This is a genomic window from Giesbergeria anulus, assembly GCF_900111115.1.
GTDB lineage: Bacteria > Pseudomonadota > Gammaproteobacteria > Burkholderiales > Burkholderiaceae_C > Simplicispira > Simplicispira anulus.
Map to the genome: position 1 here is coordinate 304,910 of NZ_FOGD01000001.1, position 57,671 is coordinate 362,580.

A 57,671-nucleotide genomic window follows, 5' to 3' on the forward strand; every position below is an offset into this window, starting at 1 on the left:
TTTCTAAGCTGCCTATGCGGCAGAAAACTAGCCCAATTTTTGTCGAACTATCAGTTTTTAAAGGACATTTACGGTCAAACGCCCGCCACCCCCTTCTTCGGGGCATCCATGTAACTCATTGATTTATATAGGAGCTACAGGATGCCTAAAAAAAGGGTCAGAACCAAGGGATGCTACCACGCCCAGCTTGGCCCAAGCCATAGGCAGTGAAACCACCGGGGCTTGGCGAGGCTTGTAAGTCCCCTAGCTCGATCCAAAGGTAGAACGACTGCGCGCTGCTACTGCTGCGCAGTTGCACATAGGGCAAATTAGGCTTTTGCTCAACAGACAACGGAATCGCTGCAGCAGCCTGTTCAGCGGTTTCGTCTTTGCGCTGCATACGACGGCGACGCAGCCGTTCAGCGCTGGTCTTAAACTGCCTTCGCTGCACGACGCGGTGCTGTGTCCCAGCAGGCACTGGGCTTAAAGCGGCTATCTGTACATGGTCACGCATTCCCTTGAGCCAATCCGTGCCCATCAGTTGCTCCAACGGCGTAGGCTCGCCATGCAGGCGTAGCACCTGCCCCAAAGTTTGCGGGCGCAAACGGTACTCAGGAAAACTCACGCCAATGACTGAGGTTTCCAATTGCACCAAGGCCCGATGCAGTTTCGCATACAGCGCACGCCAAAGGTGGGCATGGCTAAATTCTGGGTCGGGCAACAACGTCAGATCAATGTAATGTGTGGTCATGGCATCAACCTGCATCACCAAAAACGCCACCCCGAATCAGTACGGCCATTACAAAATGTTGCTGCTCCACAGTAGGCGCTTTGTCGTTGAGTAACCAATTGTCGAGCAACGTATAAAAATCCTGCTTTTGCTTAGGCTGGCGGTAGGCTTTGCCCTGTGTAGTTACCGAGCCATAGGGCTCGACAGCAATAGGCCCCAATTCTTCTGCGCCCTCATACCAATTGTCGATGGTGCGGATGGCGTTGCCAATTTTTTGCGAGTGGATGGCTGCAATTTCATGGCCTTTCTCACCAATCTGATAAAGGGTTTTGCTTTTTCCAGTATTGGTTTTATCTAAAATTAACTCTTGTGATGGAAATACTTCTTGCCCTGCACCCATACGGACAAAAGCAGTAATTTGCAACAGCACATGCGATTCTCCGGCCAAGCCATCAGCGATGAGTACAGCCAACGATTGCACATCATGATGGCCAGTATCGAGCGAGCGCAAGTTTTGTGATAATGCATCAAAAGTCCACGTTTTTTCTGCCTTGCCATTTTTAAGTTGGCTAACGTTTACTTGTACGGTTTCTGCACCCACACGGTTGCGCCACAAAAATCGGGCATTGGCTAAATTAGCGGCATAGCGCTGGGCCAACGCAACAAAACCATAGCTGGCTACATACGATTGGACGGTTTGCGCCAACTTGGCTTGGTATTCGGCACTGTTGCAGGCCGACGGTGTGCCAGCACCAGCCAAGACACGCAGGGTAAATTGCACTTGTAGAGTGTCTGCATCAGCAGGCAAGGCAGCAACATCCACAGTTTGCAGGTTGGGGTTTTGGATAGCTGCATCAAGCTTAGTTGGGTCTTGGTCTTTGGTTTTAAGCCGGTTCGAGATGGTGCCGCGCACCGACTTGGTACGCACCTTCACAGGGGCCCAAGATGCTGCTGCATCACGCTCATCCCAACGGCCTGCATGGAACACGGCATCAGAAGGGTCTAGTTTGCGCTCAAAAGCCAAGACGGAAGCAGTTTTGAGATTGTTTGACATGGTAGTTTCAATCCTTTTGCAATACGGTAGCAAGGGTGGTGCGAGGGTCGTCAGTGGGAAACGGGTTCGGAATAGTGTGAGGAGTTGTCGTAACCAGCGTCATAGTCGTCGGATAGTTCGGGGCTGTGCTCCGTGGTCGGCTTATAAGCATTACGGCAGCGGTACAAACCTTGGGTTTGATGGGTTTCGGTGCGCCATAGCAGTTGCTCCAGATGGTCAAGCCGGTGCGGGCTGACCCACTCGCCCAAGGAGTAAACCGCCTCGACAAAACGCACGGGTACGGTGTTGTCGCGGGCATTGCCCACGGTACCGGGGGCATGCTGCTCAGACAGGGCTGCATAGCCCACCGGAATGGGCACGATCCAGCCACTGCGGGGGCCACGCAGAGGGTCAACCCACGGTACTTTTTTCTCGGATTTGTCTTGGTGGTGCTCAGACGCTGGTGCGGCGGTGTCTGCTGGTGCAGAAGGTGCTGGCTCGTAGTTGAAACGGCTAGCGTGCAGCCAAGCATCCAATAAAGTGGTTTTTGGCTCTTTTTCTTTCAATACAGCCAAGCGCTCGGCCAACAAATCATCACGCGCCACTAAAGCAAAACCGGGCAACCACTGGCGTCGCCAGTGTCGCCATTGCTGGTCACGCTGCTCGGCATCTTCTGGCAATACGGCCATCCAAGGGCGCTGGCGTCGGCCAGGAGCCGCGCGTGAAGGCAGTAAGCTGCCTCCGGCCACGCGCATTTGCGACAAAATTTGCCCCGCTGCATCAGCCCATTGCTGCATGGTTTCTTCACTGCCTTGCACCAAGGTGGGTGCTGCCGTAGCAGGGGTGGTTTCTGACACTGTAAACACCAGCGTGACATCAAGATGGATGCGGCCTTCTTCCACAATGGCGGTGGTACTGCCATCTTTGTCCACCGGGTTGCGGGTGAGGTGGAAAGTATGCACAAAGCCCGGTGCCACCTGCTCTTGGTGGTGGTGGCAAATGACCCCCACTTGGTGCAAATGTAAAGGGATATGGGCTTGGGCCAGTTTGCGCTCTAGCGCCCACATCAAGCCGGTAAAGGCGGTGATGGCAGGAAAGCCATGCGTGAGCGGACTGGAGATAGCATTGGCGTTTTGCACACGCAGGTGCGGAAACACCAGCATGGCTTGGGGAGTGTGCGACAAGCTCATGGCATTTCTCCGCGTTGTTGCATTGGTTCTATTAGTTTTTCATGGGTTGGGCGGATAGGGATGTAATGCGGAGCATCGAGCCGTTCGCGTAGCTCGCGCAGTTGTTGCTTGAAGCCGTCTTCGTCAGTCAGTAAGGCTTTTTTCCATTCTCTGGCTTCGGCATCACCTACGGGCCATTGGCCTTTCAGTTCATCATTGAGCCAATTGGCAAAGCGCTTACCTACCTCGGCAGGCCAGTCCATTTGCAACCACTCTTGGGCAAAATCGGCTTCTGGTGGGAGTTCAGCGCGCAGGGGGTCAAGCCAGAGTTGCTCTGCACGCACCAATTTTTGAAAACGCTTTTCCGAGTCCACTGTTGGACTAGTCCAGCCTGCTGGCATGGTTTGCACTAACTCGCCAGACAGCGATACCAGCTCATCCAATAGCGTATCGAGATATGCTTGGCGGCGCTGGCGGGTTTCTTGATTGGGCGTGGGGTCAGAGGCTAGGAATTGGCGCAACTGGCGCAGTGTTTTTCGTACTTCTGGCCGGGCCGGAAAAACACGATTAAACACCGAATCGTTATGCACGGGCAGCCGGGCCGCACTGGCTCGCCATACCGGTGGCAATGAGGCTAACAGGTAATTGGTACCGCCGCGTTCGCTATTGAGCTGACTAATATTCTGTGGCTTCGTGCCACCCATTTTTTGTACAGCCAGCCCAGAGTAGTCGTGAAAAACTCCCGCATGGGCTTTGTGCGCGTGGCATGCCTGCCGGGCGGCCTTGTTGGCCTCACCAAAGCGGTGCTCTTGGATTTGTGCATGGACAACATGGGCCAGCGAAGTAGGAAACAACGGTGCCAGCAACTCGTAGTGGCTATCCACACATGGATCGCTATCGGTAAGCCAGTACAACTGCTTGGCCAGCGGGTGAGAACTGGGGCCTGTGGTGCGTGGTTGCGCAAGTGCAACAAAGGCATCGCGCAAAGCTTTTGCCTGCATCGGATCGTCATGTAGCGCTTGCGTAGCGCACTCATCTTCAGCCAGCAGTGCAGCAAGCAAACTAGAGTTTTCCAACTCTAATCGCAAAAATTTGTAAACATCTAAGGCTGCTGCATTGCCGACCACATCGCTCGCAAAAGCCGACCCCAGCGCATGGCTGCCCAACACCTCCTGTGTTGGTAGCTTGCCTGGCTCTATGTATAGATTAGTGCCTCGGGCATCGGGGTGGATTGGTTTGAGGGAATGGGTGACTGCTTGGATTTGTACCACCCGTTTGGCTGCATTCTCAATCCATGCCCCATACTGGTGTTGTAGCAACAACTCTATGCGTTTCGGATCGTCGTCTTTAAGCTTGTCGAGCTTGGCATCCAGCCGTTCTTGGATGAAGGCTGCAATGACTGCATGCCACAGCAAACGCTGTTCAGTGAGGGGCATATCGGTTCCTCTGTTGGTATGAGGCACCAGCTTACTTCAATCCATGATACTTAGAGAAGTCATATTACAATCGGACACATCTATCTGCTGTGTAAGCAGCTTAGAAAATGATGCTTAGGAGCATCTTTGCTCTTTTTCTTTTTCTGCCGAATAGGCAGTCATGCACTAAAGCCCTTACATCACATCCCCCGCTAGGAGTTGCAACACGATCCAAAACGGTATGCGCCCGGTACACCCCGGCGAAGTTCTGCGCGCAGACTATCTCACGCCCATAAGCATGAGCATGAGCGCCAGTGCGCTGGCGCGGTATCTCCACGTGCCAGCCTCGCGCATCCGATACTGCTCCATCCCGCCTAAGCGGTTTACTTGGCAGCCGTAAAGCCTAGCGCCTCATGCCAGCGCCAGCCTTGCGTTTTATCCGGCAGGGTGGCGGTGGCGTACCTCTGCGCGCACTGCAACAGGGATAAATCTTTGCTTTGCGCCAAACTGACCAATTCTTCTAGCAAATTAACCCGAATCCAAGGCGTGATGCTTCCTTGCACCGCCAAGGGCATACGGTGCAGCAGGCTTTCTACTGCCGAATACAAAGATTCACCGCGCCGCTGACCATCCACCACCCGGTGCAGGGTAAGGCGTTCTTCATCGTCATCGGGCAGAAAAACCACATCGACCCGTGGCACGGGGTCATAACGAAAGCGCTGGTACTGGGGCAGCAACCCCGTTAGCCATAGCTTTTCACTGCTGCTCCAGTGCAGGCTGGCTGCACGGCCTACCGGTGTGGCGGTGGCATGGGCCCCACTGCGTGGCAGCATAGCGTCGTGCATACGGGCGTGCTCCAAATCCACCAAGTTTTTGCTGGGGTGCAATTTCTCGGCAGCAGCTATTCTGGGGCGGGCATCTATAGGCCAGCACACCGCACCTTGGGTCTGTGGGTGCAGCAGCGCTTGCAAAGCGTGGGATTGCAGATGGAAATGCCGCGCTACGTCGTTTGGGTCGTTCACTTTATCGAGTTCAAACCCCGGTTTGCAAAATGCGGCCTCGCCCGGGTGCTCATAAGCGCGCAAATTGGTATCGAGCAGCAACACGTTGGCCCCATCCACTGCGCCAGCACGATGGCGACGTACACGGCCCGCCAATTGGATCAATGAGCGCATCGAAGACGGCTCGACCACCGCCCAGTCATAGTCGTGGTCACGGCCTACTTCGGTGACAGGGCTGCCCAAAACGATAAACAGTTGGTTCTTTTCTGGATGGACATCTATCAGCTTTCGGATGGCAGGCTGCTGAAGAAGGGGATCGGTGCTGCCAGTAGCTGCGCGGCGGTTGAGCAGGGTATCGAGCTGGTGCTCCATGCTAGAGCGTGTGAGCAATGGAAACTGGGAGTGATAAACGCACAAATGCACATGCACCCCCGGCACAGAGATACCTTGTTGGTACATGGCCAAAGCCACATCGACCAGCGGCTCGATATTGGCCATGCGGATCAGGCCCACACTGATGCGCTTGCCACTGGCCGGGTCTAGGCTATGGTTGTGTGATTTTTGGTGCAACTGCCATGCACACTCCAGCACGAACCGGGCAAAATCGGTGCGCCGCAGCGCAGCATCATCCATGCCACTCCACTCTGCAGGCAATAGCCCAATTTGCGCACGGCGGCGTACTTCGGCTTTGGCTAATTGAGCGCTGCGCTTTTGCACATACTGTGCATGGCTGGCCCAAAAAGTAGAGCCATCTGGACAATCCAATGCTGTTTGGTGAAACTCATCTACCCAGAGGCAACAGACTTGGGGCACCTCGCTAGGGCGATCACTGCGGTGCTGCTGGAATACTTTGCGCCCCGCTTGGTAGGCCAAAAACAGCCCTTCTAACAGCGCCGGAGGCAAGGTGGCCGACGATAACAGCACCCGCGCCCCCAACAGTCCGGCCCAATGCACCAGCCGCGTGAGGGCGGGCAGGTCGGCCATATCAAAGTCATCCGGTTCGTCCAGTACTAAATCGCCCGTCATGAGCCGCAACATGGGAGCAATCTGTCGGCCTCCGCGCAGGCTTTCGGTGGCGGGGGTTAGGTGATCGACGGTGCAAACAAGCAGGGGTGCAGCAATTAAGGAGCGTACTTGAGGGTCGCTACTGAGGCGTTCCACCAGTGGGTGGCGGTCATTGCCTTCAAACAGAACCTGTCCGCCCTCATCGAGCAAGGCTTGGCTCGAAGCCGAGCCGGTGGCCTCAGCTTGGGCCTCCCAGTGTTCAAACAGCGCCCGATTGGCGCTGCCACCCACTTTGATGGCTAACTGGTCATCGCCCAGCCCCAAATCATGCTGAAACACGCGCCCAGTTTGTAAAGTGAGCGTGCGCAAACCAATGGCGAAAGCACAGCGCAACCCCACCTGCGGATCGGCCAGTGCATTCATGATGCGGGCATTGCCCAGCGTTTTGCCACAGCCGGTAGAGGCCATATTGACGATAAAGGCCCCTTGGGAGGCGCTGCGATGGCGCACACTGGCGGCCAAATCGGCGGCCTTGTCTTGCCATTGAAACCGCGTATCGGTGTTGCGTTTTTTCAAACCGCGATGGTTTTGCAATGCAGGCAGGCTGCGTACCAACGATGGTAAGGAGCGAGCCACCAAGGTAGCATGGGCCTGCACACCCAGCAAGTGCTCATCAAGCGTCTGGTTAAAAATTGGCCCGTTGCGTTGGCTTTTCTGGCCCCCTGTTGTGAGATTTTTACTGGTATTGGCATACAGCCGATAGCCAAGACTGAGATAGGGCTTGCGGCGCTCCGCGTCTTCAATGCTGGAATAATGGTGGTCAGCCAACATCAGGCACAAGCGCGAGACGTGCATGGCAAACGGATCGTGCAACACCTGTATTGGGGTAGGCAACTGCGCCAGCTCGAGCAACTTTTGGGCATAGCGTGCCGCCTGTTTGCGCCAAAGCATCATGACCACAGGCAACCCGTACGGAAAACTCCAATGCGCGCGCACCGTGGCATCGTTGCTAGTTTCGCGCGGTTCATTCCAATCGGCAGTGATGAGCTGCAACAGGGCTTGCAACTCTCGTTGATTGATAAAACGAGGATGCGCACCAAACCGGCAATATTGATTTTGCGGCAGGTCGATGTCCTCCTCACTGCTTCCATCCAACTTTCTGACCGGCAGACAAGGCAGCCGGTGGTGGGTGAGTACCAGCCACGCCACGGCTTGCGCCAGCGGCGGCATAGAAGCAAATGGATTGTTTTGTGGTGGTTGTGCAGACGCATCCAGCCCATCGCGCAACAAGCGCGCGCATTGGTGGTCTAACCACAATGCTTCAAAGGCTTTCGTGTCTAATGCCGCATCACTACAGGCGGCCAATCGTCGTAGCCAGCCCGCATCATCATCCTTTCCGACAAAAGCCTGAAACAGCCGTACCGAGACCCATTCATGCCGATAGAGGTTGCGTTCGCGCAGGTTGGGCTTACGCAGCCGATCCTGAAACGCCTGAGTGGCTTTTCCCAGATCATGCAGCAAGGCGGCCAAAGCAGAAAGGGCCGTGATTAGCGGCAGATGATGCCAAGTGTTTTCATCGTCGGCACGCAATACATCATTAGCGGTGGTGTTGGTAGGCACTGCACCTTCGGCATTGAACTGGCGGCCATCCCCCACCACCCAGAGTAATTCACTGTGGTCTTTGCCGTGTATCCAATGGCAAGCAATGGCCGTGTTTTTGCGTGCCGTTTGGCGCAGCAGCTTGCGTACTGTCTCCAATCCGGCTTGGGTGATGGGAGTTTGCCAAGTTCTATCACCCCGGCGTTCGGCAAACTGATCCAAAATACGGCGGGTTTCGGTCAATGCCCGTTTGCTGCATTGTGAAATAAACAGCACATTCATGGCGTGCCTCCTGTGGCACCGGCGGGGGCTGCTGTTTGTTGTGCCAGTTGTGCGGTGTTGGTGGCAATGTGCTGAAGTGCCTCAATCATAAAATCCAGCGACTCAGTGCGCGCTAGAGCTTCAATGCAATGGCGGCGGAAGGACTGCTCGTCGTCACCGCGCATGGCTGAGACAAACGCTTGCGGCAAAATGACGGCATCTTTAATCAGGTCAGCAGCATCAAACACCAAGCCACCCCGGCGCGTTTTACCATGCAGTACCGCCAAACCATGTGGCAGCCCCAGCACCCAAGTAGCCGTAGCACCTAAACCATAGGCCAGATAGTTGCCGTGGTCTAAAAAACGGTTGGCTGGGTCGGTGCCCATGCCGCGTTTGGCGCGGGTAAAGTCTCCATAGCCTGTGGCCTGCACGGCCAACTTGAACAAGGCTTTGGTCAAACGGGCCTCATCAGTGAGCAAGGCCGTGACATCGGGGGCGTTGGCGATGAGCGTTCGGAACTGCTGCACCAGCGTTTGCAGATGGTTCGCATCCACAGCAAAGCCTGCTTCACGCAGCGCACGGGCATTCCATGCTTGCGATAAACGCTCCAATCGTAGCTGTTGCAATTGCTTGGCCGCTGCCAAGCGCAAATCGTCATCAAACCAAAACTTGACCCAAGACTGCAAGTATTGGGTGGAGCGGTATTCGCTTTGGGGCAACAGCCATGCCACCTCGACATCCACCTCAGTGGCACAAAACAAGGGCGTGCCGCCGCCACCGCAAAACCCGACCAACACGCCCGCCTTGGCCAGCTCACGCATGGCGGCTTGGGTGATGGAGGTGCCTGTACCCAACAAAATGCTGGTGGTATTGGCAATAGGAATGTTCCAATACAGGCTACGCTTGCCCGCATCGGTCACATACTCCACCCGGCCACCGTTGACCAAGACACGGCAATGCTCCAAGTAATAAAGATTGGCCCGTTTGGAATGCAAGATGGTTTTGAGGTCGGTGGGGCGGATTTCTTCTGGCATGGCCTTGCTCCGTAGGTGTAAGAACCCATACTTTCTCTCGTCCATCAGACGCAGAGTCAGCGGCGTTTGGTCTATTCTGCTTCAATCGTGTCTCACGCTGATCCCCATTTTCTGGAGTCCTTTGCCATGATCGTCTCTCCCCTCACCCAGCTCCAAGACCCTAGCCTGCTCCAAACCAACGCCCTGCTCAACGGCCAATGGGTCGGTGGCAGCAGCCGCTTTGGCGTACACGATCCAGCCACCGGTGCCTTGCTGGCCGAAGTCGCCAATCTGGGGCCACAAGAGGCTGAAGCCGCCATCGCCGCCGCTGCTGCCGCTTGGCCTGCTTGGCGTAGTACCACTGCCAAAGAGCGCAGCATCGTGCTGCGGCGTTGGTTTGATCTGCTCATGCAACACCAAGACGATTTGGCGCGCATCATGACGGCAGAACAGGGCAAGCCACTGGCCGAAGCCAAAGGCGAAGTGGCCTACGGTGCCAGCTTTGTCGAGTGGTTTGCTGAAGAGGCCAAACGCGTCAATGGCGAGACCTTGCCCCAGTTTGACAACAACCGCCGCCTGCTGGTGCTCAAGCAGCCCATTGGTGTTTGTGCGGCCATCACGCCCTGGAACTTCCCGCTGGCCATGATTACGCGCAAAGTAGCCCCAGCGCTGGCCGCTGGTTGCCCGGTGGTGATCAAACCGGCAGAACTCACGCCCCTGACGGCGCTGGCCGTGGCCGAACTGGCGCTGCGTGCGGGCATCCCGGCGGGGGTGCTGCACGTACTCACGGCAGACAGTGCCAACAGCATTGCCATTGGCAAAGTGCTGTGCACCAGCAGCACCGTGCGCCACCTCAGCTTTACTGGCAGTACCGAAGTAGGCCGCATTTTGATGGCGCAATGCGCGCCAACCGTGAAAAAACTCTCACTGGAATTGGGCGGCAATGCACCGTTTATCGTTTTTGACGATGCCGATATTGACAGTGCGGTAGAAGGTGCCTTTGCCAGCAAATACCGCAACGCAGGCCAAACCTGTGTCTGTACTAATCGCTTCTATGTGCAAGCTGGGGTTTATGACGCCTTTGTTACCCAATTTGCAGCCAAAGTTGCCACTGCCAAGGTCGGCAATGGTTTTGACGAAGGCGTGAACCAAGGGCCGCTGATTGAAGAAGCTGCGGTGCAAAAGGTGCAGCGCCATGTAGAAGATGCCATCGCCAAAGGAGGCCGGGTACTCACCGGCGGCCAACGCCTGTCTGGGCTGGGCAGCGGCCAGTTTTTTGCCCCTACCGTGGTGGCCGACGCTACTGCCAACATGCTGTGTGCCAGCGAGGAAACTTTTGGCCCACTGGCACCCGTGTTCAAGTTTGACACCGAACAAGAAGCCATTGCAGCGGCCAATGCCACCGAGTTTGGCTTGGCAAGTTATTTCTATAGCCGCGACATAGGCCGGATTTTCCGTGTCGGAGAGGCACTGGAATATGGCATGGTCGGCGTGAATGTCGGCCTGCTGGCCAGCGAGCATGTGCCGTTTGGTGGCGTCAAGCAATCGGGCTTGGGCCGAGAAGGCTCGCACCACGGCATGGATGATTATCTGGAGATCAAATACCTTTGCCTTGGGGATATTGAGCGCTAAATGCACGATTTGGGGTAAGGCCACGTCCTACAATGGCTCTACCTTATGGAGCCGCAAGTGCGTGGGTGGATATCTTGCAATCTTCCACAAGGATCAAAAATATGCACACTCTTTTTCTTGGCCGTCGGCACTTTGGTGTAACTTTGGCCGCAGCGGCACTGCTGGCAGGCCCGGCACTGGCCCAATCGGGCAACGATACGGTGTATCGTTTTTCTCCGGTCAATCAGTATGGTATCCAGCTCACCGCCGCCTACTGGAACCCGATCATTGCTTACGTTTCAGACAAAAGCGGGATCAAGCTGCAACTCAAAATTGGCCGCACCTCCGCCGACACCACCGCTTACGTTCTGGCGCAAGAAGTTGAATTTGTTTTTAGCAACCACCTTTTTAGCCCCGAACGCGAACAACTGGGCTGGAAAGTGCTTGGCCGTCGCCAAACCCCACCCATCCATGGTCAGATCATCGTCCCGGAGGAGTCACCCATCCTCCAAGTAGCACAGCTAGAAGGCAAAGAAGTAGCTTTTCCGGGGCCAGAAGCACTGGTGGCGTACAAATTTCCGGCAGCACACCTGATTACAAAAAAGGTCAACGCTAAATTTGTCTTTGGTGGCAACATGGATGGCGCATTGGCACAACTTTTTAGCGGCAAGGTAGCCGCTGTGGGTGCCAACTCGCAACTGGCCGAAGGCTACGCCCGGCGCGAAGGTAAAAAATACCGCGTGCTCTGGTCGTCTCCGGCACTGCATGATTTGGCCCTGATGGCATCGTCTAAGGTGCCAGAAAAAACACAAAAAGCCGTGGCCCAAGCGTTTGTCGGCATGCACAAAGACCCCATAGGGCGCGACATCCTGCAAAAAGTTTCTGAACAGGTGGGGTTGGGCGCTGAAGCCCACTTTATTCCTTCCGATGGCAGTGAATACGCACCCTACCGCGAGTTTTATCGCACCGCACCAACATCACTGCGCTAAACGGGCATGAAATGGTTATTGTGGCTGCTGTTGCCCCGGTCGCTGGTCGGGCGGGTATTTATGCTCTACACAGTGACACTGGGTGGCTTTGTGTTGGCCGGTCTGGGGATGTTTTACCACTACCAACTAGTGGTGCAGCTAGAGCACGAACAAACACTGGCCGATAGCTTAGGCCGGATCATTGCGCCCACTATTTTGGACAACGCCGTCATTGGCGATTACGACACCATTTTGCGCACCTTGCAAAGTGCCGTAGAGCACTCTGACCTCGATTCAGCCCGTTTTATCGACCTGACCGGCAGCGTGGTGGCAGCCCCACGCGACACCCCTCCCGATACGCCGCCACCAGCGTGGCTACGCCACCAAGTGGCAGCCCGGTTGTACGATAACAACACCGCTATCCGGGTGGGGGGCAAAGATTACGGCGTGCTGCGCCTGAGTTTTGATGCGCAAGCCATCGCCGGACGGTTGTGGGAGCAGATGCGCTTTGCCCTGATGCTGGGCATCATTGCCATTGGTGGTGGGCTGGCCTTGATCCGCTACCCACTGGTGCGCTGGCTGGGCAACTTGAGCCGCATCCACAGCCTAGAGCAAGCGGTGCAAAGCGGTGATGCCTCACAGGCACTACGCGCCGCAGAAGATGCGCCCTCTGAGTTTCGTGAAACCTTTGCCGTGCTGGGCCGTGCAGCAGCCAGTTTGCAAGCACAGCGGGTACAAGCGGCGGTCACTTTGGGCTCGATTGCCGATGGCGTCTTTACCCTGAATGCACAAAAACAGGTGGTACTAGCCAACCCAGCAGCCTGCGATATTTTGGGGCTGGCCGCACACAGCGTGCTGGGCGAGGCCGCTAGCAGTTTATTGCCAGGGCTGATGCCCGCCGCTGATGACATTCCTCTGCCATCGTGGACGTGCCACCGTTACACCCTGCACCATGCGCAGGAACAACGCACTGTGGTGTTGGACACCACCTTATCGCAGATTTGTGCCCCCAATGGCGAGGTGGCAGGCTATGTGCTGGCCTGCCGCGATGTCAGTGAGCAACACGCCCTAGACCAGCGGCTGCGCACCGAGCTGGCCTTGGGCGAGTCGGCAATGGTCTCGCTACGCACCGTGCTCGAAGGTCTGAGCAACGAAACGGCCAGCCACATCACCGCCGATACCGACGACTTGGCCGCCATCTCGACCATGATCTCGGCACTGGTCGAGCGCCTGCGCACACGCAACGAACAACTCAATGCCATTTTTGCCCTCAGCCCCGATGGCTTTGTATCGTTTGATACCCAAGGGCGGGCCAACTATGTCAGCCCCGGCTTCCTGCACCTGACTGGCAGCAGCAAACCACAGGTACTGGGGGCCAGCGAAGCCGATATTGAGGTGTTGCTGCGCCGCCAGTGCAGCCACACCTTGCCGTGGCGCAGTTTTGAAGTCTTGCGCCACGACCTTCAGCAGCATTCAGAACAGGGCCGCACCCCACGCAACGACCGCATTGAGTTGCTGCGCCCAGCGCGGCGCGTATTAGAAATCGGTCTGCACGCCAGCGCCTCCGATGTGATATCGCAGGTACTGTCGTTGCGTGACGTCACGCATGAGTCTGAAGTCGAGCAGATGAAAAGCGAGTTTTTGAGCACCGCCGCCCACGAACTGCGCACGCCCATGACCAGCATTTTTGGCTTTATGGAGCTGATGCAGATGCGCCCCATGACGCCGCAGCAATACCAGCCTTTGCTAGCCACCATGCACCGTCAGGCCAATCTGATGATTGCCATTTTGAATGAGTTGCTCGATTTGTCACGCATTGAAGCGCGCCGGGGCAAAGATTTTGTGCTCGAAACGCTAGACCTGCGCCAGTGGGCAGCAGAGCTGTTACACAGCTTTAAACCCCCAGACGGGCGTGCCCAAGCCACGCTGGCCCCCGATACCGAGCCAGTCTGGGTGCTGGTGGATCGGAACAAAATGTCGCAAGCCGTGCTCAACGTGCTGTCCAATGCCTATAAATACTCGCCCAACGGTGGTGACGTGCTGGTGCGCATCGTGCACCAGCACGATGCCAGCCCGGCAATGGTGGGCATTGAGGTGCAAGACCACGGCATTGGCCTCACCCCTGAACAATTGGCGCGTGTCAGCGAGCGCTTTTACCGCGCCGATGCCTCAGGCAACATTCCGGGCACCGGCTTGGGCATGAGCATTATGAAAGAAATCATTGAACTGCTGGGCGGCCACTTTGTCTTGCGCAGTGAACCGCAGGTGGGCACCACCGTGACCTTGTGGCTACCGCAAAGTGCAGCTCCAAGCTAGGGTTTGGTGCTGGTGTGGTGCATCACGGGTGCGACGACAACCACTGTGCAATGGCCCTTGGGTACAACACATGCTCCTGCGTAAGTACCCGCGCCGCCAAGGTGTCGGCGGTATCGCCGGGCAGCACCGGCACCACGGCCTGATCCAAAATCGGCCCGACATCCAGTTCTGCCGTCACTTGGTGCACACTGGCACCGGCAAACTTGCAGCCCGCATCAATCGCACGCTGGTGCGTGTGCAGGCCAGTAAACGCGGGCAACAACGAAGGATGGATGTTGAGCAAACGCCCAGCGTAGTGCTCCACAAAGCCCGGCGTCAGGATACGCATAAAGCCCGCCAGCACCACCAGCGCCGGATCGTACTGGTCGATCAGCGCAACCAGTGCGGTATCAAAGCCCTCGCGGCTGTCAAACTGTTTGTGGTCAAGCACCTCAGTGGCAATGCCTTGGGCACGGGCCAGTTCTAGCCCTTTAGCATCGGCCTTGTTGCTGATGACTGCCGCCACCCGCGCTCCTAGGCCAGTGTCCCAGTTTTGTTGCTGCGCTGCGCGCACAATGGCGGCCATATTAGAGCCGCCGCCCGAAATCAAAATCACGATGTTTTTCATTGTTCTGGATTATCCCCGCCATGCCCTTTGATCCCACCACCCGCCCCCTGACTGCCGTAGAAGCCCGCGTGCTAGCCACACTGATGGAAAAGGCCCGCACCGTGCCCGACAGCTACCCGCTCACACTCAACAGCTTGGTGCTGGGCTGCAACCAAAAAACCACCCGCGACCCGGTGATGAACGTCAGCGATGCCCAAGCCCAAGAAGCGCTGGATGAGCTCAAACACCTGACTTTGGTGTTTGACAACAGCGGCGGGCGCACCACGCGCTGGGAGCACAACTTTCAGCGCGGCATCGGCGTGCCTGAGCAATCTGCCGTATTGTTGGGTTTACTGATGCTGCGTGGCCCGCAAACCGCTGGGGAGCTGCGCATCAATGCAGAGCGGTGGTACCGCTTTGCCGATATTTCTTCGGTGGAGGGTTTTTTAGACGAGTTGCAAGAGCGCCGCAGCGAAAAAGGCGGCCCGCTGGTGGTGCAATTGCCCCGCGCCCCCGGCGCGCGGGAGCAACGCTGGGCGCATTTGCTCTGTGGCCCAGTCGATGCCAGCAGCGCCAGCCAGAACGGCCACACTGACAGCACAGCGCCAGCCCTGCAAGCACGGGTAGCCACACTAGAAGCCCAAGTGGCTGCCTTGCAAGCCACGGTAGAAGGTTTGTGCAAAGAACTTGGTCTGCCGGGGCCTACATCTGCTGAAAATTAACCGGCACCACGGCGGGGCAGCTCCACACGGGCCAACAACCCGCCACCTTCTGCGTTGCACAGTTGCAACGTGCCTTGGTGGCGCTGCACGATGTCATTAGCAATGGCCAAGCCCAATCCAACACCACCGCTATGGCGGTTGCGCGAGGCTTCAACACGGTAAAAGGGGGCCAGCACTCGCTCGAGTTCAGCTTCTGGCAGGCCGGGGCCGTGGTCTTGCACTTCAATGGTGAGGGCCGATGCGGTATCGTGCAGCTTGATCTGGGCACTGCCACCATAACGAATGGCATTGCCCACCAGATTGTCCAGACAACGGCGCAAGGCATTGGCCTGCACCCGCAGCGGTGCTGCCTGTCCCTGTATCAGCACGGCGTGCCCACAGGCCTGTTGGTCATCGGCCAGGCTCTCGATGAGCGCCTGCACGTCCACCAACACCCAAGGCTCGGCATTGGCACCCCCGCCCAAATGGTCTAGGGTGGCGGCGATCATGGCGTCCATTTCTGCGATGTCCCGGCTAAACAGGCGGCGTTGCTCATCGTCGCCCAGACATTCTGCCCGCAAGCGCAAACGGGTCAGTGGCGTGCGCAAATCGTGCGAAACCGCCGCCACAAAACGATCTCGCTCTTGCAATTGTTGGCAAATACGCGCCTGCATCTGGTTAAAAACCCGGCTGGCCTCGCGGCATTCGCTGGGGCCGACCTCAGGCAATGGCGGGCGGTGGATGTTCTGCCCCAGATCCCGCGCTGCGGCAGCCAGATGGTGTAGCGGCTGCGACAGCCAGCGCGCACCCACCCAAGCGGCTGCCATCAAAGCCGCCAAACGCACCCCAATATCCAGCAACAGTCCCGCAGGAAAGTTGCGCCCCGGTGGCCTAGGTGGATGGCCGGGGTGGGGCGGGGGCGCATTCCAGCCGGGTGGTGAGGCATGGCCGGGCTGACTCACATGCGCAGGGTGATGGCCCGGTGCACCCGGCCCAAACTCTGGTCGTAATTCAAACAGCAACGTAATAGCCAGCGCATGGCTGGTCAACACCGCAATGAACAGCAAGGCGGCCAAACGGCCAAACAAGGTGACGGGCAGCAGATGCGCCAGCGCCTGCTGCACCTGCTGGTACCAGCGGGTAGCACTCAACGCAACCATGCCACTGGCCCCTGCACCGTCTGGCTGTTAAACAGGTAGCCAGCGCCACGCACCGTTTTGATGATGGCAGGATCGCGCGAATCATCGGCCAACTTGTGCCGCAACCGAGACACCAGCAAATCAATGCTGCGGTCTAACATATCCATCGCCCGACCTCTGGCCTCTTCCATCAACTGATCGCGGCCCAAAACACAACGGGGCCGCCGCAAAAAGGTACACAGCAAGCGAAACTCAGCATTGGACAGGGGCACCACCATCCCCTGCGGCGATATCAGATGGCGCTCCATGCCGTGCAGCGTCCAGCCATCAAAACGCACCACCGCATCGGCGGCACTCCCTCTGGCCGCCCCCCCGGCACTGGCCCCCGTAGCGGCAGCACGGCGCAACACCGTCTGTATGCGGGCCACCAGCTCACGCGGCTCAAAGGGCTTGCCCATGTAATCGTCAGCGCCCATCTCTAACCCCAGCACGCAATCGTAGGGATTGGCCCGCGCCGTCAAGATGATGATGGGCAACTGTGAACGCGCCCGCAATTCACGCGCCAGTGTGATGCCATCGGTGCCGGGCAACATGATGTCCAGCACCACCAAATCCATCGGCTGCGCTGCCAATTGGGCGCGCATCGACAAGCCATCACTGGCCGCATGGGCGGTAAAACCAAAACGGTTCAGGTACTGGGTCAGTAGCGTCGTGATGTCTTCATCATCATCGACCACCAAGATATGGGACATAGGCAGGCCGCAGCGCAAGCTGCCAGACAAAGCAAAACCGCAGTATAGGCAAGGCGCAGCCTCTGACCATGCCCAGAAATGGCTGGTGTTTCACGGCCTCTTGCGGCGCTGGAGCTGGCTTTCGTATCCGCCTTGGTACAAACAGGACAAACTGGGTTTACCCACAGTTCCAACAATGGCTACTAGGCGGACGCAGGTCATGCGCCAGCCCTTCATGGAACGAAAGGAACCGACAATGGCAAGCATCAGTAGCGTCAGCAGTGCGTGGTCTAACACCTACGCCCAGCGCAGCAATGCACAACCACAGGCAGGACGGCTGTCCGAACGCCTACAAAGCAAATTTGACCAAGACCAGAGTGGCGGCATTGATGCCACCGAACTGGAAGGTTTGCTCAGCGATGTATCGCAGAAAACCGGCACCAGCAGTACCACCAGTGCCGCAGACCTGTTGGCCAGTAACGATGCCAACGGCGACGGCAACCTCAGCGGTGATGAACTCGACAGCACCCTCAAGAGCGTACTGCCTCCACCGCCCTCAACGATGGAGTTTGCCCAGTCACGCGGCCTCTCCGCCGATACGGCCAGCCAACCCAGTAAAGATCTGTTTGGCAAAGTGGACAGCGATGGCGATGGTGGTGTCAGCCAAGACGAACTACAGGGCCTGCTGGAGAAAATGTCCGGGGGCACGGCCAGCAAAACAGGTGTCAGTTCCGATGAGGTGTTTAGCCAGCTCGATACCGACAGCGACGGCAGCCTGACACAGGCGGAGTTTGAGGCTGCAAGTTCTTCTGCAGGGCAGGAACAGGTAGCCGGTGGCCCACCTCCTGGCGGCATGCCACCCCCACCCGGCGGAAGGCCCCCACCAGCGGGCGGGGCCAGCTCTACCAACACCAGCAGCACCACCTACGACGAACTCGATACCAACGAGGACGGCGTAGTCTCTCCCGCTGAACAGGCCATAGCCAGCTTACAAGAAGGTGTGCAAGACACGAAAGACGCCGCTGCCACCCTGTTCAGCGCCATTGACACCGATAGCGACAACACCATCAGCACCAGCGAAGGGGAAGCCTTTATTGCACAGCTCAACAGCTTAGCCAACTCCAACCAAGAAAGTGCCAGTACCACCGACAACGCCCGCCAAGGCAGCAAGCTAAGCGACGAAGTGCGCCAAGATCTGGTGCAACTGGCCCAACTGGCACAGCGCCAATATGCTGCAGTGGCCAACAACCTCTCCAGCACAAGCACACAGGGCAACACCATCAATCTGCTGGCCTAAGCGGCCTTAGCAGCCACGAACTGGGCCTGCCGGGGCTTACGTCAGCCGAAAATTGACTGGCAGCAGCGGCGGCGGCAGTTCGGTTTCACCCAAAGACTCACGCAGGGTGATCTCTATGCTGCGGCACAGGGTATCGAGGGGCAGGTCGTTGCTCTCTAGGCCAAACGGCTCCTCGATCTCATCGCCCAGTGCATCCAGCCCAAAGAAGGTATAAGCCACGATGCCCACGACAAATGGTGTCATAAAGCCAGTCACATCCACCAGCCCAAAGGGCAGCAAGAAGCAGTACATATAGGCCGTGCGGTGCAGCAGCAGCGTGTAAGAGAAGGGGATCGGCGTAAACTTGATGCGCTCGCACGAGGCCGCAGCCGCCGTCATAGCCGACAAGGTTTGGTCTAGCCCTACCGCCAAGGCCGGGTCAATCTGTTTTTGGCGCACGCAATCGCCCAGATCGCGCCCCATCGCTTGCATCAGCGCATCGGCCACGTTAGAGCGGGCTTGCACCTGCGCCCATTCAGCCGGTGTCGTCCATTGTTGCAGCAGTGCATCGTCTTTCTCGCCGCGCAATTGCAGGCGCAGCGCATGGACAAAGGCAATGGCCCGGTGCACCATGCGCACGCGCACATCGCTGTCGCGCTGGCGATAATCCAGTGCTTGGGGCAAGTCGATCAAACTCTGGCACTGGCGCGTCAGAGATCGGGTGCGCAGCACCAACTCGCCCCACAGTTTGCGCGCCTCCCAGTAGCGGTCGTAAGCGGTGGTGTTGCGAAAGCCCAAAAAAATCGCCAACGGCAAACCGATCAGCGTGAAGGGAATGGCTGTCAGGGTAATCTTGACAGTAAAAAGGTTGCCATGCGCCAGCGTCACCAAGGTGGCCAGCAAAATATTGAGCAACAGGGTAAAGCGAATGCGCTGCAACACCGAGCCGCGCACGGCCACAAACAAGCGCCAACCGGCGGGGCGATCACGAACGATCATCAAAAACCCATCCTGAAAGGAACAGCAAAGAAAGCGCATTGGAGCACGTTGCGCAGCGTTTTGTTCAATGCCCACGCAACATCCGACACCCCCACTTGGACAGACTGGGCCACAATAGCCCCTTTTCCAGCCCCCGGGGCCATCCGTGCCGCATCCCACAGGTGCAGGGCGTCCCGGCAAAGAACACCTTTTCATGAAGATTTTTCGCGGTTTCCGCCACCCCGGTATTGCCCCCGCCAGTGCCGTGACCATGGGCAATTTTGATGGCGTACACCGGGGACACCAAGCTATGCTGGCACTGCTGCAAAACGAGGCCAGGCATCGGGGCGTGCCCAGTTGTGTGCTCACCTTTGAGCCACACCCGCGCGACTACTTTGCCGGTGCGCTGCACCGCCCTGAACTGGCCCCAGCGCGCATTGGCACGCTGCGCGACAAGCTCACCGAGTTGGAGCGCTGCGGTGTCGATCAAACCGTAATCCTGCCCTTTGATGCCCGCTTGGCTACCCAACCGCCGCAAGCCTTTATTGACCAAGTGCTGGTAGCGGGCTTGGGGGCGCGCTATGTGCTGGTGGGCGATGATTTTCGCTTTGGTGCCCAACGCGCTGGCGACTACGCCCTGCTGGACGCGGTAGGCCCAGAACACGGCTTTGATGTGGCCCGCATGATGAGCTACGAAGTCCACGGCCTGCGCGTGTCCAGCTCTGCTGTGCGCGAAGCACTGTTGGCAGGCCGGATGCAAGATGCCGCCCAACTGCTAGGGCGGCCCTACACCATCTCCGGCCATGTCGTGCACGGGCGCAAACTGGGCCGAGCGCTGGGGGCCAGCAACCCACAGGCCGACAATGGCTTTCGCACCCTCAATCTACGCTTTGCCCACTGGAAGCCCGCAGCCAGCGGCATCTTTACGGTGTGGGTGCATGGCCTAAGCGATACCCCACTGCCGGGCGTAGCCAACTTGGGCATCCGCCCATCGCTTGACCCGCAAGATGTCAATGGGGGCCGGGTGCTGCTAGAAACCCACTGCCTAGAATGGCCCAGCCATCTGGGGGCTGAAGGGGGCTACGGTAAAATTGCCCGCGTGGAACTGCTGCACAAACTGCACGACGAACTCAAATACGACAGCTTTGATGCCCTGACGGCAGGCATTGCGCGCGATTGCGCCGACGCGCGCGCTTGGTTTGCCAGCCATGCACAAACCCGCCGCCAAACCACCCGCGACCGAATTTGATGGGCTAGTCTGCCCACCCTCCTCCCTTTTTTCTGCCCCCTGAACACCGCTGTTCAGGTTGCGCTTGTTGCATTTTTCTGAAATTTTTGCCATGTCCGACGCCAAAAAATCCTCTGCTGCCACCGATTACCGCAGCACCCTGAACCTGCCCGACACCCCCTTTCCGATGCGCGGCGACCTGCCCAAGCGCGAACCAGCATGGGTGAAAGAATGGGAAGACAAGGGCATCTACCAAAAACTGCGCGATGCCCGCAGCGGCAAGCCCAAGTTCATCTTGCACGATGGCCCGCCCTACGCCAACGGCCAGTTGCACATCGGCCACGCCGTGAACAAGGTACTCAAAGACATGATTACCAAGGCGCGCCAACTCGAAGGCTACGACGCCCAATATGTGCCCGGCTGGGACTGCCACGGCCTGCCGATTGAGAACGCCATCGAGAAACTACATGGCCGCAACCTGCCCCGCGACGAGATGCAGGCCAAAAGCCGTGCCTTTGCCACCGAGCAAATCGCCCAACAAATGCAAGACTTCAAGCGCTTGGGCGTGCTGGGGCAGTGGGACAATCCGTACAAAACCATGAACTTCGCCAACGAGGCTGGTGAACTGCGCGCCTTGAAGCGCGTCATGGAGCGCGGTTATGTCTATCGCGGCCTCAAGCCGGTGTACTGGTGCTTTGACTGCGGCAGCTCGCTGGCCGAGTTTGAGATCGAATACCAAGACAAAAAGAGCGAAACGCTGGATGTGGCCTTCAAGGCCCATGACCCGGCCCGCTTGGCAGCCGCCTTTGGCGTGACCGCTGTGCAGCCAGAAGCCTTTATCGTTATCTGGACAACCACCGCTTGGACGATTCCCGCCAACCAAGCGCTGAACCTCAATCCTGAATTGCCCTACGCACTGGTGCAAACCGAGCGCGGCCAGTTCATTGTGGCGGCGCAGTTGGTCGATAACTGCCTGCAACGCTGGGGCCTGCAAGGCGAAGTGTTGGCTACCGTGCCCGGCCAGCAACTGGAAGGCTTGGAGTTTGAACACCCCCTGTACGACGTTGCCAGCCCCGATGGCAGCTACGGCTACCGCCGTTTGGCCCCCGTCTATCTGGCCGACTACGCCACCGCCAGCGACGGCACCGGTATCGTCCACGCCGCCCCCGCCTATGGTGTCGATGACTTTAACTCCTGCATCGCCCACGGCCTGAAATACGACGACATCCTCAACCCCGTGCAAGGCAACGGCTGCTACGCCGCCGACTTCCCGTTGTTTGGCGGCCTGCACATCTGGAAGGCCGTGCCCGTGGTGCTGCAAACGCTGCGCGACGCTGGTCGCCTGTTGGCTACGCAAACCATCACCCACAGCTACCCGCACTGCTGGCGGCACAAAACCCCAGTGATCTACCGCGCCGCCGCCCAGTGGTTTGTACGCATGGATGAGGGCGAAGGCGTGTTCACCACCGACAAGGCCGAAAGCACGCTGCGCGCCACCGCCCTCAACGCCATTGAGCACACCCATTTTTACCCCGCCAACGGCAAGGCCCGCCTGCGCGACATGATTGCCGGGCGGCCCGACTGGTGCATCTCGCGCCAACGCTCTTGGGGCGTGCCGCTGCCGTTTTTCTTGCACCAAGATTCGGGCGAGCTGCATCCGCGCACAATGGAAATCGTCGATCAAGCCGCTGAAATCATCGAACAAGGCGGCATTGAGGCTTGGAGCCGCGTCACCACCGAAGAAATCTTGGGCGCGGAAGACGCACCGCACTACACCAAGAGCACCGATATTTTGGAAGTGTGGTTTGATTCTGGCTCCACCTTCTGGCACGTCATGCGTGGCACCCACGGCGATATGCACCACGACAGCGGCCCTGAGGCCGACTTGTATCTTGAAGGCCACGACCAGCACCGGGGCTGGTTCCACAGCTCCTTGCTGCTGGCCAGCGCCATTTATGGCCGCGCCCCCTACCGTGGCCTGCTCACGCACGGCTTTACGGTAGACGGCCAAGGCAAGAAGATGAGCAAATCGCTGGGCAACACGGTATCGCCGCAAGAGGTGAGCGGCAAGCTGGGCGCAGAAATCATCCGTCTGTGGTGCGCCTCGACCGATTATTCCGGCGACTTGGCTATCGATGACAAAATTTTGGCCCGCGTGGTCGATTCGTACCGCCGTATCCGCAACACCCTGCGCTTTTTGCTCGCCAATGTGAGCGATTTTGACCCGGCACAAGACGCCGTGCCGTTTGAGCAACTGCTAGAGATTGACCGCTACGCCCTGACCCGCGCCACCGAGTTCCAACAAGAGGTGCTGGCGCACTACAAGGTGTACGAGTTTCACCCCGTCGTCGCCAAGCTGCAACTGTATTGTTCCGAAGACTTGGGCGGCTTCTATCTGGACGTGCTCAAAGACCGGCTCTACACCACCGCGCCCAAGAGTTTGGCACGGCGCAGCGCCCAAACCGCCCTGTGGCACATCACCCACGCCATGCTGCGCTGGATGGCACCGTTCCTTAGCTTTACCGCCGAAGAAGCGTGGAAATTTTTTGGCAACTCCGAATCCATCTTTTTGGAAACCTACGGGGCCGTTGGTGTGAGCGCTACCGCCGATGAAGGGTTGCTCGACAAATGGGCACGCATCCGTGCCATCCGCGACTTGGTGAATAAGGACATCGAAGTGGTGCGCGGCGCAGGCCAAGTCGGCTCCTCGCTCCAAGCTAAGGTGTGCCTGACCGTGCCACCCGAAGACCATGCCCTGCTGGCCAGCTTGGGCGACGATTTGAAGTTTGTCTTTATCACCTCGCAGATCGAACTGGTAGCGGGCGATGCCTATGCCGCCACCGTCAGCGCCAGCACCGACGCCAAATGCGAGCGTTGCTGGCATTACCGCGACGATGTCGGCCACGACAGCGCCCACCCCACCCTCTGTGGCCGCTGCACCAGCAATTTGCACGGCACGGGCGAGCACCGGGCGCACGCCTAAATGGGTTCTGCATCCGAGCTAGGCCGCTCCAACACGGGCGGCAGCCTCTGGCCTTGGTTGGGCTGGGCGCTGCTGCTACTGGTGGCCGACCAAATCACCAAGGCCCTGATTGTCGGGGCCTACCAGTTGGGCGATGCAACGCACATCACTGGCTTTTTTAACATTGTGCGGGCGCACAATACCGGCGCAGCCTTTTCGTTTCTGGCGCAGGCCGGGGGCTGGCAACGCTGGCTATTTACCGCCATCGGCGTAGTGGCCACGGTAGTGATTGTTTGGCAGTTACGCTTACACCCTGGACAAAAATTGTTTTCTTTTGCCTTGGCTAGCATTTTGGGCGGTGCCATTGGCAATGTGATCGACCGGGTTGTCCACGGCTATGTGGTGGACTTTTTGGACTTTCACTGGGATTTTTTGTCTGGCCTGTTTTATGGCGGGCATTTTCCAGCCTTTAACATTGCCGATATGGGCATCACGGTAGGCGCAGCGCTGCTTATCGTGGATGAATTTTTGCGGGCGCGCAGCAAATGAAGCCATCCCTTAGCCCCAGCACGGCTGCCATGCTCACCCTCGCCCCCTTGCTGTGGGCGGGTAATGCCGTGGTCGGGCGGCTGATTAGCGATTGGGTGCCCCCCATGACGCTCAACCTGATCCGCTGGCTGTTGGCCTTTGTGCTATTGCTACCACTAGCCTATCGGGTGCTGCGCCGCAGCAGCCCGGTATGGACGCACTGGCGGCGTTTTATCGTGCTGGGGCTGTTGGGCATTGGCTGCTATAACGCCTTGCTTTATCTGGCACTGCAAACCTCCACGCCTATCAATGTGACCTTGGTCGGCTCCAGTATGCCGGTGTGGATGTTGGCGATTGGTGCTCTGTTTTTTGGCGTTCCGGCCACACGACGACAAGTAGCGGGGGCAGCGCTGTCCATCGTTGGGGTGGTGGTGGTACTGAGCCGAGGCGAATGGGGCCAATTGCTGGCGCTGCGGCTCGTACCGGGCGATTTTTTCATCCTACTGGCTACCATTGCTTGGGCCTTTTATAGCTGGCTGCTGGTACGCACCACTGAGCCAGCCAGCATCCGCAACGATTGGGCCGCTTTTTTGATGGGCCAATTGGTTTTTGGCTTGGGCTGGTCTAGCCTGTTTGCTGGCGCTGAATGGGCCAGCGGCATGGGCACGCCCATTGTGTGGGGTGCGCCACTGCTGGCAGCCTTGGCCTTTATTGCCATTGGCCCTGCCCTGTTGGCTTACTGCTTTTGGGGCATTGGTGTGCGCCGCGCTGGGCCCAATTTAGCGGGCTTTTTTGCCAACCTCACGCCACTGTTTGCCGCACTGCTGTCAGCAGCCTTTTTGGGCGAAGCGCCGCACCTGTACCACGCACTGGCATTTGCCCTGATTGTGGGTGGGATTGTGGTCTCGTCGCGGCGCTAAAACGCTGCTGGCGCGCAGGTTTCAGTCGTCGTAGCCGACGCGCTTGGCACCAGCCACCAACTGCGATAAATCCCGATCCAGCAGGGCCGCATCGCCCAACTGCCACTCAATCAACCGACGCAGGTGGGTGATGCTGTCCAAGTCCATATGCAAGCAGCGCAGGCCGGTTTGGTGCTCTTCGTGCCGCGCCACTTCTACAGCCATGGTGATGTGAACGTTAGAGGGTGCCAGCGTCAATTGCAACTGACACAAAGTGCCAGACTCTAGCCCGTGGCCGGGTGGCAGCGCTACCAATGCGCCCTTGAGTGACAGGTCGAGGATATGCACACGTAAGCTAGAGTGATCGAGCTTTAATAAGGCCGGGGCATCGAAGTGGACACGGGTGAAATGGCGACGTTCGTGGGACATGGCGGCTTGGGTAAATGAAACGAATGCGCCAGTTTAAGCCCCTGCAGGGCTCGTGTGTGCGAAACTGGTACCTTGTTACTGTACCAACCTTGCACGCTTTCATGGCCACGCCCACTTTCTTGCCGCCGTTTTGCCCCCTACCTGCCTTACCACAGCGGCTACAACAGCAAGGCTTTGCTGTTTTGTCTTCGGCTGATGTGGCCCAGTGGATCGGCTGCCAGCTGCCCGACTTGCAGGCCCTGCAAGCCGACTGGAACCATCTACCCCCCGACCACTACCTCAAAGACGGTGGCCGCTACCGCCAACGCCGCCACGCCTCGTTTATCGTGCAGGGGGCTACCGTACACCCCGTGCCGCACCGCGCCCACTGGCAGCCGCTAGAGTACAACGCACTGCACGGCGGCATGGAGCGCTGGTTTGAACCCATACCGCAGGCCAGTCTGGCCCGCCCGGTCTGGGGCCAGTTGTTGCAAACGCTGGGCCAATTGTGTACGGCGGTATTTTCCCCCGGCCAAACGCCAACACCTTGGTTTATAGAAGCGCACCAGTTTCGCATCGACACCACCGACGGCATTGGCCGCCCGACCCCCGAAGGCGCGCACCGCGATGGTGTCGATTTAGTTGCAGTGTTCTTAGTGGCTCGTGAAGGGGTCAAGGGCGGAGAAACGCGTGTCTTTGAAGCATGCGCACCCGCTGGACAGCGTTTTACGCTGACGCAGCCGTGGTCGCTGCTGCTACTCGATGATGCACGCATGATCCACGAAACCACCCCCATCCAACCTGAAATGGCCGGGGGCTACCGCGATACGCTGGTGGTCACTTGCCGACGCAGTGGCTTTCAAGATAGCCCCGCTGCGGCTCCAGATGCGTAAAACTCACTTGTGTAACAACTTGAATCAATGGGTGTGAAACATCAATCTTCAAGGTTGGTAATGACTACCATTAACAGTTCATACCAACACAAAACCACAATACGGCTTATCCCTTATTATGATGATAACCATCATACATCATAGTTTATATTTATCAATTTCATCGAACTTATGGGATTTTCCTTCTGGATAGAGTGATTGCACAAGGCTATTAACAAAACATAGATTTTTTGCCAACAGCTAAAAATTCCCAGTACCGCTCTTGCCCACCTTCAAATTTTTGACTGTGGCTGACTCAATCAAAAATACAAGCCACAAATCCCCCAAAAGAATCCTAGATTTGACATGGGTCACGTCCAACCCTAGCATGGACAAGTACACTATGCACTTATGTATTGAAGAGGTGTGCTCTGTCCGAAAAATCTGGCGTTTCTATCGGTGTATTGGCGGCAGAGTTGGGTGTGGCCACCACCACATTGCGCAAATGGGAGTCTCGCTACGGATTTCCATTGGCACAACGCACCTCTGCCCGTACGCGACTATATGCCCCGGCCACCGTAGATCAATTGCGTTTAGCCCTGATTAGGATGGCAAATGGCGAAAAGCCGGGCGTCGTATTGCGTACACCTTTCGCAGAGCGCCTCTCTGCAACCCCTCTGCACGACACCCTAGCCCCCATGCTGCTATGGCTGCGTCAAGGGCAGCCTGAGCATTGCGATGCTTGGTTGTGCAAGCAACTCGCACAGCAAGGTTTGGTGGCTTTTGCCGACGACGTCTTAGGCCCCCTGTTGTGGGCCATCGGGGACGGATGGGCACAGCAACGTGTCCGCGTCCTAGAAGAGCACAGCCTTTCTACTTTGGTGCAGCGGGTGCTGGCTATGGCTTGTACTGGGGCTACACCCCCAGTTGCTTCCCATCCATCGCCCACCGTATTGCTGGCCACACTATCGGGCGAGCACCACACCCTGGGCTTGTCTATGGTCGAGTCCGTGCTGCGCAGCCTAGGGGCGCGGGTGGTCAACCTAGGTGCCAACGTCCCATTGGCAGAAATGTGCGCGGCTGTGCTGCTGTTTGATGCCCAAGTACTAGCACTATCGCTCAGCCCAGCTTTGGCCCCTCGGTTGACCCAGTGCGAGCTCACTTTACTCATGCAACAGCTGCCTCCCGATGTATGCCTGTGGCTGGGCGGTGGCGGCGTTGCTGCTTTGCAACGTGTGCCACCAAAGACCCAAATATTTACCTCTTGCAGAGACATTGCATCGGCATTAGCGGGCGTGTCTGCACGGGTATCGTGCCATTGAACTAGGAACCAGTATTGTGAGTAAAACCACTCGTACCAGCAAAAATACCTCTCTACCCGGCGTACATTTCGATGGTTATGTAGTGGGCATTGGAGCCTCAGCAGGCGGACTAGAGGCACTAGAACAATTTTTCGATCACTGTGCATCTGACAGCGGTGCAGCCTATGTGGTGGTGCAACATTTATCACCCGACCACAAAAGCATGATGAACAATCTGCTATCACGGCACACACGAATGCCAGTGCAAATGGTAGAAGATGGTATGCCGGTACAAGCCAATCAGGTCTATCTAATACCACCGGGTGCCGTCATGCGCGTATCTGGTGGGCAGTTCCATTTATCACCCAAAAGCCCCCATGGACTCACGCTGCCCATTGATATTTTCTTCAGCTCTCTGTCAGAAAGTTACAACTCACGGGCGCTGGGGGTGGTGCTGTCAGGCACAGGGTCTGATGGCACTAGAGGGGCAGTAGCCATTAATGCTGCGGGTGGTTTTTTACTGGCGCAAGACCCTGAGCAAGCCAAGTTTGATGGCATGCCCCGCAGTGTGATTGCCACTGGGGTGGTAGACGAAGTTTTACCTGCACAAAATCTGGGCGCACGGGTGCTATTGCATATCCAGAACCTGCCATACGAACCAATACACCCACCAGCTGATACACCAGCCCGCAACGAGCTACTGACAGAAGGTGAAGCCTTACAATCGCTACTGCAATTGCTCAAACAAACTGGCGGCATTAACTTTCAAGATTACAAATCAGGTACCGTCATGCGGCGCATCCAACGGCGTATGCAAGTGCGCCACATGCCCAATTTGCAGACCTACCTTGACTTGGTTGAGCAAGACCGGGCCGAGTTGTTCGTGTTGCGCCGCGAACTGCTGATTGCCGTTACCAGCTTTTTCCGCGACCCAGAATCATTTGAGTTGCTATCCGAAAAAGCTATTACCCAATTGGTAAAAAAAGCCAGTGGTGGCAGCCCCATCCGGGTCTGGGTAGCAGGCACATCCACGGGTGAAGAAGCCTACAGCTTGGCCATGCTATTTATGGAAGCATTTGAGCGCGAACGGCGTTGGCCTAGCCTGAAGATTTTTGCCACGGACATCAACCAACAAAACATTGATACAGCAGCACAAGGGCAATATCCAGAGTCTGCTGCGGTAGAGCTAACACCCTCCCGGTTAGAGAGATTTTTTGTTAAAAATGGCAGTTACTTTGTTGTTAAACCGGAATTAAGACAAGTCATTGTTTTTGCGCGCCATAATTTATTAGAAGACCCACCATTCACCCGCATGGATTTGGTGAGCTGCCGCAATATGCTGATTTATTTTCGCCCCGAAGCCCAAGACAGGGCGCAGCGCCGTTTACAGTATGCGGTCAAACCTGACGGCTATCTTTTTTTAGGGTCTAGTGAGTCGTTACTAGGCGCTAGTACTGCATTTAGCACCTTAGACGTCAAGCACAAAATATTCCAATGCACGGTAGGCACACTGCCGTTGGTCTACGATACCTCTGCTTCGGGTGCTACCGTGCCAGCTCCGGTGGGCAAACGCTTGGTGAGTGCCCCTGTGCGTACAGTACCTTCAGATGCTATGGTGGTAGATTCAGCGCTAACAACGCTCATGTCCACCTATGTCCCTCCAGCCATGTTGGTAAACGATCAACACCAAGCTGTTCATTTGTTTGGGGATATGAAATCATTTTTTCAAGTCCGCGAAGGGCTGGCCAGCCTCGATATTCACCGCGTACTGCCTGATGCGCTGATTCCATCAGCATCGGCCTTGGTATTCAAGGCCACCAAAGACGGCGTCAAACTGATGTCCGATATTTTGCATGTCAGCGTGGGCACTGATGAAGATGTACCACTGCGGTTAGTGGCTCAACCCTTGCGCTTGCATGGCGAAGAGCGTTTTGTGTTGCTGTGCTTTGAGCGACTGAGTAATGCACCCGCACAAACCAGTGACGACGCCACAGCACCGATTGACGTGGCCAGCGAAACCATGGCCAGAGTGGAAATTCTGGAGCGCGAGTTGATGGCCACACGAGAAAGCCTACAAGCCACAATTGAAGAGCTAGAAACCTCCAACGAGGAACTGCAAGCCACCAACGAAGAGATGATGGCCTCCAATGAGGAACTGCAAAGCTCTAATGAAGAGCTGCAATCGGTCAATGAAGAGCTGAACACCGTCAACGCCGAATTTCAAGAGAAAACCACTATCCTCAGTCGCCTCAATTCTGATATGGACAGCATGACCAAAGCGGTCGGCGTAGCCACTGTTTTTGTTGATCAGGATTTAAACCTGACTCGGTTCAGCCCCGACGCACTAGAACTGTTCAAGTTGCGCGATTCAGATATTGGACGGGCCTTGGACGACATTGGCCACCGCCTCAAATACCCGAACTTGATGGAAGACATTCGTCGCACCTTGTTCACCGACCGGACGCAAGAGCGCGAAATTTTGGCCGAAGACGGGCGCATGTTTCTGTGTCGGCTGCTGCCGTATCGAGTGCCCTCTAGCCAGCAGCGCGGCGTGGTGTGTACGTTTGTCGATGTCACGGTGTTTCGTGACTTGCAGCGCCTGCAAGCAGTGATTGATGCTCTACCAGAGCACGTGGCTGTGTTGGAGCAAGACGGACGCATCAGCATGGTCAACACTGCTTGGCGTAACTTTGCCCGCACCAACGGCAACAGCCTACTCACCCATTCTGGCCCCGATACCAACTACTTTGATGCTTGCAAAGGGGCCGATGATCTTGAAGATGTGTACACCCGGCGCGCAGTGCGCGGCGTGCGCGCTGTACTCGAAGGCACATTGCCATTTTTTACCTTGCAATACCCCTGCCATTCACCCACCGAGAAGCGCTGGTTCGTCATGAACGTAGCACCAGTCAGTGGCGGGCACGAATTTGGTGCTCTTATCAGTCATATTAACATTTCAGGCTGGTACCACGGTTTTACGGATGAATCCGACGCAGCCGTTTTGGCTTGATAGAGGTTCTTTATGGCCGCTGATACATCCAGAACGAGTAACATGAGTGGCACTGATTTTTTTGCCACCCAAAAAATATTAGCACGCACCGAAGAGAGTCTGCATGAGTACCAAGCAGAGTTAGAGTTACAAAACCAAGCACTAAGAACTGCGCAGGTGGAAACGCGGGTAGCCTTAGGCCGCTACCGTGCGCTTTTTGAAACCCTGCCGCTACCTGCTTTGGTGCTCGATGCGCACGGTTTGTTGCAAGAGGCAAATACCGCAGCATTGATCTTCTTTGGTTTCAAGCAGCATCGGCAAGCGATGAACCATTCCGTTTTCCGTTTATTAGGAATGTCCGAAGACGTACGGCTGGCACAAACCTTAAAAGAAGTCACTGCAGAGCGCCAACAGGTACTGCGCGATTGGGTTATCCGTGACGCCCAAGGCATAGAGCACACGGTGGAAGGACACGTCAGCGTTCTCAACGCAACGTTTCACCTTGATGGTCATCGTTTATTATTGTTATTAGACCGTTCCGATCAAGCCCATCGTGAACGTGAAGGCCAAATTTTCCAGGCACTACTAGACAACGCCAATGCCTTAATTTATGCCTTTGACCGCGACGGACGCTGTGTATTAGCCAATGCGCATCTAGCCAAGGTATTAGAGCGCACGACTGATAAACTGATCGGTTCTGCACGCCAAGAATGGTTAAATTCTACCGAATTACAATTGCAGGTGCAAAATGACCACCAAGTCTTTATTAACCAGCGGCCGATTACGGTAGATGAAACACTGCAATTGCGTGGTGGCCTCAAACGCCATTTCGTCAGCCATAAATTTCCACTCAAAGACGGATGCGGGCGCGTATTTGCTGTGGCCGGAATCAGCACGGAGGTCACAGCCCAACGCCAAATGGAGCAGCGTTTACAGTGGGCCATGGCGGTATTTAATCAAGGCTCCGAAGGCGTACTGATATGCGATGAGCGCAACAGCATTGTGCAGGTAAATTCAGCCTTTCAGCGCATTACAGGCTATTCTGAAGACCAAGTCATGGGCCGAAATCCCTCTTTAATGGCCTCCGGTCGGCATGATCTGGCATTTTACCGCCAGTTTTGGCACGAGCTGGTAGCGTACGGCCACTGGGAAGGTGAAATATGGAATCGGCGTAAAGATGGTGCCGTTTATCCGCAGTGGCTGCGCGTCAGTCGAGTATCAAAACAGGGCAGTCTGCCGGGGAGTTTTGTCGGGGTTTTTAGCGATTTGTCGATCCGCAAAGCCTCAGAAGAAGAGATTGAGCGATTAGCGTTTTATGATCTGCTGACCAACACCCCCAACCGCCATTTATTGCGTGACCGACTAGAGCAGGCGATTCGGGTAGGGACTCGCGAGCGTACACAGTTTGCCGTGCTGTTTTTGGACTTGGATCATTTTAAAGAAGTCAACGATGTACACGGTCACGATGTCGGTGATGAAGTCTTGATTGAGGTGAGCCAGCGGTTACAAGCGGCCTTGCGCGCCCAAGACACGGTGTGCCGCCAAGGCGGTGATGAGTTCATTTTGCTCCTGTGCCCCATAGACCAGCCGGGAGCGCAAATATGTGTGCAAAAACTGCTGACGGCGATGGCACAGCCTTTTTTGACCACACAAGGCGAACTCAAATTATCGGCATCGATTGGTGTGGCCATGTTTCCAGATGACGCACGCAGCGTGCAAACGTTGATGCGCAATGCCGACAGTGCCATGTACGAAGCCAAACACAACGGGCGCAACAACTACAGTTTTTTCAGCGCCGACATGGCACAGCAGTCGGCACTCAGGGTAGCCATTGAGCGCTCGTTGCGCAGTGCCGTGGGCACTGACGAACTGACGCTGCATTTTCAGCCCAAGCTCGATTTATCCAGTGGGGCGCTGCTGGGGGCCGAAGCTTTGCTGCGCTGGAACAGCCCGACACTTGGCATCATGGCCCCTGATACATTCATTCCGGTGGCCGAAGAAAGTGGACTGATCGTTCCACTAGGAACATGGGTACTAGAGCAAGCCTTGGCACAAATCAAAGCATGGCACGCTAGCGGCATGGGCTGGTTACAGGTGAGTGTGAATGTGTCGGCAGGCCAGTTTTGGAAGCAGGATTTGCCAGAGTTGGTAGCAAACAGACTGCGCGCCAGCAGCGTACCGGCGGCGATGTTGGACTTGGAGTTGACCGAGCGCGTGGCGATGGTCAATCCGCAAGAAGGGGTGTTGATCTGCCAGCGCTTGAAGCGTTTGGGGGTGTCATTGTCTATGGATGATTTTGGCACCGGCTATTCATCGCTGTCGTATTTGAGCCGCTTACCGATGGATGTACTCAAAATTGACCAATCTTTTGTACAACGACTGGGCGATGACCAGCATGATGCGCAAATCGTTCGATCCGTCGTGCAACTGGCCCATAGTTTGAACTTGCGCACGGTGGCTGAGGGCGTAGAAACCACCGAACAACACCGCTTTTTGCAGACACTGGGTTGCGATCAAGGGCAGGGTTATTTATTTGCACGGCCACTGCCAGCCAGCGCTTTTGCGCAATGGTGGCAGGAGCATCTGGCAAGGTCACTCTTGCAGCCTTTTTCTTGAGACTGTAGCGGGACGGTATAGACTGTGACCCCATCTGCACCGCATTTTGGTCAACCCTAAGGAGAAAAAACCATGTTCAAACATATTTTGGTGCCTGTGGATGGCTCCCCCACCTCCATGCTGGCAGTTAACAAGGCGATTGGTCTAGCCAAAGCCTTTGGCAGCGCCGTCACGGCACTGTATGTGCTCGATCCGTACCCCTTTACCGGCGTTGGTGCTGATTTTGCCTACGGCCAAGCGCAATACCTCAGCGCTGCCACAGCCGAAGCCAATGCCGCCCTCGAAGCTGTGCGCCAAGCCATGCACGAGGCCCAGATCGAGGCGCAGGTGCTGATCGGCGAAGGCCATGCCGTGCATGAAGGCGTAGTGCAAGCCATCGAGAAAACCGGTGCCGACTTGGTCGTTATGGGTTCGCATGGCCGCCGGGGCTTAGAAAAGCTGATGCTGGGCAGCGTGGCCCAGCGCGTACTCAGTGCCGTGCATATACCGGTACTGGTAGTACGCCAATAAACCTAGGCGATCAGCCGTTACGGTTGCGCATCCAGTCAGCCGTTTGCATAAAGCTCTCGTTCAGACGTTCACGCAACGGCTCTGGGATGCCTGTTTCAAGCATGGCCTGATCCATGCAAGCCACCCACTGGTCACGCTCTTTGATGCCAATAGCAAAGGGCATATGCCGAGCGCGCAGGCGCGGGTGGCCGATTTTTTCGACAAAATAGTCGGGGCCACCCAACCAACCGCACAAAAACCAGAACAGTTTTTGCTGCGCCTCATCCAGTGTGCTGCCGTGGGTAGCGCGCAGTTCGGCATAGCCGGGTTCTAAGTCCATCAGCGCATAAAAGCGCTCAGTCAGGGCCTGCAAGCGCGGCTCACCGCCAATCAGGTCAAAGGCTGTGGGTTGCTTGCTGGTGTTTTCATCGTCCATGGTATGTTCTCATCCGCTAAAAGAGGGGCTTATTCTGCCGTACGGCGCAGCGTAGCTACCACCGGACGCTCCAGCACTTCGCGCAGGCCCCACCAGCCTGCCGCCAGCGCCAGCACAGCCCCCGCCGCACTGCCCGCCAGTGGCACCAGTGCAGAAGCTGTCCAAGCAAAATCGAACACATAGCGCGCCAAGGCCCAGCCCACCACCACAGCCACACTGCTGGCCAGCAGCCCCGCCAGCAAGCCAATACCAGCCAGCTCGGCCCCTTGCACTTGGCGCAATAGGCTGGCCGGTGCGCCCAGTGCGCGCATGATGGCAAATTCTCGCGCCCGCTCTTCACGGGTGGCGGTGACGGCGGCAAACAGCACTACCAGCCCAGCCGCCAGCGTGAACAAGAACAAAAACTCCACCGCCCGCACCACTTGGTCAAGCACGCGCTGCACTTGGGCCAGCGTAGTCGTCATGTCGATACTGGTGATGTTGGGAAACTGACGCACCAAGGCACTATCAAAACCTGCCAGCACTGGGGCGCGGTAGGCGGCCAAATAGGTGATCGGCACCTCTGGGATATGGCTGATGGGGTACATGGCAAAAAAGTTGGCCCGCATCGAACCCCAATCGACCTTGCGCAGACTGGTAATGCGGGCGTCGGTGAGCACCCCGGCAATGTCAAAGCGCAGCCGGTCACCCAGCTTCAATCCTAAAGTTTGGGCAATGCCCTCTTCTAAGCTGATGGCGTCTTTTTCTTCGGGCGTCCAGCGCCCAGCTACCACCGGATTGTGTGCGGGCACTTGGGCGGCGTTAGAGAGGTTGAACTCGCGATCCACCAGCCGCTTGGCCCGGTCTTCAGTGTAGTCATCTGGATTGACTGGGCGGTCATTGACGGCCACCAGCCGCCCCCGGATCATCGGATACCAATCGTAATCTTTCACACCGGCCTGTTGCAGCACCCGCTGAAAATCCTGTGCCTGCTCTGGCTGAATGTTGATCACAAAGCGATTGGGGGCATTGGCCGGTGTAGCTTGACGCCAACTGCTGATCAAATCGGTGCGCAATAACACCAACAACACCAGCGCCAGCAAACCCACCGCCAAGCTACTGACCTGCACCACAGCATAAATGGGGCGTGCCGCCATCTGCCGAGTTGCCAACACCAGCCAGCGCGGGGCGGTGCTTTCATCCACCACGCGCCGCAGCAGCTTAACGGCCAACCAACTCAACACCGCAAACAAGGCTACCGCTACGGCAAAACCCCCAACCGCAATCAAACCCAAACGGTGGTCTTGACTCACCACCAGCAGCAGCGCGGCAAAACCAGCCGTGCCGCAGGCCAAGGCCAGCCAAGATGCGGGCCGCAAAGCGCCCAGCTCCCGACGCATCACACGCAGAGGCGGCACCTGTGCCAGTTGCAATACTGGCGGCAAGCCAAAGGCCAGCAGCAAGGTCAGGCCAACCCCCAAACCCAGCAAAGCGGGCCACAGGCTAGGGGCGGGCAGATTGGCATCGAGCAAACCTGCCAGCAGCCAGACAAAGCCGTGGTGTACCGCCCAGCCCAGCGCCACACCCAACAGACTGGCCCCCAGCCCCACCAGCGCAAACTCCACCACATAGCTGCCCGCAATGGTGCGTTGGCTTTGGCCCAACACGCGCAGCAGCGCCGAAGCATCCAAATGGCTGGCAGCAAAACCCCGTGCCGCCAGTGCTACCGCCACGGCAGAAAGCAGGGCCGCCAGCAGCGCCACCAAATTGAGAAATTTTTGCGCCCGCTCTAGCGTTTGTTGCATTTCAGGGCGTCCACTGTCGAGCGACTCCACCCGTACCCCATGCACTGGGGGCTTGGCCGCCTCTTGAGTGGCCCACGTCTTAAACTGCTGCACCGCCGTTTGAGTGCCCACCAACGCCATGCGATAGCTAATGCGGCTGGCCGGTTGCACCAGCGCAGTGGCGGGCAAATCAGCCGCATGAATCATGACTCTGGGTGCAAAACTCAAGAAGCCAGCGCCCCGGTCTGGTTCAATCACAATAATGCGAGCAATGCGCAGGGTTGCATCGCCCAACAGCAAAGGCTGGCCCAACTGCAAGCCCAAAGCGTCCAACAGCGTGGCATCCACCCAAGCCTCGCCGGGGGCCGGGATATCACGGGTTTTGCTACCAGCATCACTGAGGGTATCGGCCACTGTCAACTGCCCGCGCAGGGGGTAGCCGGGCGATACGCTTTTTAATGCTACCAACTTGGCACCGCCGCCGTGGGCGTCGCTGGCTCTAGCCATCGTCGGAAAGCTCAGGGTCGTAGCGCTTTGCAGGCCCAATGCTTGGGCTTGCTGGATAAATTGCGCTGGGGCAGGCTGGTCACTGATGATGACCACATCGCCGCCCAACAATTGCTGGGCATCGCGCTGTAGCCCGCCTTGCAACCGGTCGGCAAAAAAGCCCACTGCCGTCAAGGCAGCTACAGCCAGTGTGACTGCAACCAACAACAGGCGCAACTCACCAGCACGCCAGTCGCGCCAGAGTGTGCGCCAACCCAAAGAGAGAAAAGTCAGATTCATAAAGTTAGGACTGTGGTACAGCGGCCAATGTTCCCCACTATGGGCTAGGTCGGGGCGCGCAAGATTTGGCCAGCCACCCTAGAATATTGGAAACATTTGTTAACATTTTTCTAACATATTTACAGATGTACCCATATGCCCAAAAACATTCTCACCAGTGATGCCAAACCCGATCCTGCTGGACGCGATGATGCCAGATACGGACGGCTTTGAAGTAGGCCACATCCTGCGCAACGATCCTGAGTTGACCACGATCCCGGTGGTGATGGGTTTTGATGGTGATGGTCACAGCACAGGGCGGAAAAGCCGAGCGGGCCACGGGGGTACTAGGGTCACGGGCGACCTTTTGAACAAGCCTTTTTCTCCAGTAAAGCTCTACTACCCAGCACGCAGCAAAAAAATAAAAAAGATAGATTTACAAAGCTATTGGACTGTATGTCAAAATCTTTTCATTAACTCTTCATTAATTTTTCATTAAATTTTTTAATCGACACCTCGTTGACCTTTTATTGACTTTTCTTTACATTTCCCCGCATTTTCCCGAACACAAGGACCCTGTCGTGGCACTTCTGAAAAAATCCGTCTCCTCCCCCAGCAGCACTGACATCAGTACTTCGGCCAGTAGCCGCAGCTCGGCCAGTGCCGCCCGTGAGGCCGAAGTGCAGCGCAAGCGCGCACGCACCTTGGCCAAGCAACAACAGGCGGCAGAACGCATTGCTGCCGCCACCGCACAGATGTCTTCGGGTATTGCCGAGGCTGCCTCCGCCGCCGAAGAACTCAAGCGCTCGACAGACCAAATCGCTAAGGGTGCCGAAGAGGCCTCTGGCGCTGCGCAAGAATCCCTCAGCGCCTTCAAGCAGGTAGAAAATGCCGTGACACGGCAAATGCAAAACGCCGAGCAAAGCCGCACCAAAGCCGAAGGCTGCCAAGCGTTAGTGGTTAAAGCGGGCGCCGAAGTGGTGACGCTGGTAAACAACGTGGCTGTCTCAGCGCAGCGCCAAGGTGCCTCCGTAGCAATGGTGGCCGAGCTGGAAAAACAAGCTGCCAACATTGGCGATATCGTCAAAGCTGTGGCTCGCATTGCCGACCAAACCAACCTGCTGGCCCTTAACGCCGCTATTGAGGCTGCCCGTGCGGGCCAGCACGGCAAGGGCTTTGCCGTGGTGGCCGATGAGGTGCGCACACTGGCCGAAACTTCGGAAAAAAGCGCCAAGCAAATCCAAGGCTTGGTCGGGCAAATCCAACAAGAAGTCAGAATCATTGCCGATGGCATCGGCCAATCGGCCAAAACGGTAGAGACCGAAGCCGAAAACGGCAGAACTATTAACCAACAGCTCGAACGCATTCGCACTGACATGGTCGATATCGTCAATGGCGTGGGCGAAATTGCCGCTGGTGCCATACAATCGGCGGCGGCCACCCGCCAAGCCCTTAAAGGCTCCGAAGACATCGCCAGCGCCGCAGAAGAACAGTCTGCTGCCGCCGAAGAAGCTGCTAAAACTGTGGCCGAGCAAACCCAGGCACTGTCGCAAAGCGAGCAAACTGCCGCCAGCCTGTCCGAATTGGCCGAAGACCTGAAAAAATCCACTGACGTCGCCAAGAGTGCCGAAGAAGTGGCATCAGCAGCAGAAGAACTGTCCGCCGCAGTGCAAGAAATCAGCCGCTCTGGTACGCAAATTGCCGCCGCCATTGAGCAAATTCGCAGAGGGGCAGAAGTGCAATCGGCAGGAGCTGAAGAGTCCGCAGCCGCCATCACGCAAATCGAGCGTGGCGCGCAGTTGGCCGTAGAGCGCGGCACCAGTAATACAGAAAAAGTAGCCAGCATCCGCCGCTTACTGGGCGAAAATAAGCAAACCGTCAACGGGTTGGTAGCCAGTATTCTGTCCTCGGCTGAGGCTACCCGCGTCAATATTAAACAAGTCAAAGAGCTGGAACTGGTATCGCGGCGCATTGACAAAATCGTCGATGCGATTGCCACCGTCTCTATCCAAACCAATATGCTGGCCGTCAATGGCTCCATTGAAGCGGCACGGGCTGGAGAATTTGGTAAGGGATTTGTTGTCGTAGCCACCGACATCCGCAACTTGGCCCAAGACTCGGCAGAAAATGCCGACCGCATCAAAGACTTGGTCAAGGCCGTACAAGACCAAATTGGCTTGGTCGGGCGCGATCTGGACGAAATCGTGGCCACAGCCACCGCTGAAGTCGAAAAAGCCAAAGCCACTTCGGTCAACCTAGAGGCCATCGAGACCGACATTGCCGAAGTCGAGCAAAGCGCCACCGAAATTCTGGACGCTTCCACCGAAATCGGTGCCGCCATTGCCCAAGTCAAGCGCGGCGTTGAACAAATTTCTGCCGCCGCCCAAGAGGCATCCAAGGCTGCCAACGAAGCCGCTGCTGCTGCACGCCAGCAATCGCAAGGCGCTGAAGAGCTGGCCACCGCGATTGAAGAAGTGGCCTCGCTGGCTGATGAGCTGCAAAGCGCCTAAACCTAAAGCAAAGGCCCCACATGAGCAGCGAAACCAACCCTGAAGCCTCTGCCGTCTCCAGCAATGGCAACAATGGCGCAGGACTACAGTCTTCCGACACGCGCCAGTACGTGACCTTCATGGCCGGGGATGAGGTATTTGCCGTTGAGATGGCCCCGGTGCAAGAAATTATCCGCGTGCCCGCCGTGGTACGTGTGCCCCTGTCACCGCCCACGCTAGAAGGCTTGGCCAATCTACGCGGCAAGGTGCTGCCGATTGTCTCGCTACGCCGGGCGCTAGGCTTTGCCGAGCGCGAATCGGACGATACCTCCCGCGCTGTGGTCATCAACCTCAGCCAGCCGATGGGCTTTGTGGTCGATCGTGTCGCCAGCGTAGTGGGCGTAGATGCCAGCAAGATCGAAGGCGTTGAGGGCATCCAAGGCACCGTCAATACTGAGCTGCTGTCGGGGCTGATTAAAGACGTGGGCGGCCACGCGATGGTCATGGTGCTCAACTTTGAAAAACTCATTGCGCAAGAGTTCTCGCAGTTAAGCAACCTGCACCAGCGCCAAAACAGTGCCTTGCAATCGGGGCTGGATGCTGGGAAAAACCAAGGCGAAGCTGAACGCAGCAGCGAAGAAGAACTGCATTTGGTCAGCTTTGCGGTCGCTCAACAAGAGTACGCCATTGCCATTGAAGATGTACAAGAAATTGTGCAAGTTCCTGAGCAAATCGTACAAGTGCCCCATGCCCAATCCCATGTGCTGGGGGTCATGACGCTGCGCAGCCGCTTGCTGCCGCTGGTGTCCTTGCGGCGCATGTTCGCACTGCCTGAGCAATCGGCCAACGAGCAAAGCCGCATTGTTGTGGTGTCGATTCGTGGCGCTTCGGTGGGTATTGTGGTGGACAACGTCAACGAGGTGCTGCGCGTGCCACGGCGCAACGTTGAAACCATGCCCAGCCTGCTGGCCCGCGATGGCGACATGGCCGACATCACTGACATTTGCCGCTTGGCCGAAGGCAAGCGCTTGGTCTCTATCGTCTCTACCGACAACCTGTTCCGCCATTCGTCTATCAAAGAGGCTCTGAGCACCGTGACCGCCAATAACGACGCTACCAGCACTGCCGACCACAACCGCAACGATGCCCAACAAAGCCAAACCGGCGATGATGAGCAGGTGGTAGTGTTCCGCTTGGGCACCGAAGAGTTTGGCGTGCCCATCGACAGCGTGCAAGAAATTGTCCGCGTGCCCGAAACCTTAACCCATGTGCCCAAAGCCCCCGCTGCCGTAGAGGGCGTGATTAACCTGCGCGGCACCGTGCTGCCGGTGGTAGACCTGCGCCGCCGCTTGGGGCTGCCCACCGTGGCACGCAACGATGGCCAGCGCATTGTGGTGTTTTTGATTCGCGGCGTGCGTACCGGTTTTATTGTTGATGCCGTGGCCGAAGTGCTCAAAGTGCCGCGCCACGCCATTGAGCCAGCGCCTTGCCTATCGAGCGAACAAGTCACGCTGTTGGCACGCATGGCTAATTTAGAAAAGCAAAAGCGCATGTTGCAGTTGATCGACCCCGACCACCTGCTCAGTAGTGGCGACCTAACCTCCATGAACAACATAGCAAGCTAACAGGCATGGCCCAAGCAGCACCCATCAAATTGCTGATCGTCGATGACTCGGCGCTGATGCGCCGCCAGTTGTCGATGCTTTTTCAGGCTGAAGGCGATTTTGAAATCCGCCAAGCCCGAGACGGCATCGAAGCGGTGGAAGAAAACCGCAGCTTTCAGCCCGATGTGGTCACGCTCGACATCAATATGCCAGAGATGGATGGCATTACCGCACTGTCGCTCATCATGGCCGAGCGCCCGGTGCCGGTCATCATGGTATCGTCCCTGACCGAAAAGGGGGCCTTAGCCACCTTTGAAGCGCTCAATTTGGGGGCGGTAGACTATGTGGCTAAACCGGGTGGCACCATTTCTCTATCGCTCACCACCATTCAGGCCGATCTGATTGCCAAGGTGCGCGGCGCTGTGCGTGCGCGCCCCAGCAAGCCACGCATGGCCAGCGCCAGAGCATCTGGCTTGGGCCAGCGCCTGCGCGAAGAACACGCCGTGGCTGCAAAGTCTCGTGCTACTACGGCCAGCCAGTCGAGTGCTGGGCTGCTGCTGATTGGTGTCTCTACTGGCGGGCCACGGGCACTCGAAGAAGTGCTGCCCTTGCTGCCAGCCGATTTTCCGTGGCCGGTACTGGTGGCACAGCACATGCCCGCCAGCTTTACCGCGCCCTTTGCAGCACGCCTTGACTCCATCTGTGCTCTCAACGTAGTAGAAGCCAGCCGCCCCATGCCGGTCACTCCCGGCACCATCTACATTGGCAAAGGCGGGGCCGACATGGTGCTTACCAAACGCGCCAACACACTCACGGTGCTGCCCAAGCCAGAATCGAGCGCGCATCTGTGGCATCCTTCGGTCGAGTTGCTGGGCCGCAGTGCGCTAGAACACGTCAATCCGCGTGCGTTGGTGGCCGTCATGCTGACTGGCATGGGCAATGATGGCGCTGATGCCTTTGCCGAGATCAAAAAGCGTGGTGGTAAAACCATAGCCGAGTCTGAAGACACGGCAGTGGTTTTTGGTATGCCCGCTGAACTGATTGAGCGTGGCGGTGCCTCACTGACACTGCGAATTGAGAAAATCGCCACGCAACTGAAAACTTGGGCTGCGCGCGGCTAGTAGAGCGTGTGCACAGGCCACACACTCTATAAGGCAGGTGTGCTCAACACACCTGTGTCGAAACTGTTCTCACTCGTTCCTACCATGAGGCTGCGCCAATAAAGGCACCAGCTAGCCTTTTCAAATCCACCTCTTCACAAGGATCGACAGTGGCACTTATCAAACCGTCAGGACAAGAGAAGACTGCCACTGCGCCCCCAGAGCGTCGTCGCGCCACCCGTGACTGCCCACTACTGCGCGAGCAGTTACAAGACCCCCGCGCCGAAGTGCGGCGCTGGGCAGCGCGTGATTTAGTGGACTGCCCTGACAGCAGCCAAGCCGTGGTAGATAGGCTGATGATCGAGACCGAGCAATCGGTACGTGAAATCATGCTCACCACCTTGGTGCGCATAGCTGATGCACCTGCTTTGGCAGGACTGGTGCAATGCCTGCGCAGCGAAGAAACCGCGCTCCATAGCGAGGCCATCGAGGCACTACAGCAACTGCCTGAAGTGGTGGCACCCATCATGCGCCAATTGCTAGCAGACGACACCAGCGATGTGCGCATTTTTGCCGTCAATGTGCTCGAATCGCTGCGCCACCCGGAGGTAGAAACTTGGCTCACTGAAGTGATTGTGAGTGACCCGCACGTCAATGTGTGCGCCACTGCTGTCGATTTGCTAGGTGAAGTAGGCTCACGCGCTGCGCTGGGGCCTTTGCAGCAACTCAAAACCCGTTTCCCACAAGAGCCTTACATACAGTTTGCTGCTGACCTAGCTATCAAGCGCATCCAGGAAGCATAAAACTACCATGACTGAGCCCACCATTAGCGACGAAGACTTTACCAAGTTTCGTGAGTTCTTTTACCGCAAAACGGGCATCCAATTTGATTCTGGCAAACGCTATTTTGTCGATAAGCGGCTTTTAGAACGCATGGCTGCAACCGATAATCAGGCTTTTCGCAGTTATTTTACGATGTTGCGCTTTCAGGCATCTGGCGAAGAATTACAGCACCTCACTAATCTTATGACGGTCAATGAGACCTATTTTTTCCGCGAGGAATACCAGTTTGATTGCTTGGTAAATTCTATTTTACCCGATTTGGTTGCGCAAAAAAATCACGATGGCCCCTTTCGTATTTGGGTGATCCCATCATCGTCTGGTGAAGAAGCCTACTCGATTGCCATTTTTTTGCTGGAACGCTGGGCCGATTTAAACCACTATGATGTTGAAATCATTGCATCTGATATCGATACCAGGATTTTGGCCCAAGCCAGGGCGGGGCTATATTCGGAGCGTTCCGTATCGCAAATGCCCGATTTTTATGTAAAAAAGTATTTTAAACGCGTAACCGGCGGACTTCAGTTGATTGACGATATCAGATCTTCGGTAGATTTCACCCAAGTAAATCTCTCTGATCGTGCCGACACGCGTCCTTATCGTAATTTTGACGTCGTATTTTGCCGCAACCTGCTGATTTATTTTGATGATATTTCTCGCAAAGCCGCCGCAGAAACCTTTTACGATGCCCTGCGGCCAGGGGGCTTCATTTGCCTTGGACATTCCGAATCCATGAGTCGGATATCCGCACTGTATCGGGTACGAAAATTTCCTGAAGCCATTGTTTATCAAAAACCCATCGAGTAATGCCATGAAACGGATTCTCATCATCGACGATGCTGCCACTGTGCGTATGTACCACCGGGATATTCTGGAGGCGGCAGGCTATGCCACCGAAGAGGCAGTCAATGGCCTTGAAGCCCTAGAAAAAACGCTGTTACAACCCTTTGACCTGTACTTGGTGGATGTGAACATGCCAAAACTAGACGGTTACGGCTTCCTGCGTGAGCTACGCCGCCAAGACGTGCCCCAAGCCCCGGCCATCATGGTATCGACCGAAGCCAGTGAGGATGACCGCCAACGCGCTTATGCCGCTGGGGCCAATCTGTACCTCGTCAAGCCGGTGCGGCCCGAACAATTGGTCGCGCCCATCCATCTGCTGCTGGGAGGCCCGCTGCCATGAACGAGCTACTGGCACAATTTCTTTCCGAAGCACGTGATGCGCTGGAGGGTATCGGCCAAACACTGATGGAGCTAGAGCACGCGCCCCAAGACGTGGAGCTGATGACCCAGCTGTTCCGGCTGGTGCATACCCTCAAGGGCAACAGCGGCCTGTTTGACTTCCCAGAAATGACGCGGGTGCTGCACGCAGGTGAAGACCTGATGGACGCCGTGCGCCACGAGCGGGTAGGCTACTCTGAAACCTTGGCCGACCGCCTGCTCGAAGCGATGGACTTTATCGGCAGGCTGTGCGATGGCGTTGAAGCCGAACAGCCCCCAGACTCCTCCGTGGCAGCTGAGGCCGTGCGCTTGGCTGCCGGGCTGCGCCAGCTAGTGACCCCTGACAGCAACACTGGTGCCCACGACACCCGCCCACAGCCAGCGCCAGCGCCAGCCCCAGCAGCCAGCAAACCCGCAGCCCCCACACTGATCGTGCCCACAGCCACAGAACTGCTGCGCATTCCTGAAGCCATCCGGCTCCAAGCATGGCGACACGCACAAAATGCTGAGCACCTGCTCTGGGTGCGCTACCAGCCCGCCGAAGAATGCTTCTTTCAGGGCGAAGACCCACTGCACCAAGCCAAGCTCACTCCGGGGCTGCTGTGGGGCGGTATGCAGGCGCGCACCCAACCTTGGCCCGCGCTGGCCGACCTGGACGCCTACCGCTGTGAATTGGATTTTGGCCTGCTGGTACTGGGCCACCGCTCCGAGGTCGAAACCCATTTCCGCTACGTTCCAGAACAAATCGAGATACTGGGCATACCGGCACTGTGCCTAGCGCTACCCCAAGGAGACCCCAACGGCGGCCCGGTGTATGACGATTTTGTCACCGATGCCCTGCAATTTGTGCAGACACATGACATGGCGGGCTTGGTACGCACGGTGCGGCTGATGTTGGAACTATCCAACAGTGGCCTCTGGCTGGCCTCGGCGCTGCGCTGGCTGCAAGCCCTGCTGCAAGTGCCCACGGCAGACTGGGCTGCCATCGAAACTTTGGTACTGTCAGTACGCACACTGCAAGTGCCCGATTGGGTGGCCTTTCTGCAAACGGCCACCGCCCCAGAGGCACCCAACAGCACGCCAGCGCCCACTGCCGCCCCCATCGCGGTGGCTGCGCCACTACCAATCCAAGAAGCGCTCAATGCTGTGCTGGCGGTGCAGCGCGAGATACTAGCCCTGCCCGACGAAGACGCCTGGCTCACAGGCCGACTGAAGGCGGTAGCCGCCTCGCTTGCCCCTTGTCTCCATGCCACAGGCCGCGCAGCCCAATGTCCCGCACTAGAAGCGGCCACCCAAGCCGCCTTGCAGACCAACAGCGCCGCCCCCTTGGCCGCTTGGCTAGAGTCGGTCTTTCCGCAGACTGAAACCGCCACAGCCTTGGTGGCAAACAGCGCCATTGCAAGCCCCACACCACCTCCAGCCCCAGAATCCATCCCCCTCAGTGATCCTGCCGAGCACGGCGAACACGGCGAGCCTAGCGACCCTAAAATGGGCCGCCGCAGCGACGACCACCTCAGCCCTAAGAGTCTGAAGGTCGATCAGGTCAAGGTTGACCGGCTGATGAACCTGATTGGAGAGATGGTGGTGGCTAAAAACGCCATCCCCTATTTGGCAAACCGCGCCGAAAACCAATACGGTGTGCGCGAGCTGGCCCGCGAGATCAAGGCACAATACGCCGTCATCAACCGTATCTCCGAAGAAATGCAAGATGCCATCATGCAGGTGCGCATGATGCCGGTGTCATTTATCTTCCAGCGCTTTCCGCGCTTGGTGCGCGACACCTCGCGGCGCTTGGGCAAAGACATCAACCTGGTGCTAGAGGGCCAAGACACCGCCGCCGACAAAAACATCATTGAGGCGATGGGCGACCCGCTCATCCATCTGGTGCGCAACAGCATCGACCACGGCCTAGAGCTGCCCGAAGTGCGCACCGCCGCCGGTAAACCGGCCCAAGGCACACTCAAAATTGTGGCACGCCAAGAGGCCGACCGGGTGGTGATTGAAATCAGCGACGACGGCAAAGGCATTGACCCTGAACTGATGAAGCGCAAAGCCTACGATAAAGGCTTGATTGACGAGGCCACACTAGAGCGCATCACCGACCAAGAGGCCATTAACCTGATTTTCTTGGCAGGTTTTTCTACCGCCGAAGTAGTCTCAGAATTGTCTGGGCGCGGTGTTGGTATGGACGTAGTGCGTACCGCCATTAACCGCGTCCATGGCACCATTACGCTAGAGAGCGTGCGCGGCCAAGGCACGCGCATTCGCCTGTCGCTGCCCTTGTCGATGGCCGTAACCAACGTCATGACCATTGAGGCAGACGCCCAAATTTTTGGCGTGCCCATTGACATGGTGGTAGAGACCGTACGCGTACCACGTTTGGCAGTGCGCGAAATCAAGCAAGGCATGGTCACGGTGCTGCGGGGCCGCGTGGTGCCGCTCAAATCGCTCCATCGGCTACTGGGTTTGGCCGCCCCACCCCTGACCAACAGCAACAATGAATACGCCGTGCTGGTAGTGCGCGTGGGCCACGAAACGCTGGGCCTGCTGGTAGACAATTTTCATGAAACGGCAGACATCATCCTCAAGCCACTGTCGGGAGTGCTGGCCGGGCTGGGTATGTATTCAGGCTCGGCGCTGATGGGCGACGGCTCGGTGCTGATGGTGCTCAACATCAAGGAGATACTCTGATGCCTCTTGAGTTTCGCAAAAAACAAGTCCTGCTCAAAGGCATAGTCGGGGTAGAAGAGGCGGAAAATCTGCTGGGTTGGTTGCAAAAAAAATCAGGCGTCAGCGTTGATTTTTCTGCCTGCGAACACCTGCACCCGGCCAACATCCAAGTGCTGCTGGCGGCGCAGGTACGCATAGACGCTTGGCCCACCGACGCCATACTGCAACAATTCCTTCAATCTATTTTTATCCGGCAGGGCCATTAAAGCCAGCCCCTTACCACCATGACCAAAACGATTCTGATTGTTGATGACTCCCTGACCATGACCATGAGTCTGAAATCTACCTTGGAGCTCAATGGCTTTCAGGTGGAGGCGGCCAGTGATGGTCTGCAAGCGCTGACCAAACTCAAAAGCGGCCTCAAACCCCATCTCATCATCACCGACATCAATATGCCGCGCATGGATGGCATGGAGCTGATACGGCAAATCAAGCTGCTGCCGGGGTTTCGCTTTACCCCCATCCTGACCCTCACCACCGAGAGTGACCCGAAAAAACGCGACGAGAGCAAGAAACTCGGCGCTACGGGCTGGCTGGTCAAGCCCGTGTCTGGGCCAGACTTGGTGCGCATTGTGAAACAAGTCATTCCAGGCGCTTGAACATCGTTGCAGAGAGAAATTGACATTATGGGAGCTTCTCCATCGTCCAATTTTGGGTATTCGCTAGTGGGATCGGTCGTCACGGCGGTGTTGATCTCTGGTTTCGTGTGGTGGCTTTCGGGGCCGTGGCTTTGGGTGCTAGGCTCTAGCTTTGGCACCTTTGCTTTGGGCTCGGTATTGCACTGGGGTGGGACACGGCTTGCGCAGATAAGACCAAACCACGGCAAACAACATATGCCGATTCAGGTGGCTACTGAAGAAATGCGCCAAGTCGTGCCTTACTTGGGCGTCATGCGCAGCCAGCTTGAAGGCGCACTGCAGCAAGCAGAAGTAAATGTGGTCACTATCATCAGACTGATGGACAAGATGCACGGTGCCTCGCTAGAGCAGATGCAGCGCATTGCCTCGTCCCAAGAAAAAGGCTCTGAAGTCACAGAGATTCTCAACGATAAGGTGCTCATTGATCGTCAGCTTGGCTCCATCCTGAAAATGTTTGTGGACAAGCAAGAGGGGGACGAAAAGTCGAATGTCGAACGTATTCGGCATCTGCAAGAGATCAAAGAGCTCTCTAACTTGGTCGATGTCATTGCCAGCGTAGCGCAGCAAACCAATTTTCTGGCTATCAATGCGGCCATTGAAGCAGCACGGGCTGGCCCCAGTGGCAAAGGCTTTGCCGTGGTGGCAACAGAAATTCGCCAGCTCTCGACGCGCACCGCCGCTGCTGCCAAAGAAATTACCGAGCGTATTGCAAAGGCCACAGACGGTGTTGATGCAGAACTGGCGCAAGCGCTTGACTCCGCGCAACGCCGTAACTCTACCGACAATATGCGCCAAGTGCTGTCAGACATCGAGAATATCCAAGAGCGCTTTACAACCGCATCCAAGCACATGACACAAATCATCACTGGAGTCGGTCATGGCCACCAAGCGATGTCAGAGTTCCTGACCGAGGCCATGGGCCAAATGCAATTTCATGATGTGCTACGCCAGCGCGTTGAGCATGTGCAGGGCGCGATGTCTGAGCTAGACCAGCACCTGCAAATCATCACGGAGCAGTTAATGGATGCCCCTTGGGATCCTGACACCATGACCACGCTCAAAGACCGGCTGGACGCACATATCAAAAACTACGTCATGCAAAGCCAGATAGACACCCACCAAGCCGTTGTGGGTGCAGTGCCGCGCCCACAGTCTGCTGATGGACAACGGCCCAAAATTGAACTGTTCTAACCTAACGGCCATGGCACGCACTCTCATCATCAGCAACCGCAAGGGCGGCACGGGCAAATCATCCAGTGCGGTCAATATTGCCGCCGAACTCCATGCCCGGGGCCAGCGCGTGCTGCTCATTGACATGGACACCCAAGCCCATTGCGCCTATGGTGTCGGTGTCACCGTGGGCCGCGACGCCCCCACCCTGCACGGCTTTATAGCTGGACGCCATGCTTTAGCGGCTGCGGTGGTTCACACGCCATGGCCAGGGCTAGACCTTATTCCTGGCAACCCATTGTTTGAGCATGGCTCGGTGCAAGTGGGTGAGTTGCTGCTACGAGATGCGCTGCACAGCAGCGGGCTGATGGAGGCTTATGACACCATCGTGCTCGATACCCCACCGTCGCTCGATACCCTGCTGCTCAACGCCCTGTGCGCGGGCGATAGGGTGCTGATTCCCTTTGTGCCACATTTTTTGGCAGGAGAAGGGGTACGGCAACTGGCGCGGGTGCTATTCAAAATTGCCAGCCGGGGCAGCAATGACAATTTGCGCGTGCTGGGCTTTTTACCGGTGATGCTTGATGCACGGGTTAATCTGCACCGCCAAGTCACAGAAGGGCTGGGCCAACAGTTTGGCCGCAACCGCATGTTGCCCGGCATTCGCAACGATATTCGCGTGGCCGAGGCTTTTGCCGCCGGCCAGCCCTTGCGCTACCTTGCACCCAAGAGCCGCGCTGCCGCCGACTACGCCGAAGCAGTAGACGCTCTGTTGCAGCGCTGGTAGGCAGCAGCGTTAGCGCTGCACCAGCGTTTTGTACACGCCACAGCCCAAATAGCGATTGTCATCCACGCGTAGCACATACGACATCTTGGCCTGCACGGCCCCGGTAACGGGGTTGCGAAAATCGTACTCAACCCAGCCCGGCCCCCGGTCGCCTTGGGCCACAATATCGTGCACCAATTCATCACCGGCAATGCCCGGCACATCTTGTACTCTGGTGCCTACACGCTGCACATTGCCGCCAAAAGCGTGGTACAGGCCACTGGGGTCAAGCACAAAGATATACATGTCCCGGTCGTAGTAGGACTGCGCTGGGTCAGTCAGGGTACGCAAAAAAGCATCTCCCGATATCCGCTGGCGCAACGCCATCGCCCGCTGCACCAAAGCCACCGCTTCGTCTGCTGTGCCCTGTTGCAGCCGGAATCGGGCCACCGCCTCAGTCAGGGTACTAGCCCGGTCTTCTAGCGTATTGGCCTGCTGCACTGCCTGCGCCACCATGTGGGCGTTTTCTTGGGTGATGTGGTCGAGCTGGCGCACCGCTTGACTGATTTCTTGTAGGCCCGTGCTTTGTTGCGCCATAGAAGCAGAAATATTAGACATACCCGACGCCACGCCTTGGATGCCTTGGGCCATCAAGCCAATGCCCGCCCCTGCCGAGCGGATGGTTTCGGCACTGCTCACCACCTGCTGCACCGTGGTTTGGATCAGGGTGCGGATTTCGCGGGCAGCAGCACTAGAGCGCCCGGCCAGCATCCGCACCTCAGAGGCCACCACGGCAAAACCCCGACCCTGCTCACCGGCCCGTGCGGCCTCTACCGCCGCATTGAGCGCCAAAATGTTGGTTTGAAACGCAATGCCATCAATCACGCCAATGATTTCATTCATACGGCGGGCATCTTGCTCAATCGTTTGCACCGACTGCACCGCCAGCGTCATACCTTCGGTACCTTTGCCTGCCGTACGGCTGACCTGGCTGGCATGCTCATCGGCCATGCGCGCCGCTTGGGCACTGTTTTGCACCGAGGCCGACATCTGTTCTACGCTGGCCGCCGTTTGCGCCAAGTTAGCCGCCTGCTGCTCCGTGCGCGCCTCTAGCGCCCGGCCATCAACTGCCAACCCTTGTCCGGCGGTAGCCACCAGCGCCGCATTGCTACGGATATCGGCCACCATCGCCGACAGGGTCAGCACCAGCCGGTCAAACAAGCGTGCCAGCCCTGCCAATTCATCGCGGCCATGCACAGGCACCTGCACACACAGATTGCCCGCAATGGCTTCTTGCATGGCCAAGGCCAGCGCCCGAAAATCAGCCGCCAAGCTGGCATGCAGTGCCAGCAGACCATACAACAGCAAAAACAAAGCCCCAGCAGCAATAGCCCACAGCCCGCTGGGGCTGGCATCCAGCGTTATACCCACTCCAAGCGCCAGCCCGCCCAGCGCAAAAACACTGCCCAACAACAACATTTTTGCTGGCAAACGCAAACGCCGCATCAGCCACACCCCGGGGTGCAACAATGAAAATTCGAACATGGGCCTGTCTCCAAAATCATATTTTTAAGTAACACCATCCCTGCCGCAGCACCCGCGAGCTACTAACAAGGAAGGAGGCATGGTCAAGACAGTTGCTTGCGTACCACTGACATCCCCGATAATCAGGGGTATGAATCCCTTGCTCTCGCGTTTGCAGCCCTACCCGTTTGAGCGGCTGCGCGAACTTTTCGCCCCCATTACCCCCAACCCAGCCTATGCGCCCATCAGCCTAGGTATTGGTGAGCCCAAACACGCGGCCCCAGAGCTGGTCAAGCAGGCCTTGACCGCAGCGCTGGGCAGCGGCTTGTCTGGCTACCCGGCCACCACCGGCACACCGGCCTTGCGCCAAGCCTGTGCTAGCTGGCTGCAACGGCGTTATGGCGTGCAGGTCAACCCCAGCACACAAGTGCTGCCGGTCAATGGCACCCGTGAAGCGTTGTTTGCCTTTGCCCAAACGGTGATTGACCCCACGCGCGACGGCGCTACCGTGGTCTGCCCCAACCCGTTCTACCAAATCTACGAAGGCGCAGCCCTGCTATCAGGGGCCACGCCCTACTATGCCCCCAGCGACCCAGCGCGCAACTTTGCTGTAGATTGGGACAGCGTGCCCGAAGCCGTGTGGGCACGCACCCAACTGCTCTATGTATGCTCGCCCGGCAACCCCACAGGCGCAGTGATGCCACTGGACGAGTGGCGCAAGCTGTTCGCCTTGAGCGACCGCTACGGCTTTGTCATTGCCTCCGATGAGTGCTACAGCGAAATTTACTTCCGCGACGAACCGCCCCTTGGCGGCCTAGAAGCAGCCACTCAACTGGGCCGCAGCAACTTTGAGCGGCTGGTGGCCTTTACCAGCCTCTCTAAACGCAGCAACGTGCCCGGACTGCGCAGTGGTTTTGTCGCGGGTGATGCGGCCATCCTGCAACAGCTTCTGTTATATCGCACTTACCACGGCAGCGCCATGAGCCCAGTGGTACAAACCGCTAGCATCGCCGCATGGAACGACGAGCAGCATGTGATCGACAACCGCGCCCAATACCGCGCCAAGTTTGCCCAAGTCACGCCGCTGCTAGCCAGCGTGATGGATGTGGCACTGCCCGATGCGGGCTTTTATCTGTGGGCCGCCGTGCCTGAGCGCTGGCAGGGCCGCGACACCGACTTCGCCTGCGAGCTGCTGGCTCAATACAATGTGACCGTTTTACCCGGCAGCTATTTGGCCCGGCAAGCCCAGGGCTTGAACCCAGGCCAAGGGCGTGTGCGCATGGCCTTGGTGGCCGAAACCGCCGAGTGCCTTGAAGCCGCGCAGCGCATCGTTCAATTTATCCAATCCAATCCCTAAGATTTAAAAGATTCACCATGAGCCAACAACTGCAAAACATCATTGAAGCCGCTTGGGACAACCGAGCCAACCTATCTCCCGCCGTCGCCCCCGCTGAAGTGCGCGATGCCGTCGAGCATGTCATCTCCCAGCTCAACGAAGGTCAATTGCGCGTCGCTACCCGCGAAGGCGTGGGCCAATGGACGGTACACCAGTGGATCAAAAAGGCCGTGCTGCTGTCCTTCCGTCTGAAAGACAACGTGCTGATGCAATCGGGTGCGCTCAACTTTTTTGACAAAGTGCCCACCAAGTACGAGGGCATGAGCGAGTCCGACATCGCCGCCACCGGCGTGCGCGTCGTGCCCCCCGCCGTGGCCCGCCGTGGCAGCTTTATTGCCAAGGGCGCAATTTTGATGCCCTCTTACGTCAACATTGGCGCTTATGTCGATGAAGGCACGATGGTCGATACTTGGGCCACCGTCGGCTCCTGCGCCCAAGTGGGCAAGAACGTCCACCTCTCCGGTGGTGTCGGCTTGGGTGGCGTGTTAGAGCCGCTGCAAGCCAACCCCACCATCATTGAAGACAACTGCTTCATTGGTGCCCGCTCCGAAGTGGTCGAAGGCGTAATCGTCGAAGAAAACTCCGTCATCAGCATGGGCGTGTATATCGGCCAAAGCACCCCCATTTACGACCGCGCCACCGGTGAGATCAGCTATGGCCGCGTTCCTTCTGGCTCTGTGGTCATTTCTGGCAGCCTGCCCAAAGACAATGGCCGCTACAGCCTGTACGCTGCCATCATCGTCAAGCGTGTCGATGCCCAAACCCGCGCCAAAACCAGCCTAAACGACTTGCTGCGCGACTGATAGCGCCAGCGCAGCCGCCCGCACACCGACACCACCACCTTTTGGGGACTGCTCATGAGCACGATGGAGCGCATCTTGCGCCTGATGGCCGAGAAAAAAGCGTCCGATGTTTACCTCTCAGCCAATGCGCCAGCACTGATCAAAATCAACGGCGAGTGCATCCCCATCAACAACCAGATTTTGCCGCCCGATGCGCCACGCAATCTGTTGTCCGAGGTGGTGGCACCTGAGCGCATTGAAGAGTTGCAAGAAACCGGCGAGCTCAACATGGGCGTGCCAATTTCTGGTGTCGGGCGTTTTCGTGTCAGTGCCATGCGCCAGCGCGGCAGCTATGCGGTGGTCATCCGCTTCATTGCCCAAGAAGTCCCCCAGCTTGAAAACCTGAACCTGCCGCCCATCTTGGGCGACTTGATTATGGAAAAGCGCGGCTTGGTACTGGTGGTTGGGGCTACCGGCTCAGGCAAAAGTACCACGCTGGCGGCGATGATAGACAAGCGCAACAGCCTACAAACCGGCCACATCCTGACCATTGAAGACCCAGTAGAGTTTCAGTTTCGCAACAAAAAATCTATCGTCAACCAGCGCGAAGTCGGCAGCGACACACAATCGATGCAAGTTGCGCTCAAAAACGCACTGCGCCAAGCCCCCGATGTCATCTTAATTGGCGAAATCCGCGACCGCGAATCCATGTCGGCAGCCATTGCCTATGCGCAGTCGGGCCACCTGTGCTTGGCTACGCTGCACGGCAACAACAGCTACCACGCCCTAAACCGGATTTTGAGCTTTTACCCCGTAGAAGTACGCGCCACCATGCTCAGTGATTTGTCCTCGGCGCTCAAGGCCGTAGTCACGCAACGCTTGGTGCGCACTGCTGCCGGTGCCCGTGTGCCCGCCGTCGAAGTCATGCTCAACACCAAGCTGGTGTCGGAACTGATCGAAAAAGCCGATTTTTCTGGCGTCAAAGAGGCGATGGAAAAATCCATGGCCGAAGGCTCACAAACCTTCGAAGAAGACTTAGCCCGCCTGATTATGGAAGGCCGCATCGACCGCAAGGAAGGTCTGGCCTACGCTGATTCGCCCACCAACCTGATGTGGCGGCTGCAAAACGACTTTTCTCTGGCTGCCAAGGCGGCTCAGGCCAACAAGGCTGAACAAGACGCCAAGGCTGAAGACGATACGCCTTCCTTTACCGAAATCACCCTAGATGTCACACCGGGGCATTGAGCGCTCGTTGCTGCATTTTTTTCAAGTTTACCCATGTCCCTGACCTTGTCTCTGGCCGAGGCGCTGATTTCGCGCCCCTCCGTTACCCCCGAAGATGCGGGCTGCCTGCAACTCCTGACCGAACGCCTCACCCCCTTGGGCTTTGTCTGCGAAGCCATGGACAGCGGCCCAGCAGAGTTTCGCGTGCAAAACCTGTGGGCCAAACGTGCCACCGCCACACCCAACGCCAAAACCGTGGTTTTTGCGGGCCATACTGACGTTGTGCCTACCGGCCCGCTGGCGCAATGGAAAAGCGACCCGTTCACCCCGACGCAGCGCGATGGCAAACTCTATGGCCGGGGGGCCAGCGACATGAAAACCTCCATCGCAGCCTTTGTGGTGGCCGTAGAAGAGTTTTTGGCTGCCACCCCAGAGCCACTACTGAACATCGCCTTTTTGCTCACCAGCGACGAGGAAGGCCCGTCCGTGGATGGCACCAAAGTGGTGGTAGAGCAGCTCAAGGCGCGAAGCGAGTGCCTAGACTATTGCATCGTGGGCGAACCGACCTCGGTCAAGCGCACCGGCGACATGATTAAAAATGGCCGCCGGGGCACCCTCAGCGGCAAACTCACCGTGCGCGGCATCCAAGGCCATATCGCCTACCCACATTTGGCACGCAACCCTATCCATGAGGCCGTGCCCGCACTGACCGAACTCGCCGCCACGCGCTGGGACGAAGGCAATGCCTTTTTCCAACCCACCAGTTGGCAAATGAGCAACATCCACGGCGGCACCGGAGCCAGCAACATCATCCCCGGCGCGGTGGTAATTGATTTCAATTTCCGCTTCTGCACCGAATCCACCGCTGAGGGCCTAAAAAAGCGGGTGCATACCGTGCTCGACCGCCACGACCTCGAATACGAATTGCAATGGACGCTGGGTGGTCAACCCTTCCTGACCACACCGGGGGAACTGGTGCAGGCGGTGCAGCAAGCCATCCACGCAGAAACTGGCCTCAGCACTGAGCTGTCCACTACCGGCGGCACCAGCGATGGGCGCTTTATTGCCACCCTGTGCCCACAAGTGATTGAGCTGGGCCCGCCCAACGCCAGCATCCACAAAATCGACGAGCACATCGCCTTGGTCGATATTGAACCATTGAAAAACATCTACTGCCGCACCCTCCACAACCTACAGGCGCAAGCTGTTGCGGCGCTGGCATGAGCGCGCAGCCATCTACAGCCCTGCCTACTGTAGCAGGAGACACCATTGGTGCTTTGGTAGCCTCTGGTGCCCAAAGTTTGCAAGCGGCAGGCGTGTCGTTTGGTCACGGAACCACCAATGCCCAAGATGAAGCCACTTGGCTGGTGCTCTGGCGTCTGGGCCTGCCGCTAGACACCCCCTTGGACAGCGACGCACCCGATACCGCACAGCACCAAGCCGTCACGCCACAACAGCAAGCACAGGTGGCCGCACTGTTTGCAGAACGCATCCGCAGCCGCAAGCCCGCCGCCTACCTGACGCAGGAGGCTTGGCTGCAAGGCGTGTCGTTTTACATTGACGAGCGCGCCATTGTGCCGCGAAGCTTCATTGCCGAACTGATCGCCAACGGCGGTTTTGATGATTGGCTGGGCGAACACACCCACGCCGTACTCGATTTATGCACCGGCAACGGCAGCTTGGCCGTGCTGGCCGCGATGGCTTGGCCCGACATTACCGTGACCGGTGCCGATATCTCCCCCGATGCCTTAGCGGTAGCCCAGATCAATGTGGAGCGCCACAGCTTGCAAGAGCGCATCACTTTGCAACTGTCCGATGGATTAGCGCAATTGCCCGGCCCTTGGGATCTCATTCTGTGCAATCCACCCTACGTCAATAGTAAGAGTATGGCCGATCTTCCCGAAGAATACCGGGCCGAGCCAGTACTAGCCTTGGCTGGAGGCGAAGATGGCATGGACTTTATCCGCCAGTTGCTGCGTGACGCCCCTTCACGCATGAGTGAAAACGCCGTGCTGGTGCTAGAAATTGGCAATGAGCACGCCTTTTTTGAAGCCGCCTTTCCACAGCTACCTGTATTTTGGTTAGAAACTAGCGCTGGGGAAGACCAAGTCCTGTTACTCACGCGTCGAGCGTTGCTAAATCTATGAGCCTTCCCCTTGCTTCTCTACCTCGTGTTGCCGTCGTTATTCCTTGCTATCGCGTTACCGACCATGTTTTAGAAGTGATTGCCCGCATTGGTGATGAAGTACAGGGAATTTTTGCCGTAGATGATTGCTGTCCACAAAAATCGGGGATCTTTATCCAAAGTCATTGCCAAGATCAGCGGGTCACAGTACTTTTTAACGAAAAAAATCAAGGCGTTGGCGGTGCGGTGATGACTGGTTACCAAGCCGCCATTACCGCAGGCTTTGACATTATCGTCAAAATTGATGGTGATGGGCAAATGAATCCTAAGTTATTACCTAGTTTTATTGCTCCTATTATTAATGGCGAAGCTGATTACACCAAAGGCAATCGGTTTTTTGATTTAGAACAAATACACCAAATGCCACGCCTCCGCCTGCTTGGCAATGCAGGTCTATCCTTCTTAACAAAAATATCTTCCGGTTACTGGAATTTATTTGATCCCACCAATGGTTACACCGCCATCCATGCCAGTGTAGCCAGCCACCTTCCATTTGCGAAAATTAGCCGCCGGTACTTTTTTGAAACCGACATGCTTTTCCGGCTTAATACCTTGAAAGCTGTAGTGGTAGATATTCCTATGGATGCCCATTATGCTGACGAAGAAAGCAATTTAAAAATTGGCAAAGTGCTTCCAGAGTTCTTAGCCAAACATTGTGTCAACTTTGGCAAGCGTATATTCTATAATTACTATCTACGAGATATGTCATTGGCATCTATAGAATTACCCTTGGGGTTTTTATTGCTCATTTTTGGCACATGGTTCGGCATCAGCCATTGGATAGAATCGACTTCTTTGCAGTCATACTCCTCGGCTGGCACCGTGATGCTGGCAGCTTTACCTATTATCATAGGACTGCAACTTTTACTAGCTTTTTTGGGATACGATGTCAGCTCGACCCCAAGCCGGGCTATACAAAGAACATTGTCCCGAAAAATTAAGATTTGATACCATGCATATTTACTTATTAACTATTTTATGTGTTATTGGCATTGCTGCTGGACAAATTTTATTCAAATTTAGCGCCAGTGCCATCAATGAATCTGGCAGTTTTTTTGACATTAAAACTCTGACCATATTTTTCTCAACGATGGTGCTTTATGGCATCACCTCTATCGGCTGGGTGCTTATTTTACGCCGCGCTGAACTTGGTAAAGTTTATCCTTTTATGGCTTTGGCATTTATTCTTGTGCCTTTAGCCAGCCGGTTCTTCTTTGGTGAGCGTTTTGCCCCAA

The 57,671-nt window shown here is 57.0% G+C and carries 47 protein-coding genes and 1 pseudogene (1 of these 48 cut by a window edge); 34 read left to right on the forward strand and 14 right to left on the reverse strand.

From position 1 onward, the window contains the following. Window positions 1-157: 157 nt before the first annotated feature. The 4 genes from cas6f to csy1 are packed head-to-tail and all read right to left on the reverse strand — an operon-like array spanning window position 158 to window position 4,347. Entirely contained in the window at window positions 158-730 is a 573-nt protein-coding gene (gene cas6f / locus BMX55_RS01475) for a type I-F CRISPR-associated endoribonuclease Cas6/Csy4 (protein WP_091453075.1), read from the reverse strand. A 4-nt stretch (window positions 731-734) separates the two neighbouring features. Continuing rightward, window positions 735-1,763 carry a type I-F CRISPR-associated protein Csy3 gene (csy3, locus tag BMX55_RS01480; protein WP_091451662.1) on the reverse strand — a complete coding sequence of 343 codons (1,029 nt, stop codon included), beginning with the start codon at window positions 1,761-1,763 and terminating at the stop codon, window positions 735-737. A 50-nt stretch (window positions 1,764-1,813) separates the two neighbouring features. Then, window positions 1,814-2,932, reverse strand: a complete 1,119-nt coding sequence (gene csy2, locus BMX55_RS01485) for a type I-F CRISPR-associated protein Csy2 (RefSeq protein WP_091451666.1) — start codon at window positions 2,930-2,932, stop codon at window positions 1,814-1,816. Next, on the reverse strand, window positions 2,929-4,347 hold the full coding sequence (csy1, locus tag BMX55_RS01490; protein ID WP_091451669.1) for a type I-F CRISPR-associated protein Csy1: 1,419 nt from the start codon (window positions 4,345-4,347) through the stop codon (window positions 2,929-2,931). The genes csy2 and csy1 overlap by 4 nt, the downstream gene beginning before the upstream one ends. A 220-nt stretch (window positions 4,348-4,567) precedes the next feature. Here csy1 and BMX55_RS16645 point away from each other — a divergent pair. Continuing rightward, a pseudogene (locus BMX55_RS16645) lies at window positions 4,568-4,681 on the forward strand (helix-turn-helix transcriptional regulator); the annotation flags it as partial. Window positions 4,682-4,709: 28 nt separating this feature from the next. Here the strand turns inward: BMX55_RS16645 and cas3f are convergent. Both cas3f and cas1f read right to left on the reverse strand, forming a co-directional pair. Further along, window positions 4,710-8,213 carry a type I-F CRISPR-associated helicase Cas3f gene (cas3f, locus tag BMX55_RS01500; protein WP_091451672.1) on the reverse strand — a complete coding sequence of 1,168 codons (3,504 nt, stop codon included), beginning with the start codon at window positions 8,211-8,213 and terminating at the stop codon, window positions 4,710-4,712. After that, window positions 8,210-9,226, reverse strand: a complete 1,017-nt coding sequence (cas1f, locus tag BMX55_RS01505; protein ID WP_091451675.1) for a type I-F CRISPR-associated endonuclease Cas1f — start codon at window positions 9,224-9,226, stop codon at window positions 8,210-8,212. Before cas1f ends, cas3f begins: the two co-directional genes overlap by 4 nt. 126 nt (window positions 9,227-9,352) lie before the next feature. On the opposite strand from cas1f, the gene BMX55_RS01510 reads away from it, so the two are divergent. The 3 genes from BMX55_RS01510 (at window position 9,353) to BMX55_RS01520 (ending at window position 14,100) form a co-directional block, all read left to right on the forward strand. Beyond that, window positions 9,353-10,837 (forward strand): NAD-dependent succinate-semialdehyde dehydrogenase, encoded by a 1,485-nt coding sequence (locus BMX55_RS01510; protein ID WP_091451678.1) that lies wholly within the window; start codon window positions 9,353-9,355, stop codon window positions 10,835-10,837. 101 nt (window positions 10,838-10,938) lie between these two features. After that, a complete protein-coding gene (locus tag BMX55_RS01515; RefSeq protein WP_091451680.1) occupies window positions 10,939-11,805 on the forward strand; it encodes a phosphate/phosphite/phosphonate ABC transporter substrate-binding protein in 867 nt (288 codons plus the stop codon). Window positions 11,806-11,811: 6 nt separating this feature from the next. Beyond that, window positions 11,812-14,100, forward strand: coding sequence for an ATP-binding protein (locus tag BMX55_RS01520; protein WP_091451683.1), 2,289 nt, complete (start codon window positions 11,812-11,814; stop codon window positions 14,098-14,100). Window positions 14,101-14,122: 22 nt separating this feature from the next. Here BMX55_RS01520 and purN read toward each other — a convergent pair whose 3' ends face one another. Then, a complete protein-coding gene (purN, locus tag BMX55_RS01525; RefSeq protein ID WP_091451685.1) occupies window positions 14,123-14,707 on the reverse strand; it encodes a phosphoribosylglycinamide formyltransferase in 585 nt (194 codons plus the stop codon). A 20-nt stretch (window positions 14,708-14,727) separates the two neighbouring features. Between purN and BMX55_RS01530 the strand changes: the two genes are divergently transcribed. After that, entirely contained in the window at window positions 14,728-15,408 is a 681-nt protein-coding gene (locus tag BMX55_RS01530; RefSeq protein WP_091451688.1) for a YceH family protein, read from the forward strand. On the opposite strand, the gene BMX55_RS01535 is transcribed toward BMX55_RS01530, so the two are convergent. Beyond that, entirely contained in the window at window positions 15,405-16,547 is a 1,143-nt protein-coding gene (locus BMX55_RS01535) for an ATP-binding protein (protein WP_091451692.1), read from the reverse strand. The genes BMX55_RS01530 and BMX55_RS01535 overlap by 4 nt on opposite strands. Continuing rightward, the gene (locus BMX55_RS01540) at window positions 16,535-17,278 is read right to left on the reverse strand and encodes a response regulator (RefSeq protein ID WP_091453078.1); all 744 of its coding nucleotides are present in this window, start codon (window positions 17,276-17,278) and stop codon (window positions 16,535-16,537) included. The genes BMX55_RS01535 and BMX55_RS01540 overlap by 13 nt, the downstream gene beginning before the upstream one ends. A 235-nt stretch (window positions 17,279-17,513) precedes the next feature. Between BMX55_RS01540 and xopAW the strand changes: the two genes are divergently transcribed. Further along, entirely contained in the window at window positions 17,514-18,554 is a 1,041-nt protein-coding gene (gene xopAW, locus BMX55_RS01545) for an EF-hand domain-containing protein (protein ID WP_091451695.1), read from the forward strand. 36 nt (window positions 18,555-18,590) lie between these two features. Here the strand turns inward: xopAW and BMX55_RS01550 are convergent, their stop codons facing one another. Continuing rightward, the gene (locus tag BMX55_RS01550; protein ID WP_091451698.1) at window positions 18,591-19,532 is read right to left on the reverse strand and encodes a bestrophin family protein; all 942 of its coding nucleotides are present in this window, start codon (window positions 19,530-19,532) and stop codon (window positions 18,591-18,593) included. Between the two features lie 193 nt (window positions 19,533-19,725). Between BMX55_RS01550 and BMX55_RS01555 the strand changes: the two genes are divergently transcribed. The 4 genes from BMX55_RS01555 to BMX55_RS01570 all read left to right on the forward strand — a co-directional run bounded on the left by BMX55_RS01555 (window position 19,726) and on the right by BMX55_RS01570 (window position 25,149). After that, window positions 19,726-20,760 (forward strand): bifunctional riboflavin kinase/FAD synthetase, encoded by a 1,035-nt coding sequence (locus BMX55_RS01555; RefSeq protein ID WP_091451701.1) that lies wholly within the window; start codon window positions 19,726-19,728, stop codon window positions 20,758-20,760. Between the two features lie 91 nt (window positions 20,761-20,851). Further along, complete coding sequence (gene ileS, locus BMX55_RS01560; protein WP_091453081.1) at window positions 20,852-23,722, forward strand: isoleucine--tRNA ligase; 2,871 nt, start codon at window positions 20,852-20,854, stop codon at window positions 23,720-23,722. Beyond that, window positions 23,723-24,250: a signal peptidase II gene (gene lspA, locus BMX55_RS01565; protein ID WP_091451704.1), complete on the forward strand. Its 528-nt coding sequence runs from the start codon at window positions 23,723-23,725 to the stop codon at window positions 24,248-24,250. Next, on the forward strand, window positions 24,247-25,149 hold the full coding sequence (locus BMX55_RS01570) for a DMT family transporter (RefSeq protein WP_091451706.1): 903 nt from the start codon (window positions 24,247-24,249) through the stop codon (window positions 25,147-25,149). Before lspA ends, BMX55_RS01570 begins: the two co-directional genes overlap by 4 nt. A gap of 21 nt (window positions 25,150-25,170) precedes the next feature. Here the strand turns inward: BMX55_RS01570 and BMX55_RS01575 are convergent, their stop codons facing one another. Beyond that, window positions 25,171-25,557 (reverse strand): PilZ domain-containing protein, encoded by a 387-nt coding sequence (locus tag BMX55_RS01575; protein ID WP_091451709.1) that lies wholly within the window; start codon window positions 25,555-25,557, stop codon window positions 25,171-25,173. Between the two features lie 101 nt (window positions 25,558-25,658). On the opposite strand from BMX55_RS01575, the gene BMX55_RS01580 reads away from it, so the two are divergent. The 5 genes from BMX55_RS01580 to BMX55_RS01600 all read left to right on the forward strand — a co-directional run bounded on the left by BMX55_RS01580 (window position 25,659) and on the right by BMX55_RS01600 (window position 33,824). After that, a complete protein-coding gene (locus tag BMX55_RS01580) occupies window positions 25,659-26,429 on the forward strand; it encodes a 2OG-Fe dioxygenase family protein (protein WP_091451712.1) in 771 nt (256 codons plus the stop codon). A gap of 443 nt (window positions 26,430-26,872) precedes the next feature. Next, entirely contained in the window at window positions 26,873-27,730 is an 858-nt protein-coding gene (locus tag BMX55_RS01585; RefSeq protein ID WP_281242813.1) for a MerR family transcriptional regulator, read from the forward strand. 16 nt (window positions 27,731-27,746) lie between these two features. After that, window positions 27,747-30,719 (forward strand): chemotaxis protein CheB, encoded by a 2,973-nt coding sequence (locus BMX55_RS01590; protein WP_218144450.1) that lies wholly within the window; start codon window positions 27,747-27,749, stop codon window positions 30,717-30,719. A gap of 42 nt (window positions 30,720-30,761) precedes the next feature. Next, the gene (locus BMX55_RS01595; protein ID WP_177172796.1) at window positions 30,762-33,314 is read left to right on the forward strand and encodes a sensor domain-containing protein; all 2,553 of its coding nucleotides are present in this window, start codon (window positions 30,762-30,764) and stop codon (window positions 33,312-33,314) included. Window positions 33,315-33,386: 72 nt separating this feature from the next. Continuing rightward, the gene (locus BMX55_RS01600) at window positions 33,387-33,824 is read left to right on the forward strand and encodes a universal stress protein (protein ID WP_091451721.1); all 438 of its coding nucleotides are present in this window, start codon (window positions 33,387-33,389) and stop codon (window positions 33,822-33,824) included. Window positions 33,825-33,834: 10 nt separating this feature from the next. On the opposite strand, the gene BMX55_RS01605 is transcribed toward BMX55_RS01600, so the two are convergent. Further along, entirely contained in the window at window positions 33,835-34,239 is a 405-nt protein-coding gene (locus BMX55_RS01605) for a group II truncated hemoglobin (RefSeq protein WP_091451724.1), read from the reverse strand. A gap of 29 nt (window positions 34,240-34,268) precedes the next feature. Continuing rightward, the gene (locus BMX55_RS01610) at window positions 34,269-36,788 is read right to left on the reverse strand and encodes an ABC transporter permease (RefSeq protein ID WP_091451727.1); all 2,520 of its coding nucleotides are present in this window, start codon (window positions 36,786-36,788) and stop codon (window positions 34,269-34,271) included. Between the two features lie 160 nt (window positions 36,789-36,948). On the opposite strand from BMX55_RS01610, the gene BMX55_RS01615 reads away from it, so the two are divergent. From BMX55_RS01615 to BMX55_RS01670, 12 genes are all read left to right on the forward strand, one after another. Next, a complete protein-coding gene (locus BMX55_RS01615) occupies window positions 36,949-37,266 on the forward strand; it encodes a response regulator (protein WP_091451731.1) in 318 nt (105 codons plus the stop codon). 82 nt (window positions 37,267-37,348) lie between these two features. Continuing rightward, entirely contained in the window at window positions 37,349-39,277 is a 1,929-nt protein-coding gene (locus tag BMX55_RS01620; protein ID WP_091453086.1) for a methyl-accepting chemotaxis protein, read from the forward strand. A 20-nt stretch (window positions 39,278-39,297) separates the two neighbouring features. Continuing rightward, the gene (locus BMX55_RS01625) at window positions 39,298-40,881 is read left to right on the forward strand and encodes a chemotaxis protein CheW (RefSeq protein ID WP_091451734.1); all 1,584 of its coding nucleotides are present in this window, start codon (window positions 39,298-39,300) and stop codon (window positions 40,879-40,881) included. 5 nt (window positions 40,882-40,886) lie between these two features. Then, window positions 40,887-41,981 carry a chemotaxis-specific protein-glutamate methyltransferase CheB gene (gene cheB / locus BMX55_RS01630; protein WP_091451737.1) on the forward strand — a complete coding sequence of 365 codons (1,095 nt, stop codon included), beginning with the start codon at window positions 40,887-40,889 and terminating at the stop codon, window positions 41,979-41,981. 149 nt (window positions 41,982-42,130) lie between these two features. After that, entirely contained in the window at window positions 42,131-42,763 is a 633-nt protein-coding gene (locus BMX55_RS01635; protein WP_218144451.1) for a HEAT repeat domain-containing protein, read from the forward strand. Window positions 42,764-42,770: 7 nt separating this feature from the next. Beyond that, window positions 42,771-43,607: a CheR family methyltransferase gene (locus tag BMX55_RS01640; RefSeq protein ID WP_091451739.1), complete on the forward strand. Its 837-nt coding sequence runs from the start codon at window positions 42,771-42,773 to the stop codon at window positions 43,605-43,607. A 4-nt stretch (window positions 43,608-43,611) separates the two neighbouring features. Continuing rightward, window positions 43,612-43,983, forward strand: coding sequence for a response regulator (locus BMX55_RS01645; RefSeq protein ID WP_091451742.1), 372 nt, complete (start codon window positions 43,612-43,614; stop codon window positions 43,981-43,983). Then, window positions 43,980-46,712: a chemotaxis protein CheA gene (locus BMX55_RS01650; protein WP_091451746.1), complete on the forward strand. Its 2,733-nt coding sequence runs from the start codon at window positions 43,980-43,982 to the stop codon at window positions 46,710-46,712. Before BMX55_RS01645 ends, BMX55_RS01650 begins: the two co-directional genes overlap by 4 nt. Next, window positions 46,712-46,957, forward strand: coding sequence for a hypothetical protein (locus tag BMX55_RS01655; protein WP_091451749.1), 246 nt, complete (start codon window positions 46,712-46,714; stop codon window positions 46,955-46,957). Before BMX55_RS01650 ends, BMX55_RS01655 begins: the two co-directional genes overlap by 1 nt. Window positions 46,958-46,975: 18 nt before the next feature. Continuing rightward, complete coding sequence (locus BMX55_RS01660; protein ID WP_091451751.1) at window positions 46,976-47,350, forward strand: response regulator; 375 nt, start codon at window positions 46,976-46,978, stop codon at window positions 47,348-47,350. 27 nt (window positions 47,351-47,377) lie between these two features. Then, window positions 47,378-48,580 (forward strand): methyl-accepting chemotaxis protein, encoded by a 1,203-nt coding sequence (locus BMX55_RS01665; RefSeq protein WP_091451754.1) that lies wholly within the window; start codon window positions 47,378-47,380, stop codon window positions 48,578-48,580. Between the two features lie 10 nt (window positions 48,581-48,590). Then, the gene (locus BMX55_RS01670; protein WP_091451756.1) at window positions 48,591-49,346 is read left to right on the forward strand and encodes a ParA family protein; all 756 of its coding nucleotides are present in this window, start codon (window positions 48,591-48,593) and stop codon (window positions 49,344-49,346) included. A gap of 9 nt (window positions 49,347-49,355) precedes the next feature. Here the strand turns inward: BMX55_RS01670 and BMX55_RS01675 are convergent, their stop codons facing one another. After that, window positions 49,356-50,870, reverse strand: coding sequence for a methyl-accepting chemotaxis protein (locus BMX55_RS01675; RefSeq protein ID WP_091451759.1), 1,515 nt, complete (start codon window positions 50,868-50,870; stop codon window positions 49,356-49,358). Between the two features lie 130 nt (window positions 50,871-51,000). Here BMX55_RS01675 and dapC point away from each other — a divergent pair, with 130 nt between their 5' ends. The 7 genes in view from dapC to BMX55_RS01710 are tightly spaced (at most 54 nt apart) and all read left to right on the forward strand, a layout consistent with a single transcriptional unit that may run on beyond the window. Then, the gene (gene dapC / locus BMX55_RS01680) at window positions 51,001-52,206 is read left to right on the forward strand and encodes a succinyldiaminopimelate transaminase (protein ID WP_091451762.1); all 1,206 of its coding nucleotides are present in this window, start codon (window positions 51,001-51,003) and stop codon (window positions 52,204-52,206) included. 17 nt (window positions 52,207-52,223) lie between these two features. Then, a complete protein-coding gene (gene dapD, locus BMX55_RS01685) occupies window positions 52,224-53,048 on the forward strand; it encodes a 2,3,4,5-tetrahydropyridine-2,6-dicarboxylate N-succinyltransferase (protein ID WP_091451765.1) in 825 nt (274 codons plus the stop codon). A gap of 54 nt (window positions 53,049-53,102) precedes the next feature. Continuing rightward, window positions 53,103-54,272: a PilT/PilU family type 4a pilus ATPase gene (locus BMX55_RS01690; RefSeq protein WP_091451768.1), complete on the forward strand. Its 1,170-nt coding sequence runs from the start codon at window positions 53,103-53,105 to the stop codon at window positions 54,270-54,272. A 33-nt stretch (window positions 54,273-54,305) separates the two neighbouring features. Then, entirely contained in the window at window positions 54,306-55,475 is a 1,170-nt protein-coding gene (gene dapE, locus BMX55_RS01695; protein WP_091451772.1) for a succinyl-diaminopimelate desuccinylase, read from the forward strand. Further along, on the forward strand, window positions 55,472-56,398 hold the full coding sequence (gene prmB / locus BMX55_RS01700) for a 50S ribosomal protein L3 N(5)-glutamine methyltransferase (protein ID WP_091451774.1): 927 nt from the start codon (window positions 55,472-55,474) through the stop codon (window positions 56,396-56,398). The genes dapE and prmB overlap by 4 nt, the downstream gene beginning before the upstream one ends. After that, window positions 56,395-57,384: a glycosyltransferase family 2 protein gene (locus tag BMX55_RS01705; RefSeq protein ID WP_091451778.1), complete on the forward strand. Its 990-nt coding sequence runs from the start codon at window positions 56,395-56,397 to the stop codon at window positions 57,382-57,384. Before prmB ends, BMX55_RS01705 begins: the two co-directional genes overlap by 4 nt. Before the next feature lie 4 nt (window positions 57,385-57,388). Next, window positions 57,389-57,671: the 5' portion of a DMT family transporter gene (locus BMX55_RS01710; protein ID WP_091451780.1), read on the forward strand. 65 nt of this gene lie beyond the right edge of the window; the window shows 283 of its 348 coding nt (coding positions 1-283); it begins with the start codon at window positions 57,389-57,391; the stop codon falls past the right edge of the window.

Excerpts from the sequence above, each read along its gene's own strand:
- BMX55_RS01570 (WP_091451706.1), top strand. The coding sequence starts at position 24,247 with ATGAAGCCATCCCTTAGCCCCAGCACGGCTGCCATGCTCACCCTCGCC.
- BMX55_RS01510 (WP_091451678.1), top strand. The coding sequence starts at position 9,353 with ATGATCGTCTCTCCCCTCACCCAGCTCCAAGACCCTAGCCTGCTCCAA.
- cheB (WP_091451737.1), top strand. The coding sequence starts at position 40,887 with ATGGCCCAAGCAGCACCCATCAAATTGCTGATCGTCGATGACTCGGCG.
- csy3 (WP_091451662.1), bottom strand. The coding sequence starts at position 1,763 with ATGTCAAACAATCTCAAAACTGCTTCCGTCTTGGCTTTTGAGCGCAAA.
- BMX55_RS01655 (WP_091451749.1), top strand. The coding sequence starts at position 46,712 with ATGCCTCTTGAGTTTCGCAAAAAACAAGTCCTGCTCAAAGGCATAGTC.
- BMX55_RS01515 (WP_091451680.1), top strand. The coding sequence starts at position 10,939 with ATGCACACTCTTTTTCTTGGCCGTCGGCACTTTGGTGTAACTTTGGCC.
- BMX55_RS01705 (WP_091451778.1), top strand. The coding sequence starts at position 56,395 with ATGAGCCTTCCCCTTGCTTCTCTACCTCGTGTTGCCGTCGTTATTCCT.
- xopAW (WP_091451695.1), top strand. The coding sequence starts at position 17,514 with ATGGCAAGCATCAGTAGCGTCAGCAGTGCGTGGTCTAACACCTACGCC.
- BMX55_RS01670 (WP_091451756.1), top strand. The coding sequence starts at position 48,591 with ATGGCACGCACTCTCATCATCAGCAACCGCAAGGGCGGCACGGGCAAA.
- BMX55_RS01600 (WP_091451721.1), top strand. The coding sequence starts at position 33,387 with ATGTTCAAACATATTTTGGTGCCTGTGGATGGCTCCCCCACCTCCATG.
- BMX55_RS01555 (WP_091451701.1), top strand. The coding sequence starts at position 19,726 with ATGAAGATTTTTCGCGGTTTCCGCCACCCCGGTATTGCCCCCGCCAGT.
- BMX55_RS01530 (WP_091451688.1), top strand. The coding sequence starts at position 14,728 with ATGCCCTTTGATCCCACCACCCGCCCCCTGACTGCCGTAGAAGCCCGC.
- dapD (WP_091451765.1), top strand. The coding sequence starts at position 52,224 with ATGAGCCAACAACTGCAAAACATCATTGAAGCCGCTTGGGACAACCGA.
- BMX55_RS01520 (WP_091451683.1), top strand. The coding sequence starts at position 11,812 with ATGAAATGGTTATTGTGGCTGCTGTTGCCCCGGTCGCTGGTCGGGCGG.
- BMX55_RS01645 (WP_091451742.1), top strand. The coding sequence starts at position 43,612 with ATGAAACGGATTCTCATCATCGACGATGCTGCCACTGTGCGTATGTAC.
- csy1 (WP_091451669.1), bottom strand. The coding sequence starts at position 4,347 with ATGCCCCTCACTGAACAGCGTTTGCTGTGGCATGCAGTCATTGCAGCC.
- BMX55_RS01650 (WP_091451746.1), top strand. The coding sequence starts at position 43,980 with ATGAACGAGCTACTGGCACAATTTCTTTCCGAAGCACGTGATGCGCTG.
- BMX55_RS01690 (WP_091451768.1), top strand. The coding sequence starts at position 53,103 with ATGAGCACGATGGAGCGCATCTTGCGCCTGATGGCCGAGAAAAAAGCG.
- ileS (WP_091453081.1), top strand. The coding sequence starts at position 20,852 with ATGTCCGACGCCAAAAAATCCTCTGCTGCCACCGATTACCGCAGCACC.
- dapC (WP_091451762.1), top strand. The coding sequence starts at position 51,001 with ATGAATCCCTTGCTCTCGCGTTTGCAGCCCTACCCGTTTGAGCGGCTG.
- csy2 (WP_091451666.1), bottom strand. The coding sequence starts at position 2,932 with ATGAGCTTGTCGCACACTCCCCAAGCCATGCTGGTGTTTCCGCACCTG.
- BMX55_RS01640 (WP_091451739.1), top strand. The coding sequence starts at position 42,771 with ATGACTGAGCCCACCATTAGCGACGAAGACTTTACCAAGTTTCGTGAG.
- cas3f (WP_091451672.1), bottom strand. The coding sequence starts at position 8,213 with ATGAATGTGCTGTTTATTTCACAATGCAGCAAACGGGCATTGACCGAA.
- BMX55_RS01605 (WP_091451724.1), bottom strand. The coding sequence starts at position 34,239 with ATGGACGATGAAAACACCAGCAAGCAACCCACAGCCTTTGACCTGATT.
- cas6f (WP_091453075.1), bottom strand. The coding sequence starts at position 730 with ATGACCACACATTACATTGATCTGACGTTGTTGCCCGACCCAGAATTT.
- BMX55_RS01535 (WP_091451692.1), bottom strand. The coding sequence starts at position 16,547 with ATGGTTGCGTTGAGTGCTACCCGCTGGTACCAGCAGGTGCAGCAGGCG.
- BMX55_RS01575 (WP_091451709.1), bottom strand. The coding sequence starts at position 25,557 with ATGTCCCACGAACGTCGCCATTTCACCCGTGTCCACTTCGATGCCCCG.
- BMX55_RS01665 (WP_091451754.1), top strand. The coding sequence starts at position 47,378 with ATGGGAGCTTCTCCATCGTCCAATTTTGGGTATTCGCTAGTGGGATCG.
- BMX55_RS01660 (WP_091451751.1), top strand. The coding sequence starts at position 46,976 with ATGACCAAAACGATTCTGATTGTTGATGACTCCCTGACCATGACCATG.
- BMX55_RS01595 (WP_177172796.1), top strand. The coding sequence starts at position 30,762 with ATGAGTGGCACTGATTTTTTTGCCACCCAAAAAATATTAGCACGCACC.
- BMX55_RS01615 (WP_091451731.1), top strand. The coding sequence starts at position 36,949 with ATGCCAAACCCGATCCTGCTGGACGCGATGATGCCAGATACGGACGGC.
- BMX55_RS01675 (WP_091451759.1), bottom strand. The coding sequence starts at position 50,870 with ATGTTCGAATTTTCATTGTTGCACCCCGGGGTGTGGCTGATGCGGCGT.
- BMX55_RS01625 (WP_091451734.1), top strand. The coding sequence starts at position 39,298 with ATGAGCAGCGAAACCAACCCTGAAGCCTCTGCCGTCTCCAGCAATGGC.
- purN (WP_091451685.1), bottom strand. The coding sequence starts at position 14,707 with ATGAAAAACATCGTGATTTTGATTTCGGGCGGCGGCTCTAATATGGCC.
- BMX55_RS01540 (WP_091453078.1), bottom strand. The coding sequence starts at position 17,278 with ATGTCCCATATCTTGGTGGTCGATGATGATGAAGACATCACGACGCTA.
- BMX55_RS01580 (WP_091451712.1), top strand. The coding sequence starts at position 25,659 with ATGGCCACGCCCACTTTCTTGCCGCCGTTTTGCCCCCTACCTGCCTTA.
- BMX55_RS01610 (WP_091451727.1), bottom strand. The coding sequence starts at position 36,788 with ATGAATCTGACTTTTCTCTCTTTGGGTTGGCGCACACTCTGGCGCGAC.
- lspA (WP_091451704.1), top strand. The coding sequence starts at position 23,723 with ATGGGTTCTGCATCCGAGCTAGGCCGCTCCAACACGGGCGGCAGCCTC.
- dapE (WP_091451772.1), top strand. The coding sequence starts at position 54,306 with ATGTCCCTGACCTTGTCTCTGGCCGAGGCGCTGATTTCGCGCCCCTCC.
- cas1f (WP_091451675.1), bottom strand. The coding sequence starts at position 9,226 with ATGCCAGAAGAAATCCGCCCCACCGACCTCAAAACCATCTTGCATTCC.
- prmB (WP_091451774.1), top strand. The coding sequence starts at position 55,472 with ATGAGCGCGCAGCCATCTACAGCCCTGCCTACTGTAGCAGGAGACACC.
- BMX55_RS01550 (WP_091451698.1), bottom strand. The coding sequence starts at position 19,532 with ATGATCGTTCGTGATCGCCCCGCCGGTTGGCGCTTGTTTGTGGCCGTG.